Raw genomic sequence first — 55,803 nt, 5'->3', positions numbered from 1 at the left:
TTCGCTGACCTTGTTGACTCTGGCCTACACCCTGGCCATTTCCATTCCGTTGGGGGTGTGCTCGGCCTGGTATCGGGGCAAGTCTCTGGATCGCTTTGTGATGGCAGGGTCGGTGGCGGGCTTTTCCGTGCCGGTATTCATCGTGGCTTACTTGTTGATTCTGCTGTTCTCGCTGGAGCTGCGCTGGTTGCCGGTACAGGGCTACAAGCCCTTGAGTGAAGGCCTGTGGGAACACTTGCGGCATTTGATTCTGCCTGCGGTGTCCCTGGGCACGGTGTACATCGCCCTGATTACCCGCATTGTGCGCACCAGTGTGATCGATACCTTGAATGAGGACTACATCCGCACCGCCCGTGCCAAGGGCCTGAGTGAGCGTCGTGTCCTGACACGTCACGCCCTGGGCAATGCGGCGGTTCCCATCCTGACGATTATCGGCATCAGCATCACCATGCTGATCGGCGGGGTGGTGGTAACGGAATCGGTCTTCAACATTCCAGGGCTGGGACGTTTGGTGCTGGATGCGGTGCTGTCCCGCGACTTTACGGTGATTCAGAGCCTGATCGTGCTGTTTTCGCTGGTGTATGTAGGAGTGAATCTGCTGATTGATATCTCCTACATGCTGGTCGATCCCCGTATCGATTATTGAGCCCTCGCTTTTTACAGGTAGAACAATATGCAAAAGCTCAACAAATTGAAGAAAGTGGTCGCCAGCAATTCGGCCCGTGCTGCCTTGCTGTTCCTGATCCTGATGGCCGCCATGGCGATCTTTGCTCCGTTTCTGGGTACGCAAGATCCCACCCAACTGGACCCCAGTGTGCGTCTGCAACCGCCTTCCGAGCAGTTCTGGCTGGGGACGGATGCACTGGGTCGGGATCTGTATTCCCGCGTGGTGTATGGGGCGCAAGTGTCCTTCATGGTGGGGTTCGGTGTCCTGGCCATCAGCGTGTTCTTTGGCGTGATTCTGGGTTCGCTGGCGGGTTACTTCCGCCGTCTGGACGCCGTCATCATGCGAGTGATGGATGGTGTGATGGCCATCCCTGGCATCTTGCTGGCCATTGCGCTGGTGTCGGTGTCCGGTGCCAGCCTGACCACGGTACTGATCGCCATTGCCATCCCGGAGATCCCACGCATGACACGGTTGGTGCGGGGCGTGATTCTTAGCGTGCGTTCCGAGCCCTATGTGGAAGCGGCCATGACGGTAGGGACTTCGGCCTACGTGATCTTGTCGCGCCATATGTTCCCCAACACCTTTGCCCCTCTGATTGTGCAAGGCACTTATGTGTTTGCCTCGGCGGTGTTGCTGGAAGCGATCTTGAGTTTCCTGGGGGCGGGCATCCCTCCCGAGATGGCCTCCTGGGGCAACATCATTGCCGAAGGTCGCCTGTACTTTCAGCTGATTCCCGGCATCGTGCTGTACCCCGGCATTGTGCTGTCCATCACCATTCTCAGTATCAACGTCCTGGGCGACGCCTTGCGCGATGCTCTGGATCCCAAGCTGGTCACACGGCTGTAAGTGACGAGGGCAGGAGACATAACAATGAATACCTCTACGACCAAGCCCCACTGTGTTTTGTCGGTGAAGGACTTGTGCATCGAAACGAAAGCGGCCAATCCCCGCCAGTTGGTGAACAAGCTCAGCTTTGATGTGTATGCAGGCGAGACTCTGTGCATTGTGGGCGAGTCCGGCTCGGGCAAATCCTTGAGTTCCTTTGCCATCATGGGCTTGTTGCCGCCCGATACCTTGCGTGTCAGCCAAGGCAGTATCGAGCTGATGGGCGAGAACCTGCTGACCATGAACAAGGAGCATTTGCTGTCCTTGCGGGCTTCGGCCATATCCATGGTGTTTCAGGAGCCCATGACCGCGCTGAATCCGGTGCAGCGAGTGGGCGAGCAGATCGACGAAGTGATCCGTATCCACGAAAAGAACAGTTCCCGGCAGGAGCGTCGCCAGCGTGTGATCAATATGCTGGAGCGCGTGCGTTTGCCGGAGCCGGAAAAACTCTTCATGGCCTATCCGCATGAGCTGTCCGGCGGTCAGCGCCAGCGCATCATGATTGCCATGGCCTTGATCTTGCAGCCACGTTTGTTGATTGCGGATGAGCCTACCACGGCGTTGGACGTGACCACGCAAAAGCAGATTCTAAGCCTGATCAAGGAACTGCAAAGCGAATGCGGCACCTCGGTCATTTTTGTGACGCACGACTTTGGTGTGGTGGCCGATATTGCTGACCGGATTCTGGTGATGAAGCGTGGCGATAGTGTGGAGATGGGGACGTGTCAGCAGATTCTGTCCAACCCCAAAGAAGCCTACACCCGCTCCCTGATTGCTTCCGTTCCCAATGTGCATCCGCCTGCAAAAGAGGAAGTGCAAAACGAGATCGTGCTGAGCGCCCGTGGTTTGGGCAAGGTCTATGGCTCGGATTGCTGGTTCTCCAAAGGTCGCAGGATGCATGCGCTCAGCGACATCAATCTGGATATCCGCCGAGATGAAGTGCTGGGCGTCGTGGGGGAGTCCGGCTCGGGCAAGTCCACCTTGGCGCGCTGCATTATTGGCCTGGTTGAGGCCAGTTCCGGGCAGATCACTCTGAACGGTGAAACTTTACCCGCCGCCTGCAAGGATCGCAGCCTGGCGCAGCGGCGCAAAGTGCAGATCGTGTTTCAGGACCCGTATCGCTCGCTGAATCCCCGCGTGACGATCGGCCAGTCTTTGACAGAGGGCATGCACAACATCGGCGTTGATCCCAAAGTCGCCATTGAGCGCGTGACCGAGGTTTTGTCCATTGTGGGCCTGGATGCCGATGTGCTGGAGCGCTATCCGCATCAATTCTCGGGCGGCCAACGGCAGCGACTATGCCTGGCCCGCGCCATTGTAATGGAGCCGGATGTGCTGATTGCGGACGAATCCGTGTCGGCGCTGGATGTGCTGGTGCAAGAGCAGGTGCTCAAGTTGCTGGTCGATATCAAGCGCAAAACCGGCGTTGCCATCCTGTTCATTACCCATGACTTGCGTGTTGCCGCGCAGATTTCTGACCGCATTGTGGTGATGCAAAAGGGCCGGATTGTGGAGGCCGGGGACCCAGGCCGTGTCATTAGCCAGCCTAGTCAGGCTTACACCCGTGAACTGGTGGAATCCGCACCCGGTGTGCATTGGGATTTTCAGAATTTTTGTGCTTATGCCTGATTGATGCGCGTGTCAGCGCAGCTGGGGGCTGAGCCTTGTGCGCAGCCCGGCGCGCAGTCTGTTTTCGATTTCTGGCCCTTGGTTGAGAGGGGCCGGGCGTTCCGAATCCCGCCCAGGGCGGATCTTAATTGTTGATGGAGTTCATATTTCATGTCCAGGTTTGTCAATGTAGCTGCGGCCCAACTGGGTCCTATCGCGCGCAACGAAACCAAGAAACAGGTGGTCGACCGCTTGCTGGCCCATTTGCATCAGGCCAAAAAAATGGATGTTGATGTGGTGGTGTTTCCCGAGCTGGCACTGACCACGTTTTTCCCGCGCTGGTTCAGCGAGGATATTTCCGATTTTGATTGTTTTTACGAAACCCAGATGCCGGGGCCGGACACCCAGCCCTTGTTTGATGCCGCTGCCAAATTGCAGATAGGTTTCTACCTGGGCTATGCCGAGCTGGTCATTGAAAACGGCGTCAAGCGTCGCTTTAACGTATCCATTCTGGTCGATAAAACCGGCACGATTGTGGGCAAGTATCGCAAAGTGCATTTGCCCGGTCACGGCCAGGACGAGCCCTGGCGTGCTTTCCAGCATCTGGAGAAATACTACTTTGAACCCGGCCACGAGTTCGGCGTGTGGTCAGCCTTTGGGGGCGTGATGGGCATGGCCTTGTGCAATGACCGCCGCTGGTCAGAAACCTACCGCGTCATGGGTTTGAAGGGCGTGGAAATGGTCATGTTGGGCTACAACACGCCGGTTCATAATCCGCCCGCACCCGAGCACGACGACCTGTCCATGTTCCATAACCATCTGGTGATGCAGGCCGGGGCCTATCAGAATGGCACCTGGGTGGTGGGCGTGGCCAAGGCGGGTAGCGAAGAGGGCATCGAGATGATTGGGGGCAGTGCCATCATTGCACCGTCTGGCGAGATTGTCGCGGCTTGCTCGACCAAGGGTGACGAGCTAGCCATTGCCCGCTGCGATCTGGATCTGTGCCATTCCTACAAAAGCACGACCTTCAACTTTGAGCGTCATCGTCGACCAGAGGCTTATGGTTTGATCAGCTCGCAACGTGGAGCGGTAGTGCCATGGGCGTGAGCGAACACAAGCAAATGGATCTGGCCTGGGACGTCGTCAGCCTGACACAGGCCTTTGTGCGCATTCCCAGCCTGTCCGGGCAGGAACAGGCCATGGCGGACTTTGTGCAGCAAGTCATGCGGGACTTGGGCTTTGATCAAATCAGTGTTGATGAAAAAGGTTCGGTGCTGGGCTTTGTGGGCCCGGCCCAGGCCCCGCTGGCGTTGTTATTCGATGCTCATATGGATGTGGTCCCTATTGCTGGAACCTGGACGGTGGAGCCTTTTGGAGCGCAGATCAAGGATGGCCGCATGTATGGGCGCGGCACCAGTGACATGAAGGCAGGCTTGGCCGCTGCTCTGTGTGGCGCGGCGGCAGCGGCTCGTAGCGGCGCCTTGAAACAGCGTATTGCCGTGTCTGCCAGCGTGATGGAGGAAGTGATTGAAGGCTATGCCTTGTCTCATGCTCTGGAACAATGCACGCCCGGTGCCGTGGTGATTTGTGAGCCTTCGCGTTTGCGCATCATGGTTGGGCAGAAAGGGCGGCAGGAGATCTTGCTGCGCCTGCAAGGCCGTCCTGCCCATGCAGCCTTGCCGCACCTGGGAGTTAATCCGATTCAGGCCGCAGCCAGGGCGATTTCGGCCCTACAGACGCTGGAATTGCCGCAGGATGCGCAGGTGGGGCAGGCTTTGCTGGTGCCAACCGACATTATTTCTGACCCGCATCCTTCCATTTCGCTAATTCCTTCTTCCGTTACCGTGCGTTTTGATCGCCGCACCCTGGTGGGGGAAAGCAGTGAATCGGTGCTCAAGCAAATGGAGCAATGCTTGCAAGCGGCAGGCGTGGAGGGCTTTTCGCTGGAACTGGTGGACAGTCAGGTACAAACCTATACAGGCCAGCAGGCCAGCCCGGAGCGGGACTTGCCCGCCTGGCGACTGGATGAGTCGGCACCTTTGGCCCAAGCCATGGTGCAAGCGGTCCAGCAAGCTGGGCGTGTGGTGGAAATGGATACCTGGTGGTTTTGCACCAATGGCTCCGAGTCCGCCGGGCGACGTGGCATTCCCACCATCGGTCTGGGACCGGGCGAGGAAGCGCAGGCGCATACGGCGGATGAGTCGGTAGCTATCGATGATGTTCTGGGGGCCAAGGACATTTACGAACAGCTTTGCCTTCAACTGGCGGGACAAGCGTAAGAGCAATCGGAGACAAGTGATGCGTATTGCAGTAGCGGGTTTTCAGCACGAAACCAATACCTTTGGCCCGGCCATGGCAACGATGGCGGACTTTGAGCATGGGGGCGGCTGGCCAGGTATGTGCCGCGCCGAGGCCATTGAGCCTGCCTTGCGTGGGGCCAATATCCCGGCAGCCGGGTTTATGGCCGCCGCCGCACAAGCCGGGGGCGAGTGCGTCCCGCTACTGTGGGCCGCCGCCAGTCCTTCCGCGCCCGTCGAGGCAATGACTTACGAGGCAATCGTGGCGGAGATTCTGTACCGCCTGGAGCAAGTTCTGCCCGTGGATGCGGTGTATCTGGATTTACATGGCGCCATGGTAGCTGAGCATCGCGATGATGGGGAAGGGCATTTGCTGGTTCTGGTGCGCGAGATGGTGGGACCGGATGTGCCGGTGGTCGCCAGTCTGGACTTGCACGCCAATGTCAGCGACACCATGCTGGCGCAGGCCGATATGCTGGTGGCTTACAAAACCTACCCGCATGTGGATATGGCGCAAACGGGTGAGCGTACTTTCCAGGCGCTGATGCGATGTCTGCAAAGCGGTCGTCGCCCTGAATTGGCCTGGCATCGACTGCCCTTCCTGATCCCGGCGATCTGGCAAAGCACCGACATGGAACCAGCTGCCAGCCTGTATCATCACTTGTCATCGCTGGAAGAAATAGAAGGCGAGGGGAGCGTGTCCTTCGCCATGGGCTTTCCTGCTGCGGACGTGCCCGAATGCGGAGCGGTTTTGTGGGCCTATGCGCAGACGCAGGAAGAAGCCGATAGCCGTTTGGCAGGCTTTCTGGATGAGGTGCTTGATAAAGCCCAAGGCTTCCAAGGCAAGCTGTACGAACCGGACGAAGCTGTGCAATGGGCGCTGAGTCACCCTGGAAAAGGCCCGGTGATCATTGCCGATGCACACGATAACCCCGGCGGCGGTGCTAGCTCCGATACCTGTGGGCTCTTGCGTGCCTTGCTGAAAGCCAAGGTATCCGATGCGGCTTTAGGCTTGATCGTGGATCCGGAAAGCGCTGCTCTGGTCCACCAGGCAGGTGCCGGTAAAAGCATCGAGCTGTCCCTGGGGGGTAAATCCGGTGTTCCCGGTGATATGCCCTTGCATGCACGCTTCTATATCGAGTCCGTATCCGATGGTCAGTTCTCCGCCACCGGTCCGTATTACGCAGGCTGTGCCATGAACCTGGGGCCTAGTGCCTGTTTGCGCATAGAGGGCGTGCGTATCGTTCTGGCCTCCTACAAGTCGCAAATGGCAGATCAAAGCATGTTCCGTTTTGTGGGGATAGAGCCGGAGCAAATGAAGATACTGGTCTTGAAAAGCGCTGTACATTTCAGGGCGGACTTTGGCAGTATCAGTGACCGTATCATTGTCGGCGCCGCCCCGGGAGGCGTTTCCATGCGCACGACAGACCTGCCATGGGAGCGCTTGCCGGCAGAGCGCCTGCTGTATCCCGGTGGCCCCAGCCTGTCTCAATGGCGAATCATGCAATCAGAAGGGCAGGCCTGTTCACAATAGCTTTGCATTTTTTACCTAAGTAGGTATACTCCTGCCTTCACGGTTTTGATGCGGATTAGCTCGGTAAAATGAGCTTCAAAAATCAGACCGCCTGTTCAGACAAGTGTGGATTTCAATCGGCACCGGGATTAACTATCAATAATCTCGAGTCGAAAGAAAAAATCTAAAAAACACTTGCAAGAAAGGAAGAACAGGGTTATAGTTTAATTCTTTCGGGGCGTAGCGCAGCCTGGTAGCGCACTTGCATGGGGTGCAAGGGGTCGAAGGTTCAAATCCTTCCGTTCCGACCAAATTTAAAAAGACCTACAGCATTGTTGCTGTAGGTCTTTTTTTATTAGTGTAGTGGTTTTATGGGATGTACCCGCCAATGGCGGGTAGAGCAGGATCAGGCTTTCAAAGGAATAACGCTCCAGGAGGCGTATTCTCCAAAATTCGCCCGGCAATGCGGGCAGGTTTCGCTGAGCAAAGGGATTATTTGGTCGCAATTTGGACATGTGCCCTTAGGACCGAGGTCAGTAAGCCGCTTGTTTTCCCGACGCGCTTGTTCTGCTTCCAGAGCCGGGTCTGGCCAATTTGGCGAAGAGAGCAGTCTTGCCTTGAAGGTTTCTGCTTCTGCGTCGGAAATTGTGCCGCTGATCAGTTGATCCTCGATCACTCTTGCTCTTTCATGGCGCCATTGGGTGTTCAGAAAGCGCAGGCGGACAAAGATACCGCCCAGAAATATGCGTAGCGCTGTGGGTTCCATCAGGCTGTAGTGCAGATGGAGTTCACCAAAATTCGTGGTCAAAACAATAAATGTTTGTGTCGTTTTCTTGCTGGTTAAAGCATTCAAGACACCTGCTATTGCCATCCCGGTCAGTGCCCCATCGACATCGAATCCACCTCCAATAAAACCTCCGCCGCTTACGACTGTGCCGGGACCATTGACAGAGAGATCGGCAACTTCGATTAGAGAGAAGGGGATGGTTCTGGTAGCCGAGTTGCAGCTTACCGTGTCACCTTCAAAAACGAGATTGACACTATCGCCGGGTAGAAACGGAAATCCGGGAGCGCCCAGGACGGTGCATTCATGAAGAATGATGGGGGAGTTTTGAGCTTGATTGGTCATCTGCCTACGGCCGCTTATCTATTTGGAGTGACTGTTTTAAAACTGGAACTTTTGGGGAGCACCGGATTCGCTTATTTCCATTTCGATGCAGCTCTCTAAAATGGAATAACTGCCGCCGGTCGTGCGTGCCACGCGGTCGCAATAAGTGCTTGTCTTGCTAGGGACAGACTCCCAAATTCTTTTCAAGTTGTTGTAGGCAGTCTGCTCCATTTTGATGCATTCGTTTGTGATCATTGCCGAACCTCCTGAAACAGCGGAGACGCTTTCACAGTAGGAGTTTGGGTCGTATCGGGGTAGCTCAGCAGCATACGCGGCTGACGACATACAAAAAGCAGTGGCTCCGATCAAGGCTGTTCTCATCTTCATAATCTCTCCAATGATGATTTGCTTGTAAAGGTCAGGAGCCAGGTGGCTCCTGGCTTCTTTAATGGTGTCTGTGCTGCAGGAAGCTTTCCAGGGTGTACCTTGTGCAAGGATTGAGGCCAACCCTGCCAGACAGATGATTTGGAGGCTGTGTGCCTGTGTTTGGCCTACTTGGATTCTTCCGCCAGAAGCGTTTTGAAATCCGCGTGGGTAACCAGTGCGCGGATCGCATCCTGAATGGCACCCAAGCCTGCCTGTGCCGTTTGATTGCATGCCGTTTCACCATAAAAACTGGAGGTGTATTTATGGGTGTTGTTGACGGCAATTGACTTTCCATTTGAAGAGCTAAGTTCCATACCCACTGTCCATGTTCCGCCCATGGAGTCAAAATCCAGGGTAGTCAGTCTGCCTGTAAGTTCAAGGGTGGATTCTTTTTCATAAATATTTGCGATGATCAATTCGCTAATTAGCGCTTTGCGAACATAGTCGGCATAGCTTTCTCCATCAGGTGTTTTGATGGGCCCGACTGCACGACACATGATTTCCCCAGGCTGACTGTCTTTATTTGTGGGACTGTCGTTACGGAAGTCCCCAACACTGGCCTTTACATCGCCAACAGCCCGTAGAGCGACTACTGTATCGGTAGAGATGCTGTATCGTGGAACAGCATAAGTAGAACAACCAACCAATACGGTCGAAAGAGCTAAAACTGCGATTGTTTTCATAACGCTATCTCACCTTCCTCTATCAAACTAAAATTTTGTTACTTGATTTCTAAAAAATAAGGAGCCGAATTGCTCCTTTTCTTCTTTTGCTTAATTTTTCTTGTGTAAAGTCCTCAAAGCTTGAACTGCGTTCGTCGTCATTGCTTGTTCGTTCGATTTATATTCTCAAGATTGATAGGGGCATGAGATTTCAGGATGTTTTTCTTGATTTTTACCTCAGTAAATTGTTGCGCCTTATGAATTTCTTGATGTTGTTTCATAGAGCAATTTGTTGTTCCCTTAATCAATAGCCTGTCGATCATAGCTATTTTCTTCTTGAATGGCGATGGAGTTATTCTTGTTGATTTGATGAGTATTGGTGAAAGGGATTGCTCGCTTGTCTCAAGAGTGGGGAAAGTCCAAGTTGTTGCGGTGCGTCTAGCTATTTAAAAAGCCCGCATTGCGGGCTTTTTATTTGATCAGGTTCTGACTAGCTTTATTACCACCCCCAGCAAGTCCCCGCCGCAGGCTTGCCGCAATTGCGGTAGTTCACTGCAAACCACAGCTTTCCTGCACCCCGTGGGCTACCGTCAGATTTGACGTCGTTGCGTGGCAGTTCTTCCAGGGTGTCGCGCGCTGTTTTAGTGTCGGAGTCACTGGCAGCGTCCGGTTCCAGGACGATACGGCCTAAAGCTGCTGCATCACGGTCTTCAAAGACCAGATCCGTGTCTTTCAGAGCCGTCATTTTCAAGGCTGCATCGCGCACGGCAGCCGCGTAGCTGTCGTTTGAACCACCGGGTTGCAAGGCCTTGTTCAAGGTGCTCACCGCCAGAATCTGGGCCGGTGTGGCGGGTGGAGCCATCAAGTATTCGTCCAGTTTGGCCAATTGGCCCTCAGAAGCTTGGCGGCGCAGCCAGTCGCCCCACAGAAACTCTGCGTATTCGGGCAGCTTGCCGTTTTTATAGGCAAGGTCGCGGGTGAAATACACCAGGGAGCGATAGCGATCTTCCTGCATGCCACCGGCTTCTTTTTCGCTGGCCAGCCCAACGCGGGTGGGCAGTTGCTCGACAGTAATAGTCTGGTTTTCACCATCACGCAGCCAGACCAGTTTCTCTTTGCTCATGCGCTCCCAGAAGGCGGACGCTTCGCGGATGTCGCTGTAGTTGGCGCTGACTTTTACCCAGACGGGCAGTTTGGGGCCGCCGTCCGGGATTTCGCGCAGGGATGAGAAGGTGTGGTGGCCATCGGTCAGATAGAGATTGCCGTCCCAGCCTACGACCACGGTTTTCAGGTTTTCTGTTTGCGAGCCCAGAGGGTCTTTGCACAGATAGGTGGTGGGCTGGTCCAGGCGGGCAGCTTGAGCCTCAGCGATGGTCAGAAATTTTTGAGCACGTTCGGTTCCGCCCATATCCTCGCAGTAGTCGTCAAACTTTTTGCCGATGGTGCGATTCAGGTAGTCCAGTTGCTGTTTGGGGTCCTTAGCCCAAGTGGGCCGATCCAGATCGCCTTGCCAGCGTCCCAGCTTGTAGTAAACCTGATCGTAGCCAATGGCCGCTTGGGTGGGATGCAGTTCTTCGATGCGGACCTTGATGACATCGCCTGCCTTGCTGTCCAGATAGGCGGTGTTGCGAGGTGGTTCCGGTTCTTCAGTGACCGGTGGCGTGACGACGGGGGCTTTGGAAGAGTGGTTGCCGCCTGTGCTGGAGCCGCTGTCGCAGGCAGCTAAGGCCAAGGGCAACAGGGCGATACCTAAGGCTCGCAGGAGCTGTTGTCGGGCTGGGACAAGAGAGGGCAAGGAAGCGAGGTTCATGGTCCGTAATGGGATTTTGTTGGAAGATCCTAGATCATGAGGGATGGGTATTGCCGGAACATTGCATTCAGAAACATTCATCGTTTGTGCGGGATAGCTGCCTGCTTGTCACGGCCGGGGCGAAATTGTGACCAGCTTGCTCAGTCCTCTCCCATGCGGACTGAATCCCGTAAACTGTCCACGCTTGAATTAAATCGCTAAATCACTTCCTGGCTGTGGGAGCTGGTTTTAAAAGGTCATTAATGTCGCTCTACAAAAAAGCCTGGCTGTTCACCTTGTTCAATATCTTGCTCCTGGTCGCCTTGTATTTTGGGCTGCCTGTGTTCGACCGTGTGTTGGGGACCTTCGGGTTTTTAGTCTTTGGCTTTTATGTTCTGGGCCAGGGCTTGGTAGCCATGACCGTTTTTACTTGCCCAAAGTGCGGTTTGTCGCCGTTCATGGGTAGCCAGAGCTTGTTCACCAGTTATTCGCCCTTTCCGCGCAAGAAGTGTGGCCAGTGCGGGCATGACCACACTCAGACTGAGTAGGGCAAGTTGCGATCCGGCGGCCCGGCGATCCGGCGATCCGGCGATCCGGCCCGGTGCACTGATTCCTTGTTGACTCAGTCCTTGCGCAGCGGGTTCTCCTTCCTGGATTAGTCGGGTTGATGGTTGTGATCCACCACCATATTGTCTCCAAAGGTGGAGAATTTGGCGGTGACCTCGGCGGGCAGTTTGGCTTCAGCCTCGCTGGAGTTCTTGACCAGGCGTTCTGCTGCTTCAGTGCTCATGCCTGCCATGGTCAGGGTCTCCACATCGTTCAAGCCATCGCCACCGCACATATGAACATTCCATTCCCCATGACGACTCTTTAATAGCGCACGACCACCACGTGTCAGTTGCGTCCAACCCGCCAGGGCGTAGTCACCCTCGATTACGATAGGCTCCACCACAAGAGGGGCTTCGGGGCTGTCCCAAATCGCCTTCATGGCTTGGGAGATGCGATCGGCCTCTGATGGTGCAGCGCGAGCCATGCCCGTGAACATAGCGAACAAGATGAATAAAGCCATGGCGAAGAAAAGCCCATGGAGTGCCACTTTGAAGGTCTGGTGATGTTGTGAAGCGGTTTTCATAAGGACTCCTTGTTTCTCAAGCTAATAAAAGACAGGGTGGGGCTGTCGCCCCGAGCAGAGTGCCTAGCTGACTTGTTGGCAGCCAAGAGGCAGTGATCCGGCGTGTAAAGCGCGATAGTGGCGATTTGACGGGCATGACAAACCCCTTAGCAAGATAAAAAAAGTGGAATTAATACTGGATCTGCACACCGGCAAAGACCGATCTCCCTGTACCCGGCTCGAACAAGGGCGAGGAGGCTGTGGCATAGTCGGTAATGCTGGCGCTGGCGATATATCGACGATCTGTCAGGTTGCGGCCATCTATATAGAAGGAGTAGGGGCCGAGTTCCCATCCGGCTCGCAAGCCAAGCAAGGCATAGGAGCTGGTCTTGGTGGTATTGGCGTTGTCGACGTAATAGGCCTGGGGCACCCATTCCACATTGGGGCCAATGTGAAAGCCCGAAGGGTGTTTATAGATAATCTCTGCGCGAAGATAGTGCTTGGGTACGCCGGGCATTTGATTGTTGTTCCAGTCCCGATCATTGTCGAATTTGAAGTTGCTGTAGGTGTAGGCGCCTTTAATGTCCAGGCTGTCACTTTGCAGACCTTGCACCAACAAGCCACGAGCGGCCGTCCATTGCACACCTAGCTCTATGCCTTGATGGGTTGTGCGATCTGCGTTGACGGTTTTGTCGCAAATGTTCCAAGGCGCGCTGATGCATTGCAGCTCGTTTTTGACGCGGGCATGGTACAGGGAGACGTCCCAGGCCACGTTTCCGTTTTCCCCCCGGGTGCCTATTTCGAAGGTGGTGGCACGTTGAGCTTGCAGACGATCCAGATCATTGCGGGTCGAGAACGTCATGTCGTCAAAAGTTGGCGGCTCGGCGCTGCGGGAAATATTGCCGTAGATTTGCCACTGCGGACCTGCATCCCATAACAGGCCTAATTTGGGATTGAAGAAGTTGTAGCTCTTGTCCCCGGATCGGGTGGCGGGCAGGCCGCCGTTATACAAGTCCTGACGCTTACGTTGGGCGTGCATGTACTGCAGGCCGGTAATCAGGGACAAGTCCGAACCAAGACTCCAGGCGTTTTCGGCATAGGCGCTCAGGTTGCTGGCCCTGTCTTTGCTGGCAGACAGCTTCTCCTGCCGTTTGCCTCCTACGTTTACAGAGTTTTGAGCATCAATCTTGCCTGCCGACCAAGTCAAGCCTAGCGTGAAGCGGTTGTCTCTGCCTGCAAGCGGGCTGGTGTTGACCAGCCTGCCGTAAGCGCCGTAGCTGCTCGTGTCTCTATCAACAAACTGATAAATAGGGTGCCGTAGTGAGCTTTGCTCGAACCAGCCACCCAGTTCGTATTGAGTCTCTCCCATGACCAGCACTGTGCGGTTGGCAATGCGGCCTCCGTCCAGGTTGAGCTGCCAGTCGTGCTCTTTATTGGCTTTGGCAGCTTGCCGTGGATTATTCAGAGCCTGATCGCGGCTGACCGAGCCGGGAATATCCTGGTGAATTTGATAGCCGCTCAAGTAAAAACGGGTTTCTGACCGGTCTGAAAGCCGCCAAGCCAGGTTTGCGCTGGCCCGCGAGGAATGGCCAGCACTCTGCTCTCTGTAGCCATCTTGAGTTTGCCAGGAGCCGGAAATCACGCCATCCAGCTTCTCGCCCGCAAAACCGCTGCCAAGTTGCACGCGCCGCCAGCCAAAGCTACCGGTATCCAGACGCCCTTGAAAGGCGTCGGCATCATGGCCGGTGGGGGTGACGAAGTTGATGGCTCCACCTAAAGTAGCGGCTCCGTACTGCAAGGCATTGGCGCCTTTATAGACCTCGGTATAGCGGTAGGCAGTAGGGTCGATGCGATGAAAATTGCTGCTGCCGTCCGGGTCATTTAATGGAATGCCATCCTGGTACAAACTGATGCCGCGCAGATGGTAATACCGCGACAGACCCGAGCCACGTATGGACAGACGTGCATCATCTCCCCATTTGGGCTGTGCAAACACCCCGGGTGTGTAGTCCAGCATGTCTTTGACGGTGGCGGCCTTAGTGTCACGCCAGGCGCTCTCGGGCACCAGCGCCACCCCGCCCGCGACTTGTTCAATGGTTTTTTGAGCGCTTTGCAGGTCTGGAACGGTCAGACTTTTACCACGCTCTGGAGTGACGATGACGGGAGCCAGTGTTGGCGTCTGTGCATGAGCAAGGCTGGTCCAGGAGCTGGAAAACAGCAAGGTCAGAGCCAGGACGCTGCTTCGTGTGCGTGGTGATGTTTGTGCCGAGTGACGAGAGCGCGAAAAAGGGGCGGTCTGCACGGCGCATGCCTGTGCAGAAACACAAAAAATAGACATAAAAAAACCTTGAATGACTTCGCTGAAAAGCGACTGCACATACGGCAGTCGACGACGAGAGATCAAGCAAGGTTGACAGGGGGAGCGCGTGACCCTAGTGGTGGCCCCAAGGCAGGCAGGGGCGGCAAGCTCTGATTACGGTGTACTAGCAACAAAGGCTGGTGAACCACCGGGACATCCAGGCTTGCCATATCAGCGCTGGGTAGGGCTACTTGAGACAGGACCAGTGCGTAAGGGCACTTCTGCATATCCGCGTGTTCATTGGATTGCGGCGGATCGGCCTGTCCTGTCAGGCTCATCCAGATCGTGCTGGGCGTTCCTCCGGGGGCGCAAAGCGTGACGGAAAAGAAGCCATTCTGTTCACCCGAGCTATCGGGCATGTAGCCTGCCGGGACCAGCGAACGGCTTAGAAATGACAGGATCGCCAGGCAAAAAAGAACTTGCCAGGCTATGCCATTCTTAGCGAGAGAGCTGTGCCGGTGGATAGACATGGCGGGATTGTATTACAACTGCTTCTCAATTAGCTTTGATTTATCTTATGCCCGGACTCCGTCATTAGTGATGGATCACGATTTTTCCAAAGCGATCGCGCTGTTGCAGATAGCGGTAGGCTTCATGAGCGTTTTTAAAATCGAAGACCCGGTCGATCACCGGATGGATCCGGTGCTGGCTAATGACTCGATTCATGGCTTCCAGATCACTGCGACTACCTACACCAATGGCTTTGTAGTTGGCCTGACTAAAGACCAGATCCATGACATCCAGCGATTGCACGGATTTTCCCAAGGAGCCGATCAAGGACACTTGCCCACCTACAGCAATCGCTTTGATGGATTGTGCAATTGTCACCGGACCACCGACATCGACAATACGATTGACGCCTTCGCCGTGCGTGTAGTCTCGTACAAGCTCGGACCATTCTGGCGTGTCTTTGTAGTTGAAAACCTGGTCAGCCCCTAACTGCAGCAGCGTGTCGAACTTATTGTCTGAAGAAGTGCTGGAGATGACGTAGGCTCCCATTGCCTTGGCTAATTGAATGGCAAAAATGGACACGCCACCTGCTCCTTGTGTCAGCACTGTATCGCCTGCATTAATACCGGCCAGTGCGGACCAGGCCGTCAAGGCTGCGCAAGGCAGGGTTGCTGCCTCTTCAAAACTCAGATGGGCGGGCATAGGCGACAAGGCCTCTGCCGACACGACTTTATATTGAGTCAGCCAGCCGTCATGCTCAACACCATATTGCTCCCGGCCTGCGTAGGCTGGGCCACCGAACCAGTTCGGGAAAAAGCTGTTGATGACACGGTCGCCCAACTTGAAGCGCTGCACGCCGGGGCCAAGGGCATCAATGATTCCTGCTGCATCTGACAGTGGTACAGCTCCTGGCGTAGTGGGATAGCGCAATGTACCTTTCATGACCAACAGGTCTCTGAAGTTCAAGGACGAAGCCATGACTTGAACCCGCACTTGTCCGGGGCCGGGTTCGGGAAGCGGTTCCTGACCTCGTGTCAGGTAGTCCAAACTGCCATATTGTGTAAAACGGTAGGTGTCCATGCATGCTCCTGTTGATACTTGCATGGAGCATGCTAGGCCTGAGGCTTCAGACGATCTATAGTTGAAAATCCAATTTTCCTGTCTTATCGTCTGATAGTCATGAACCCCTTTGATGAAATCCTGGATGGCATGCGTTTGCAGCATGCTTTGTATGCGTGCTTCCAACTGCGTGCGCCTTGGGGCGTCAGCTTTGACACCGGCGAGTATGCGCGGCTGTTGATTGTCAGCAAAGGGGCTTGTTATTTGAAGGGAGAGCAGCGAGCCGACCCCGTGCTGCTGGAAGCGGACACCTGCATGCTTGTTCAACCAGGGGTGCAATTCTCGCTGTGTGACGGCAAGGAAAATCCGCTGGTTTCCTGTGAGACTTTGGCTCGGTATCCGCATGCTGAGCCGATCATCCATGGGGGCGATGGGGCTGTGACTGAAATCGTGACGGCCCGCTTTGCTTTCAACAAGTTGGCTGCCGAACCCCTGTTCAGTGCGCTTGGCCCCTTGGTACACACTCGCTTGAGGGCGGAAGATGCTGTCGCCATAAAAAGCATCCTGCATGTGCTGCAAACCGAAGCGCAAAGCCGGGATTACGGAACTCAGCTGATTAACGCCCGCCTGGTTGATGTGATGTTCATTCAGGTGATGCGGGCTTTATCGCACTGTGCCTCCTTGGGGGCAGGGCTGTTGGCGGGTATTCGAGACCCCAGGATGGCCCCGGTCTTGCAAGCTGTGCATCAGCAGATTGCGCGTCCGTGGTCGGTGGAGGAAATGGGCGCACTGATCGGGCTGTCCCGGTCCACCTTTTCTGCTTTGTTCAAGGCGGCTGTCGGGCAAGCCCCCTTGGCGTATTTGACGGCTTGGCGTATCTATAAAGCCAAGCTTTTGTTGGCAGCCGGTTCGCAGACGATAGGGCAAATTGCCGCGCAGGTGGGGTATGACAATGAGTCCAGCCTGAGCCGTGCCTTCAGCCGTTTGGAAGGAGTCTCGCCCGGTGTGTGGCGGCAGAGGCAAAGAGCCGGAGTTTGATGTCCGGCCCTACGTCAGGAGATTGAACAGGCGCAGCCTTGCCTAAGAGCCTGTTCTGTCTGTTTCCGCTTACAGACTGCGCCCCTTATCCAGATAGGTTTGAAACTCCGTCTCCGGCACCATGCTGCCGCCCGTTCCCCAAACCAGGTGGGTAGCGTTCTCCAGCTGAACATGCGAAAAACCCATACGCTGCAGATATTCAGGCGAGTTCAATACTCGCGCCATGCCGGGCACGCCAGCCAGGGCGGAGGGTTCCAGTTTGACCTTGTCCTGTTCGTAGGCAATGACCATCAAACGGTATAACTCTTCGTCCGTGACGGTGTAATAGCCGTCGATCAGACGCTGCATGGCTTTGCCCACGAAGCCCGAAGGGCGTCCTACGGCCAAGCCATCAGCGGCGGTGACGTTATCAATTCCGAAGTCTTGTACGCTGATCTCATCATGCAAACCGGTATAGACGCCCAGTAGCATGCAAGGCGAGTGGGTCGGTTCCGCAAAGAGGCAATGCACGGCATCGCCAAAAATCAGTTTCAGGCCAAAGGCTACGCCACCAGGGCCACCACCAACGCCGCAGGGCAGGTAGACAAACAAGGGGTGGTCCACGTCCACAACAATGCCCGCTTGCTGAAACTGTGCTGCCAGTCGTTCGGCAGCCACTGCATAGCCCAGAAAAAGATCCGGGGAGTTTTCATCATCCACAAAGTAGCAGCGCGGGTCCTGGGAGGCTTGTTCGCGGCCTTGCTCCACCGCCACGCTGTAATCGGATTGGTGCTCGACCACATTGACGCCGTTGGCTCGCAGCTTGTCTTTTTTCCATTGGCGGGCATCGGCAGACATATGGACGCTGACTTTAAAGCCCAGCTTGGCACTCATGATGCCGATTGATAGTCCCAGGTTGCCGGTGGAGCCGACGGCGATGGAGTATTGGCTGAAGAAAGTACGGGCCTGTTCGCTATCCAGCTGGCTGTAATCGTCCGTCAGCGTGATCAGGCCTGCTTCCTGTGCCAGATCTTCTGCATGTTTCAGGACTTCATGGATGCCGCCACGGGCTTTGATGGAACCGGAAATGGGAAGTTCGCTATCAGCCTTCAGCCACAAGGCCCCTGCCTGCTCCAGCACGTTTTCTTGAATCAGTGTTTGGCGTAGCTGATGCAAGGGCTTGAGAGGGGATTCGATAATGCCGTTGCTGGTTGCGGTATCTGGAAAGACGGCCTTCAGATACGGCGCAAAGCGTTGCAGACGCGCGCTGGCAGCCTGCACATCTTTGGCGTCCAGTCCCACATCTGCCAAGGCTTGGGCAGTGGGGGCGATGGCTGGATTGAACCAGGTGCTTTCTTTCAGGGCGATCAGATCGCGGATAAGGGGATGACTGCCTTGCCAGGCCGCCAGGGTTTTTCCATGGATCATGCGTTCACCTGATGAGTAACTGGGTTTCAAGGATAGAGAGAGGAACGATGCTACACGATTGCGCTTAATGATAGGGATGGCAAAGAGCTCGAATGGAGCAGGGAGGAGCAGGAGAGGGCAAGGCGGAAAGTGATGACTATCGCAGTCTGCTTGTCAGGCTTGGAAGTACAGACAAAATGGTGGAAACAGTCTGCAATTGAGTGCCGGTGCTCCGCGAAACAGGAAAACACTGCCCTCATCAAGAGGGCAGTGTTAATGGCTTTAAGGGTGTCTGTCTTGGGGTTCAGATCTTCTGGAAAAAAGCGTCAGGCACGCTTTAATCCAATCAGGAAGCGCGGATGTTAATACCGTGCATCCTTGGGTTTTTTACCATTCGGCCAGTCGTTCACTTTGCCCGCAAAGTCAGGCCGTGGCATATGCGTAAAGTACTCGGCAATGTCCACAGCATCCTGATCATTCAGCACACCTCCTTGGCCCCAGGCTCCGTGCGACGCCACGCTCATGGGCATGTTGTACTTGATGAATACCGCGGCCTTGAAGGTACGTGCCATACCTGCGCCTATATTGAAGGATTCATCCCCCCATAATGGCGGAAATACGATATTGCCGCGTTCATCCTTCAGGCCTTGACCTTCAAAGCCGTGGCAGCTGGCACATTGGACCGCATAAAGTGCTTTACCACGCTCAGGATTGGGGATCAGATCATGATCCAGTGGGCCGTCAATAGGCACCTGGACTTTTTGACCGGCTTGAACCCCTTGCGCCAACCACTTCATATACGCCAGCATGCCTCGCATTTCCGGCGAGTCCACGGGTAAGGCCTTGCCATTCATGGAACGCATGAAACAGCCGTTGATGCGGCCGGCCAAGTCCACCATCTTGCCCGAACGGGGCATGACCTTTGGATAGCTGACAAAGCTGTTGATGTAATGTGCGCCGCGCGGGGCTTTGCCCTGGTCAATGTGACAGCTATTGCAGTTCATGGCGGCGCCCACATTGTCGGGCAGCAGACGGCGTGTTTCGTTCAAGAGGCGTTTGCCGTACAAAATGGCGTCGGCGTTTGGTTCTTTCTCGATCAGCAGGTCCGAAGGAATGGTGTACTGACCCACCACCTCTTTGCTTTCCACATTAATAATGGGATAAGTGGCCGGAGTCGGGCCCGTCAGGGCGGGGCTGGAGGCAAAGGCATACCAGCTTGCCACTGCGACACCGGCAATGGCCACAGCCAGAACGGACAAGGTTTTGGCTTTACTCATGGCTGGCTCCTTGAGGCAGGATATTGGGCGATTTATTGGCTACAAACTGGCGGATGTGGGCAACGTCGGCCGCCTGCACGGTGGGGGCCTGGTTGGTCCAGCTGGTATGAATGTAGTTAACAAGATCGGCGATTTCCTGGTCGCCCAAATGGCGGAAGGCAGGCATGGTGAAGGTCATTGTGTCGACCTTGTTTTCAGGCATACGTCCACCTTCCAGGGTCACTTGAATGACTGATTGCGGGTTGTTGGCAAAAACAGCCGAGTTGCCAGCCAGCGCCGGGAAGACGCGCGGCACGCCCTTGCCATCAGCCCGGTGACAGGTCACACAGTGGGCGGCATATAACCAGGCGCCGGGCGAGGTGTACTGACCATCCAGCTGTGTTTGCGTAGTGGTATCCGCTTGATGCGGGATCTCGGGGTTGCGACCTTTGACGGGTGGCAGGGATTTCAGATACTGCGCCATGGCCTTCTGGTCCCGAGGTGTCATGTACTGAGTGCTGTGTTCGACCACATCCGTCATGGCGCCAAAGGCCGCTACTTTATCGGTACGGCCGGTGGCAAAGAAATCCAGCAGCTCGTCTTCAGACCAGCTGGCCAGGCCACGACCTTCGCCGCGCAGGCTCTTGGCGCGCCAGCCATCAATCACGGCACCGGACAGATAGTCGTCGCCGTCTTTCAGGCTCAAGGCCAGTTCTTGATATGCCACGCCGCGCGGTGTGTGACAGGCACCGCAGTGGCCGGGGCCCTGCACCAGATAAGCCCCCCGGTTTTTCAGATTATCCAGGCCTTCATCAGCTACAAATGTCTGATCAGTGGGAGCAAACAACCATTGCCAGAAAGCAATGGTCCAGCGCATCTGGAAGAGCTTGGGCAAAGTGGGCTCGGCATTTTGCTGTTTGACCGCCGGAACGCCCTTCATGAAATAGGCGTACAAGGCATTCATGTCCTCGTCGCTCATGACCGAGTAGGAGGGGTAGGGCATGGCGGGGTAGAGTGCAGCGCCGTCCTTGCGTACTCCGTGCTGGACGGCCGTTTTGAACTCGTCCAGGGTGTAATTGCCTATGCCGGTGTCCTTGTCGGGTGTGATGTTGGTGGAGTAGATCGCTCCCAGCGGGGTTTGCATGGCCAGGCCGCCTGCATACTTTTTACCGCCAGGAACGGTATGACAGGCCACGCAGTCGCCGGTGCGGGAGACGTAGGCTCCCTGCTTGATCAGGGCGTCATCATCCAGCTTGATGGTGCTTGCCGAGGGGGAGACGATGCTGCGTTGCGACAAAATAAGCTGAGATCCACCATAAGCGGCCCCCAACCCCACTAGTGCAAGGATCAAGGTCTTAGATAAGACATTCATAGACATTACCCATAATTATTAAATAAATGCGTCAAATAACTTCGAGTCACACTCAGTACGCATGGTATAGAGAGCCCAGAAGGCAAGAAACCGTTGTTCGGAGCCGAATTGATCTAACTCAATGGTTATGTATATAGGCTTATAGCGGGTTGCGATTGCAAACTTAAAGCGCCACTTATATGGCGGCTAAATAGCAGGACTCGTTGCCCGCCTCCCTGTAAAAGCTTCTTGAGTTTGCTCGTTAGTATCAAAAAGATACATAAAGAATTATTTGGGTATATTTAATCCATCGAGACATCAACAAAGCCCGGCATGCTGCGCTCTAGCCTGTCTGTTTTGGATGCCGATTTCATGTGTCGTGCAAGCAATGGGCAGCTTGTGGTGCTCTGGCTGATTTTGAAAGGCTGCCATCACCCACGATTTTGTTTTACTTACACGGAATTCTCATGCTGAAGATACGGCTGAAAAAAGTGAGCCAGACTTTGCTTCTAGCTGCTCTTTGTGCCACAGCAGTGTCCGCCACGGCTGATACGCCACAGGCTGTCAGTCTCTTGCAAAGCAGCCGCGCCATTGCAGAGTTAAGTCGCTATACCCAGGAAATCGCCCGCAAAGTCGCGCTGCGCCCAAACTTCACCAGTCTGCAATATGCCTTGATCGAAAATGACACGATTGTGCTGACCGGTCATGCGGGTAAAAACGATACGCCTCTGAATCATGAGACGGTGTATGCCATTGGCTCGGTCAGCAAGCTGTTTGCGGTAGTCAGTGTCATGAAGCTGGCGCAGGAGGGCAGGCTGGATCTGGATACGCCTGTTTATCAGTACATGCCGGACTTTCGCATGGCTGATCCACGTTACCAGCAGATTACGGCCCGGATGCTGTTGAATCATTCGGCGGGCTTGCGTGGCGACGACATCATCAATGACTCCTTGTTCATGGGGGACAACAATCGCAAAGGCTATGAGCAGTTCTTAGACACCTTGGCTGTGCAAGGATTGAATGCAGATCCGGGAGCGTTCTCCGTGTACTGCAATAGCTGCTTTACCTTGACGGAAAAGCTGGTTGAGCACGTAAGCGGGCAGAGTTTCACGGACTATATCCAGACTTCTTTCAATACGCCTTTGGGCATGACGCATACCAGCACCCCGATGAATGGGCCGGGGGAGAATTATGCGCGTTTGAAATGGCCTGGCCGAGACAATGGTTTGCCCTGGATTCACTACAACGTGATTGCTTCGGGCGGAGTGAACTCCACCGCCGAAGATATGGCCAGGTTTGCCCGTTTGTTCATGCAGGACGGTCCCGGTATTTTGTCTATGCAATCCCGTGAGGCCATGCAAGCGCCTGAATATTTACGCGGTTTGTGGCCAGAGGATGTGGACGATAACGGCAATTACGGCTTGGGCTGGGACAGTGTGAAGCTGTATCCCTTTAACGATCTGGGCATTCAGGGCTTGGCCAAAGGCGGTGACATTACCGCACATCATGCGATTTTGGTGGTGTTGCCCAAGCTGAATATGGCGGCTGTGGTGCTCAGCGCAGGGGGGAATAGCGGCAAGAATCAGCTGATTGCGAAGAAAATGCTGCTCAAGGCTTTGGAACTGAAAGGCTTTGATGTGTCAGTGTTGGCTAACAAGTCTTTTTCTGTTGAGGCGGACGCGCCCATGCCTGCTGAGTTGCTGCGCTATGCCGGGGTATACGGCGATAGCGGTGCTTTGATGCAGGTGGACATCCAGGCTGATGGCGCCTTGAGCATTGAGACCGGGAACGGCGTCACCGAGCAGTATCAATACGCCGGTCGATTGGGCTTTGTGAATGCCGAGCGTTCTATTCGTATCCAGTTTGTGGAGGCTCCCAATGGCCGTATTTATCTGTGGGATCGGCGTTACGAGACGGACAAGGGCTTGGGCCAGGAAGCCCAATCTGCTTACCGGGCGCAGAAATTGTCGCCCAATGTGCTGGATGCAGCGATTCAACAAGTCTGGGAACAGCGTAACGGCCTGCGCTATTTCCCGGTGAAGTATTTGTACAACTCCGAGTATTACTTTGTGGACGGGATGCCCGGTGCCAAGCTGGCGTTGAGCAGGGAGCTGGATGGCTATGTGGGGGCCTTGCGTATTCGTGATGCGCAAACTGCGGCCAGCGAGGTGCAAATTCCGGGACAGGCCGGTCGAGAAACCTCACACGCCAGTTTTGAGCTGCATGGTGACAAGGAATATCTCCTGCTCAATAACGACTTGATGCTGAGCGAGCAGGCTATTCGTGCTTTAACTAGTTCAGATCGTCGAGTTCTCTTAGACCCGCAAGGTTTTGCGCAATGGTTCAGGCTGGACGAGCCAACCGCTCAGAAGACCTTGACTGTGAACGTGCCGGCTCGTAGCGCCTATGCCGTGTATGACGAAGAGGGCGGCTGCATTCATTACAGCTTGCTCGATGGCACAGGTCCGGTGAGCCTGCCCACGAAAGGTCACATAGTGTTTGCCGGTTCTCCTACTGCCGTATTTGAGTTGAATATTCAGTAAAACCCGATTCCCAAGAGCGTCCTGCAGAGCACGGGCGGACGCTTTTTTGCCTTCTGACTCGTTTGGGTCAGAAGGTTTTTTTTGATCTTTTTTCGGGGGGCTCGGATCTGGCGCCACACAAGGCTTGCAAGCAAGCCCGAAGTGTCCGCCTAGTAAAAACCCTCTTGGATGTTTTTCTTGGAAAGACCTACTATTAGCCCTCAATTATCGGATATGAGAATTTTATGGTGTACGACTACGTAATTGTTGGAGCCGGGATGGCAGGCGTGTCTTTGGCCTACCGTTTGCCCGAAAGTGCCCAAGTGCTGGTTCTGGAAAGAGAGTCCCATGCTGCGTATCACTCCACGGGACGCTCGGCCGCAATGTTTGTTGAAACCTACGGTACGGAGACAATTCGTGCTTTGACTGTTGCGGGTAACGATTTTTTCAGCCATCCACCTGCAGGCTTTAGCGATCAGCCAATTTTGCTGCCGCGCGGTGTGCTGTATGTGGGGACCGCCGACCAGCAGGATTTGCTGGACAGTCAGTATCAGGATTGGCATGAACAAGGTCTGGATGTCAGCCGCTTGAGTGCTGAAGAAGCCTTGGCCATGGTGCCCTGTCTGGACCCTGCGCAATTGGCCGGTGCCTTGTATGACGGTCAGGGTCAGGACATGGATGTACATGCCTTGCACCAAGGGTTTCTGAAAGGTGCACAAGCCAAGGGTGTGAAACTGCGTCTGGATACGGAAGTGGTGTCGGCCAAGTGGGATGGCGAATGTTGGGAAGTTCAGCTCAACGCCGAGCCTGCAAGTTTGCGTACTCGTGTGTTGGTCAATGCGGCGGGTGCCTGGGCTGATACCTTGGCAGAACGCTGTGGCGTGCAGGCCTTGGGCATTCAACCCAAACGCCGTTCCGCTTTCCTGTTTTCGCCGCCCGAAGGTGTGGATCATCGTGACTGGCCCGCCGTCATTGATATTGGCGAAGAGTTTTACTTCAAGCCCGATGCCGGCATGTTGCTGGGTTCACCGGCCAATGCCGACGACGTGGATGCGCATGATGTCGTGGCTGAAGAGCTGGATGTGGCCACCGGCATTTACCGTATTGAAGAGCGCACTCAGCTCCGTATCCGTCGTCCCAGCCACACTTGGGCGGGGCTGCGCAGTTTTGCTCCTGATGGTGAGCTGGTGATTGGTCAGGATGCAAACTGCCCCGGTTTTTTCTGGCTGGCCGGTCAAGGTGGTTATGGGATTCAAACCGCTGCAGGCGCGTCCTTGCTGGCGGCCAGTTTGTTGCAAAAGCAGGATCTGCCCGATTCTTTGAAGGCCTTGAATATTGATCCGGCTGTGGTATCACCCGCTCGTTTCAGAACATAAAAACAGCAGCACTTTGATCTCCCGGAGGAGAAAGCATGTCGAATATAAAAAATATCCTGGGCATTGCGATGGCCTTTGTCGGTGTGGTGGTGGGGGCCGGCTTTGCATCAGGACAAGAGATATTGCAGTTTTTCAGCAGCTTTGGGTATAGGGGGCTGCTGGGAGGGGTGGTCAGTGGTCTGTGCTTCACGATACTGGGCATGGCGGTGGGGGAGCTTAGCCAGGTTTCGGTATCGCATTCCTTCAAGGAGGGCTTGTATCTGATTTGTGGGCCGCGTCTGGGTGTGGTGGTCGACATCATGATTACCTTCTTCATGTATGCGATTGCCGTGGTGATGTTTGCTGGTGGCGGCTCGCTGATGGAGCAGCAATGGGGCGTGCCGGCGCAATACGGCAGTATCGCCGTCATGCTGATTACCGTGCTGATTGTGTTCTTGCGCGTGGATCGGGTGATGGCCTTTATTGGCAGCATCACGCCCATCCTGGTTCTGATGATGATTTTCCTGTGTATTTACAGCTGGAATACGCGGGATTTGCCATTGGAAGAACTGGATGTGATTGCGCAGACTAAACCACAAGGTGCGGGGCATTGGCTGGTCGGCTCTTTACTGTACGTGTCCTACAACATGGTGGTGGGGGCGCCGTTCCTGATGATTGCCGGTGCGCAAGCGACTTCTCGGCGCAATGCCTTGCTCGGTGGACTGGTAGGTGGCTTGTTGCTGGGCTTTTTGATTGTGCTGATCAGCGCCGGTGTGTTTGGCCGTATCGATACGATTGGCTCGGCGGCCTTACCCATGCTGATGCTGGCTACTGAACAGTCCAAACTGCTGGGAACCATTATGTCCGTGGTGATTTTCGCCATGATTCTGACAACCTCGGTGGGTGTGCTGTATTCCTTCTCGGCCCGGATTTTTACGCCCAATACCCGTAAATTCAATATCGGTACGGCTATCGCCGGGGTGCTGGGACTGGTGGGCGCCAAGATTGGTTTCATCAATCTGGTGGGCACGGTATACCCGTTTTTCGGCTACCTGGGCTTTGTTTTGATGGCCTGGATTCTGATTGCCTGGTTCCGTTTGCGCCGCTTACAATCCAGGAATGCTACGTAATGAACTGCTCAGCAAGGAACAGGTAGGAACCCGCCTGCGCCAAGCCCGACATAATCAAAAACAGACACTCAAGCAGTTGTCTGAAAAAACCGGCTTGGCGCTGTCCACTATTTCCAAAGCAGAATTGGGGCAGGTCACTTTAAGCTATGAAAAGTTTGTGGTCCTGGCCCGTGCCCTGAATATTGAAGTCGGTTCTTTGTTTGCCGTTCCCGATCAGGAAACTGCGCAGCCATTGCCCACCACCGAAGTGGGCATTTCCAGCCATAAATCTACGGCCACCCCTGGCTATGCCACCCGCAACTATGAATACGGCCTGTTGTTTGGCGAGCTCAGCGGCAAGCACATGAATCCGATTCTGGCCGTGATTGATTCACGCGATGCCAGCGAGTTTGACGACTATATCCGTCACGCTGGGCAGGAGTTTGTGATTGTGCTGTCCGGCTCTATTGCCATTCAGTTTGAAACTGGCGAAACCCTGTTTCTGGAAGCCCACGAGTCAGCGTATTTTGACAGCGGTATCGGACATATCTATTTATCCACCAGCGAAGACGACGCCAAGGTTGTGGCCGTCTGTACCAGTGGATTGCCGCCGGGGATTGTTTAAGGTTCGTCGCTTGGTTTGCGCTTGTCCGTTACATCATCAAAAATCGGTGGCAGGATGGTGTTTTGCGTGGCCGATACGGGTGGCGTGCCGTTGGTTTTCAAGGGGGCCACACAACGCGCGGTGGAGTGCTGGAAATACACAGTGCCTACTGGGCGGCCTTTCAGACGAGCCAGTTCGGGCTTGGCGTCAATAGCCGCTTCCGACAAGGGAAAGACAATGCCGCGTGTGGGGATGGTGTGGCGTGAGCTGGCTCCCTCATTGCTGCCGCCTTTGAAAATCCGTACGTGGGCTGGATCACGGGTCGGGTCTGAGATCACCCATTCATGCAGGCCATTGGCCATATCCTGAATGCCCAGCGGATTGGGTGGGAAGGCGCCCGTCTTGTTTTTGTCTGCTTCATTGCCTTGCTCAGGCAAGTTGCGGCCTGCCTGCCACTGGCCGTTGTCGGTTGCCCAGGGAAAGGGCTGGCCACGGCTGCGGGCCGCGTATTCCCATTCAGCCTCTGTAGGCAGGCGCATGTCCAGGCCGTTGTTTTTTCCTAACCAGGCACAAAATGCTTCGGCTTCGTCGTAGGGCATATTGGCGACCTGTTCGCCATCGCCTTTTACCGGCTGCCAGCGCCCAGGGCGCTTGGTTTGCTTCAAGAAGCGATCGTACAAGGCGTTAGTTGCCTCTTTTTTCATGATGGAAAAGGCGTTGACCTCTACCGGGTAGGGCTCCAGAGCCCCCTGATCCGGCTGTGCCACCCATTGCACGGACAACTCACCGTCGGAGTTACGCATGGGAACCTGAAAATTGCCGGCCATAAAAGAGCCGCCTTCTACCTGGATCAGTTCAGGACCGGGTTCGGGGCGCGTGGGTAGTGATCTCAGCACCAGCAGGAGCAGGACGCTGGCAACGATGAGGGTGGCGCTGATCCGAAAGGGGGTATGACGCAATCTTGTTTCCTTGCTCTCACCGCATGTGAGCTGAGAGCTTTGTCGATTAATTTCGCTTATATGGCCCCGTATTATTCCATGCCTGTTTATAAGACGGGTCTGTCTGAGCGCAGAGTTTAATGATTTATTGGTATGGAGGGGGCGTCTATTATGTTTATTCAGCGTTTTTAGACGGTTTTTCAGGGACAACCGTCAAAGGAATGCGGATAGCCTGGCCTTCCTGGATCATAAAGTGCCAGCGAGTGGCATCAAACAAGGCTGGGCTGATCTCAAAGACTGCGACATCCGAAACGCTCACCAAGGGGTTGATTTTGTCAGGGCCAACCGTGTCCAGATCATGAGCGTAGCGATAGTCCTGTGTCGCTCGCTGATTGGGCGCTACTTTCTGGCCTGAAGGGTCAACCAGAAACAGGCGTGGCCGATGGATCTGCGGATTCAGTGGACGAGGGCTGGTGTTGGTGTAGCGGTAGTGCAAGACGATAAACAGATTGTCCTGACGCGCCGGAGTTGCCAGTTCCCCGGAGTCCAGCTGAGTCTGACGCTGCCATTCATCCAGATAAGTATGCAGGCGCACACCCTGATAGTCGGGCGTGAACAAGGTCGTCCCGTAGTTCAGAACGGGAGCCGCAGGCGGGATAGGCGCAATGCCGGGAAGGGAGCCAGGCTGCTTTTGTGTAGACAGAACCCGATCGTTTTGACTGTAGGCAGTGGCAGAACACAAGGCTAAAGCGGCGCACAGCCAAAAACGGGGCAGGGTGACAGTCATGGATGTGGACAGGGCCGCTTCAAGAGGTGTAGGCAGGGGAATGGGGGCCTTAATCGCAGGCAAAAAATAAACGGCTCATGAGCCGTTTTTCTTAACTACTTTTTTTAGATCGTCCAGCTCTTTGCGCAGGGCGACAACTTCGTCACTGAGCAAACCAATAACGGCCATTTGACTTTGATACATTTCGACCAGCGGGTGGTAGCTAATCCCACGGCTGGTCAGTTCCCGACAAAGCGCGCTAAGCCCGGTGCCAGCGCGCTTGGTTAAAGTAGCCATCTTCCTGTGATCCATAAGCCTGCATCCTGATCAGTAGTTGTTCGATGTTTACATCCATTAACCATACCAAAATTCGGTGACAATAGTCGTTTTTCTTAAAACTTCTTGTATATCTGTGGTTTAGCGACAGGTCTAGCCCACTTGGAAGTTGCCTTCCGGGTAACGAATACGGCTGCGTTTGCGTGTGGCCAGCGAGTAAATCAAGGTTAGAGGCCCGAGTCGGCCTGCAAACATCAGCACCATGATCAGGATCTGGCTAGGCGTGGACAGCTTGTGGGTAATGCCGTGACTCATGCCGGTGGTACTCAAGGCCGACGCGGCTTCAAACAGCAGGCTGGTAATGGGCATGTCCTCAAACAAGGTCAGCAGCAAGACGCTGATGAAGTACAGTGCGCCGGTAATCAGGAAAAGTGCCAGGGCTTTCTGTACGGTTTCTGGAGCCACGCTGCGTTCCATCAAGACCACTTCTTCGCGTTGACGGATGTAGGAGCGTACCGCCGCCAGCAAGACAATCAAGGTGCCGATTTTGATACCGCTGGCCGTACTGAGCGAGCCGCCACCAATCAGCATCAGCACAATCAGGGTCAACTGAGTGCTGTCGCGCAGGCTGGCAATGTCCATGGTGGTAAAGCCCGCAGTACGGGTGGCCGCATTCTGCATCCAGGCGGCCAGCGCCTGATCACCCAGGCCCAGCATGCCCAACGTATTTGGATTCGTGAATTCCAGCGCCCAGAGACTGAAAAAACCAATCAGGTTCAGGATGAGTGTTCCGATCAGGATCAGCTTTGTGTACGGCAAAAGTGTTTGCCAGCGTTTTTTCTGGCCTACGTCGGCCAGTACGGTAAAGCCAATCCCGCCCAAAATAATCAGGCCGGATAAGGTCATGACTGACACGAAATCCCCGGAAATGGGGATCAAGGAGTCATGAAATAGCGAGAAGCCCGCATTATTGAAAGCCGTGACCGCATGGAACAAGGCGCGATAAAGGGCTGTGGTCCACGGTAAATCAATGGTCCAGCGCAGAAACAGAATGGCGGCGGCGATCAGCTCAATCAGGGCAGCAATCTTGAACACTTGAAAGGCTGTACTGCGGATGCGGGACACGCTGGTTTGATTAAAAGCCTCCAGTGCCAGTGCCTGCTGGCTGACACTGATGCGTTTGTGCATGGTGATGGCGGCAATCACGGCAAAGGTCACAAAGCCCATACCGCCAATTTGCACGAGCAGCGCCAGCACAATTTGTCCAAAGTGCGTCAAGTCTGTTGCCGGATCAATGACCGCCAGGCCCGTGACGGTGACAGCCGAGGTGGCCATGAACAGCGCCTGAAAAATCCCCAGCCGGGGCGTAGCTGCTTGTGGCAGGCTCAGCAAAATCGCGCCCAGAATAATCAGGGCCATAAAACCCAGCGCCAGCACCAGTGGCGGGCTGGCGCTCAGGGTGCGGGTATGAGGATTGACCTCAAGACGGCGAGTCAGACTATTGGGCAGCCAGTTGCGCATACATCAGACCAATTTGGGGGCGGCGGTACGAAGTGCTTGCAACTGTCCGAGCAGGATCAGCAAGTCTTTGGCATGCAAGGCAAAATCAGGGTCTGGCTGGATGGTGGTTTGACCACGACGCTTGACCAGCAAGACCTGAACATCGTTCATTTGCTCGCGCAGCACGTCCTTGATGGTCTGGCCATTCATATTGTCGCTGGCCGTGACTTCGACGACGTAATCACCATTGCCCAGGCTGATGTAGTCGTTGACCATGGGGTAGCTGAGCATTTGGGCGACTCGTATGCCCATTTCTTCTTCGGGGTGAATAATCCGGTTCACACCAATTTTGGCCAGAATCAAGTGCTGGGTATGGGAAATGGCTTTGGCCCAGATTGTCGGCACACCAAAACTTTTCAGGTGAACCACGCAAACCAGGCAGGATTCAATATCAGCGCCAATCGCAACCAGAACTACGTCATAATTGTCCAGCCCCAGCTCTTCCAGAGCCTGGCGGTCAGTGACATCGGCAATGACGGCACGGTTTAATTGGTCCGCATATTTGTTGACCAGTTTCGGATTGGTATCCACTCCCAGTACGGAGTGGCCCATTTTCATGAGTTCCAGGGCGCAGGCCGAACCGAAGCGGCCTAATCCTATGACGGCGAACTGTGCCATAGCTTATTTGATCCGTTTGATGCTTGAAACAATTTCAAGCCAAATTAAGCGTTGATGGTATAAAGACATATCTGGTAAAAACCCTTATCGGGTATTCCCTTGGGCGCGTGTCGTTCAAGCCCTGGCGGAAACATCAATAGTGGACAGTGTAAAACAATGGTTAGTTTGTTTGATCCAATCAAACTGGGTGATATTGAACTCATGAACCGCATCATCATGGCGCCCATGACACGCGCACGCGCCTCGGAGGGCCGTATGCCCAATGATTTGATGCGTATGTACTATTGCCAGCGGGCCAGCGCGGGGCTGATTGTAGCCGAAGCCACTTCGGTATCGCCGCAAGGTGTGGGCTATGCCCACACGCCGGGCATCTGGAGTAGTGCACAGGTAGATGCGTGGCGCACGATTACCGAAGCCGTCCATGCCAAGGGTGGCCGTATTGTCTTGCAGTTGTGGCATGTGGGGCGTGTGTCTGATCCGGAGTTTCTGAATGGCCAAATGCCGGTTGCGCCCAGCGCAATTGCCTGTGAGGGCATGGTCAGTCATTTAAGCCCGGAACGTCCTTTTGTGGTGCCGCGTGCCCTGCGCAGTGAAGAAATTGCCGATATTGTGGACGACTTTGCCGTTGCCGCTCAAAACGCGCTGAGCGCCGGTTTTGATGGGGTGGAGATACACGGTGCCAATGGCTACCTGATCGACCAGTTCCTGCATGATGGCTCCAATACCCGCACGGATGCTTACGGTGGTTCAATTGAAAACCGGGCTCGTTTCCTGTTGGAGATTGTGGACGCCTGTGTCGCCATTTGGGGCGCTGGCCGAGTCGGTGTGCATTTGTCCCCACGTGGTGGCTTGCATGGCATGAAGGATTCCGATCCGGCCCGTTTGTTCTCGTACGTGGCTTGCGAACTGGATCGCCGTGATATTGCCTTTTTGTTCCTGCGCGAAAGCCCGGCTTCGGACAGCTTGTTGCCCATGATCAAATGCCAGTTTGGTGGCGCGATTATCGCTAACGAACATTTCGATTTGCCGACAGCACAGACCACTTTATCCAAAGGCATGGCAGACGCCGTGTCGTTCGGTAAGGCTTTTTTGTCCAATCCGGACTTGCCCTTGCGTTTGCAGTTGCGTGCGCCCTTGAATGGCTGGGATCGGGATTCGTTTTACACCCAGGGGCCTAAAGGCTATACGGATTATCCATTTTTGAAATCCAACCTGGAATGGGATCAGCCTGTGGGTGAGGATTTGCAGGCGCATTAAGCTTGCCTGTGATTAAGTAGGTGGAAATAAAAAAGCCCGTTTGATACGGGCTTTTTTAATGGGCTTTATTGTAGATCGGTAGCAGTTTGGGGCAGCGTGCCACTTTCTAAGGTGTATTGCACCTGGTGTTCAGCTACCGCGCACCACTCGAAAAGTGGCTGCCGCTTTAACCAGCAAGCGTTCCTTCTCGTCATACCCGCCACCTTCGCAGTAAGCGGTATCGCCTTCCAGATACAGGCATTGGGCCTTGAACCAGACATCGCCACGAGCAGGCAGTAAAAACTGCGAGTTCATGTCTATGGTGGCCATCCCTGAGCCAGGACGTTGTGCCCGTGCGGCGGCGCTAAGGGTGAAATCCAGAATCGCCATCAAGGTGCCCCCGTGCACATCGGCACGGGAGTTGGCATTACAGGCTTGCCAGGGCAGAAAAGTAATCACTTCCTGCTCGGTGCTGCTAACGGTTTGCAGGCCCAGGTGCTGCATCAGGGGGATATGTGTGCCGAAAAAGTCCTGTTTGGGCTGCGCCAGTTCGGCCTGCAAATGCTTCATGGGTTCAGCTTTTGCTTCACTTGAGCGGAAACCTGGGACATATCGGCACGGCCAGCCAGTTTGGCTTTCACCAGACCCATGACCTTGCCCATCAATGCGGGGCCTTGAGCGCCGTCAGCCTGAGCCTGGGTAATCGCATCGGCAATGGTCGCATCAATTTCGGCGCTATCGGCTTGCTGTGGCAGGTATTCCTGCAGAATCAGCAATTCGGATTTTTCTTTCTCGGCGCTTTCGGTACGGCCAGCAGATTCAAAAGCCTGGATGGATTCGCGGCGTTGCTTGACTTGTTTTTCAATGATGCTGCTTACTTCAGCATCGCCCAGCTCGGTACGTTCGTCCACTTCGCGTTGTTTGATCGCGGCTTGCAGAAAACGCAAGGTCTCCAGGCGTCCGCTATCGCGAGCGCGCATCGCCGTTTTGATATCTTCAGCTAAACGGGTTTTGAGTGTTTGACTCATGGTGGTTCCTGGTTGAACGGGCAAAGCCCTAGTTTAACGCAGGGCGGGGGTAGGGAAAAATCCGATTATTGAAAATCCCGGCTGCGTGCGACCAGATCACCAATCAGGTGATTCATGGATACCAGACGGCGGGCAATTAAATGGCAAACGCTGCCATCCCGTTGCCAGACGCCATAGACACCCAGCAGGCGAGATTGAAGCAAGGCCTGAGATTGCGCCTGCGCCAACTCTTCACGCACGATGACATTGACACTGCCGGTTTCATCTTCCAGCGTTACAAATACGGTGCCTTTGGCGGTGCCGGGGCGTTGGCGGGTGGTCACCAGCCCGCAGGCCCGTGCCAGCCGCCTATCCGGGCAGGCTTGGTTGAGTTGTTCTGCGGTGGAGAATCGCAAGGGGGACAACTGTGTGCGTAGCAAGGACAGGGGGTGACGATTCAGGCTCAAGCCCACGGCCTGATAATCACTTAACACTTCCAGCCCCACACTGGCTCGTGGCAAATCCGGGGTGTGCTCCGGCGTTTCAGCATGGCTCAGCAAGCCCGCCTGACTGGGGCGCCGGGCATCCCAAACACTGTGGCGGCGTTGGCTATAAGCACTGCGTAAAGCATGGGCCTGGGCCAGCGCTTGCTGATCGTGGGCTGACAGGGCCAGTTCCTGGCGCAAGCAGGCCAGATTCAGCGTACGGTCCGGGTGGCTTTGCCGGTAACTCACGATGGCTTGGGCGCCTTGCTCGCTCAAGCCTTTGACCATGTGCAGGCCCAGACGTACCTGAGGCGGGCCGCCAAGCTCGGAACACACGTGGCTGTCATACAGGCTGTATTGCACATCAACAGGCAAGACCTGAACGCCGTGACGGCGTGCATCCTGGACCAATTGGCTGGGGCCGTAAAAACCCATGGGTTGAGAGTTCAGCAAGGCCGTCAGAAAGTGCTCCGGGTAACGTGCTTTCAGATAGGCGCTGAACCAGGCCAGTTTGGCGAAACTGGCCGAGTGACTTTCCGGAAAACCGTACTCCCCAAAACCGCTGATCTGATCGAACAGGCGCTGGGCAAATTCGGGGGCATAACCTTTGGCAGCCATGCCATCGAGCAGCTCTTGCTCAAAAGGCCCCAAACCGCCACGACGACGCCAGGCCGCCATGGCCCGCCGCAAGGCGTCCGCTTTGTCAGCCGAGAAACCCGCCGCCTCCATGGCCAGTTCCATGGCCTGCTCCTGAAAAATAGGCACGCCCAGGGTGCGTTCCAGCACATGGCGGATTTCGGGAGCGGGGTAGTCGACTTTGCTGTGGTCGCGACGGCGTTCCAGATAAGGATGCACCATGCCCCCTTGAATGGGGCCGGGGCGCACAATGGCCACTTGCACCACCAAGTCGTAAAAGCATTTGGGACGCAGGCGCGGCAACATGCTCATCTGGGCGCGGGACTCGATCTGGAACACGCCTATGGTGTCAGCGCGCCGTATCATCCGAAAGGTTTTGGCGCTGTGCAAAGGGATGTCCTGCAAGCGGAATGGTTTGCCTTTTTGCTGGCTGATACTGTCCAGGCAGCGACGCAAGGCGCTCAACATACCTAAGGCCAGAATATCGACTTTCAGCAAACCCAGCACATCCAGATCATCCTTGTCCCATTGCACAACGCTGCGCCCTGGCATGGCGGCGTTTTGAATCGGCACCAGCCTGTGCAAGGGTGTTTGTGAAATTACAAAACCGCCAGGGTGCTGGGACAGGTGACGTGGAAAGCCCATCAGCTGGCGGGTCAAGGACAACCATTGATGCGCTTGCTCTGGCGGGCATTCGGGAAAGCGTGCCAGGACTTCATCCTGAATGTGGCTGTCTTTAAGCCAGGCACGGTCGCATTGAATCAAGGCCTCGATCAAGGCGGAAGGAATGCTTAGCGCCTTGCCGGTGTCCCGCAAGGCGCTGCGGCGTCTATAGGTGGTGATCACCGCTGTTAAGGCTGCTCGTTGTCGGCCATATTTGCGGTAAATGTATTGAATAACCTCTTCGCGACGCTGATGCTCGAAGTCCACATCAATATCGGGCGGTTCAGCCCGTGCGCGGCTGATGAAGCGCGCAAACAAGGTATGGCTGCTGGCAGGATCAACTTCAGTAATGCCCAGGCAGTAGCACACGGCCGAGTTGGCGGCAGAGCCTCGGCCCTGGCACAAAATCCCCTGACTGCGCGCGTAACTGACGATGTCATGCAAAGTCAGAAAGTAGGACTCGTATTGAAGGTCTGCAATCAGGCTGAGTTCCTCTTCCAGGCGCGTGCGCAAGCTGTCGCTAATCCCTTTGGGGTAGCGCTTTTGCGCGCCACGCTCGGTTTCCTGTCGCAGATACTCAATGCCACTGAGACCGGGCGGGACAATCTCGACCGGGTACTCGTACTTGATTTCACTTAAACAAAACTGGCATAGCTCCTGGATGTGATCGGTGGTCTCACGCAGTTCGGCCGGGTAAAGATTGGCCAGTTGGAAACGACTGCGTAAGTGATGTTCTGCATTGCTGGCCAGGGACCAGCCGCATTCTTGCACAGGTGTTTTCAGGCGTATGGCTGCCAAAGTATCGTGCAAAGGCTGGCGAGAGCGCACGTGCATATGGACGCCGCCTAACGCGGCACAGCGTAATCCACATGCCTGCGCTGCCAGCCTGACGGCGCGCAAATGCTGCATGTCCTGATCGCGCCTATGCAGACTGATGCCTAAAAACAGTCGGCCTGCAAACAGGTCCAGCAAATGCTGTGTTTGAAGACGGATGTGCTCGCTATCCAAGCCATAGGCCGGCTTGTAGATGACAAGACAGTCTGGCAGAACCTGTTGTTGGGAACCTTGGCGGGCTTGTTGCAAAAAAGACCAGTCAATCGAGGCTTCCTGCTTCAAGTCCAGTGATTGGTGCAGGTGCGAGATGAATTGACAGAGATTGCCGTAGCCTTCCTTGTTGCGCGGCAGAATCAGCAGCTCATGGGTCTGAGTGTCGTTGCAGGTTCTTGTCTCAGCCTTGGCGACTTGTGGGCGCTGATTGTCCCACCCCCCCGTAAAGCGGAACCGACTTCCAACCAACAGACGAATTTCCGGATGCAACTTGGCCTGCGCATAAGCGCGCACCACACCGGCCATGGAGGCGTAATCGCATAAGGCCAGCGCCTTGTAGCCCAATTCGGCAGCGCGGCTGATCAGCTCTTCGGGGTGGGACGCGCCATTCAAGAAGCTGTAATTGGACAGGCAGTCCAGTTCGGAATACAGCAGGTCTATATGGGGTTTCATCCAAAGACTCCGTGCAGATACCAGGCATGCTCCTGGCTCAAGTCTCGATAAACCCAATACAAACGCCCCTGCGGACACAGGGCAATAAAGTAGTCCCGCTGCTGATGCCCGGTGCCGCTCCACCAGCCTGTCTGTACCCGCTCCGGGCCTTGAACCAGGCGCAAGCGCTGCTGATCCAGAAGCGGAGATTGCTGATCGTGTTGTAAGGGCTGAGCCGGGTCCAGCATCCAGCATGGACGTTGCAAAGCCGGACGGTCCGCATCGGGGGGCTGGCTGCGGGACAAGGGGAGCCATTGATTCGCTTGTTCAGGCAAATAGCTGGCTTGGGCGGCAGGTGTCAAAATCTGTTCAGCCCCCAGCCTGGCCTGCAAGCGCTCCAACAGTTGTTGATCCTGCTCTTGCCAATGACGCGCATCGGGAAACAGGCTGCTGGCATGAGTTTGGCGCGGGTGTAGTTGCTGTGCCTGCAGCACCATGCTCTGTACGGCCGCCTGTAATTGCAGTTGCTGGAACTGTTCTTGCCATACGGGCAAAAAGTCCTGGCTACGCCAGCAGGACCGGGCCATTTGCAACTCCAGGCGGGTGGTCGTGGGGTAGTCCTTGTATCTTTCTGTGCGTAGTACCAGCTCCAGACGTCCACAAGCCAACTGGTACTGATTCAACCAGGCCTCCAGCTTGATCAATAGGCGATTTACGGCCCGCAAGATGGTGGGTTTGTTATTGGATGGCGTATCCATCTCCAGCTTGTCTGTAAATTGCGGGGCGGCATGCACCCATTCCAACGCCCAGCTTTGTGTGCCGTAGGCTTGGTCCAACTGCAACAGCAGGGCACGCAGCCCGCGCTGGGATAGACCATCGCGGGGGAGTTGGTGCAACTGGCCCAGGGTATGGCAGCCCAGACTATGCAACCATTGCAGCTGGTCGGCAGGCGGAGCCAATAAGTGGATGGGAAGCGGGTTCAGACAGGCCTGCAAACGTCGTGCACAACGGCGCTGCTTGCGTCCGGATAAAGCCAGCAAGCAGGCCGCACGGGCAGTGGGTGCCAGGGCCAGGCAGGGCTCGGGAATAAGGGCTTGCAAGTCAGCCCGGACCTGTTGGTACAGACGACGCAAACCACCAAACAGTCGGATGCTGGCACTGATATTCAGTACCCATAAATCGGCTTGAACCTGTGCCAGCTGAGGGCTGTAGCGCAGCATAACGGCTTGAATACCGTTCTGCTGTTTTGGGCTGGCCTCAGGCGTAAGCAGGCTCTGGGGCAGTCGCAGGCACAGGTACATGAGACGGAATGGCCGCTGGCGGCATCAGGGTGTGGTGAGGGGCCAACGCAATGCTGTCCTTGCACGGAGGCCCCCGTCGTTTGCGGATATGAACATCCAGCCAGGGCTGCCCCTGCTGGTCTTGGCGAGTCTGAAGTTCAAGACGCAAAAGGGCGGGGCTGTTGGTCTGACTGTGCGCCGGACGTAAACAAAAAAACAGGCTGTCGCTATGGCTGGCTAATAGCTGTAGTTGACGCAAGGCCGCTAAAGGCACATGGGCAGGCAGCCAGCTCAGCACAGCCGCACAGTGGCCGTGACGCAAGGCCTGGGCACTGGCCCACAAGGTATCGTTCAGGTGCTGGCTGCGTATCCAGAGCATGCGGGCGGGCAAGGCGTTTTCTGATGAGCTGTTTTGCTCGTTCGTAACAGGAGTACCACGCCACAGTTGTTGCATGGGTTGATAGGGCGGGGCGACTAAAACACGCAAGCGCTCTGCCTGCAGCGTATTCAAGACTGGCAACAACAAGGACAAGGCACTGCTGTCTTGCTGTGCATGCAGTTCGATCAGACTGCCCACAGGCCAGCCGCCTCCTGGCAGTTCGTCATCCAGGGCGGCAAACCCGCTGGGCAGGCAAGTGCCTGCGGCATGCGCATAATGCTTGCCTGTCCAAAGGGAAGGGTGAAGATCTAAAAGGGAACGAAGTGCGCTTGCCATAGGTATGCTCCTGATTGCTGTATAAATATACAGTAAATCTGTTTGCCAGCAAACCAGGCATCTGTTTCAAAGCAGAACTTTTATATACTGTGGCCTTCTGTTTGGCGCTCTCGCATGAATTCTTCCCCTTCTACCCGACCAGGCCGCTGTGCACAGTGTCAGCGGCCTTTGGCTCGTTGCTTGTGTCCCTTGATCCCTTCGATAGAAGCGGCGTGTCCTGTGCTGATTTTGCAGCACCATTCCGAAGCCCGGCATGCGCTTAATACTGCGCGCTTGGCGTATTTGGGTTTGAAGGGGACAGAGCTCTGGGTGGGAGAGCAGTTTGCTGGGCTGGAGGCCCGGCTGGCACAGGCGCATCGTCCGATTTTGCTGTTTCCGGGACCAGAAGCCAAGGTGGCGGGCTCAACAGGCCCAGAGGAGAAGCCGGATCTGATCGTGGTGCCAGATGGCACCTGGCGCAAGGCACGCCTGATCTTGCACAGCAATCCGGTTTTGCAAGCCCTGCCGTATTGGGTATTGCCTGAAGGACAGGCGTCGCGCTACAGACTGCGTAAAGCGCCCGACCCGCAGGCTGTGTCGACCTTGGAAGCAATTGTCCGGCTGATGCAGATTATGGAGCCGGAGCGGGATTTCAGCCCTTTGCTCCGGCCCTTCGAGCAGTTGATTGAAGAGCAAATCCAGGCCATGGGCCTGGAGACGTATCAGCGTAACTATCCTACTTCCAGGTGAAGTTCAGTTCGCGGGGCTGGCCTTCAACAATAGTGGCCTGACGCTCCTGGGTCTGGCCCTGGTAAGTGGCAAATACCTTGTAATTGCCGGGGCCAAGACGGATCAGGCAGTAGGGGCCGTCGATCAGGCTGTTCAGCACGGTTTGGTCGTTGCTGTTACGGATAACCAGCTGCACATCGGAGATATAGCCGACGCGCTCACCCTGGTTGGCTGAAAAGTTCACGGATAAGGGAAAGGTGTTGCGCACCATGCGAAACAGCTGGGCTTCATCACTACCTATGCCGCCGCTGATGTATTCGGTTGAACCGTAATACTGGCTGGGGGGCAGTTCCTGGGCGTGCACAATGGGGCTGCTCAATAAGGCCAGCGACATGGCAATGCCGATCAATGAAAGACGAGGACTCATGAGGTTTCCTTGCTTGAAGTAAGGTGGCTAAGCGGGCCCTCAGGGGCCCTGTTGCTGTTATGAGAGGGGTGGGGCTGGCTGTCAGGATGAAAGCTGGGCCACAACAAAGGCCAGTCATGCTGACGGGTCGGTTCTGCCTGCGGATTGAAACTGCGTTCACGCAGCATTCCATGTCCGCGCTGATTCATAGTGATGACGGTGGTGCAGCGAGTGCCGTAATTGGGGCTGACAATAAACGGGCTGCTTAACAAGCGTTCGTGCTCAAGACTTAAGCCGGTTTGGGGCAAGTCGGCATCGGCTGCGACTTCCTGATTGCGTAAACCCTGGAACAAGCCTTCTACCGCTGGTGGCGAGCCATCAAAATGCTGTGCCTGCAGGGTTTCTTTCAGGAACAGGCTTTTGGGCCAAGGTGTATTAAGCCAGGCATTGCTCAGAACATGTACGCCTGGTTCCAGCATGTGCGGGCTGCCACTGGGATGACGGTTGCTGTAATAGCCCATGCGTAAAGGCTGTTGCTTGTCCGGCCATTCCAGCACAAAAAGATTGAAGCCTGCGTAATCGGCTCCTTCCTGGGCGAGTTGTTCCAGATAGTCGGCGGGACTGCGCTCGTCTCTTAGAAACTGGGGGATCAGTTCGCCGCGTGAGCGTTGCTTGCTGTTTTTGTTGCTGGGGGCTTCGCGGTAATTGGTCAGCAAGGCTAGCCGTCCACGGCTTTGTGTCAGGCCCAGCCAGGTGCCCCCGGCTTGCAGGTCCCGACCCGCCAGAATATCGGGCTCGTCCCGCCAAGGTTGAGCCGCTTGGCTGGGGCGAGCATGATATTCGTCGCGATTGGCAGCAATAATCAGCGGCCAATCCGCATTAACTCCGACGGCGATATAAGCGATGCACATGTGCCGATTGTAGGATGGCTATGCAGGCTTTGGTAGCCAAAGTACCGCCAAGTTCCGCTTTTTTTCTCGGGATTGAGAATGTCACTTCAGGCTGGGTGTTCCGGTCTTGGGCACCAGGTTTAAAGCGTCCAGGAAAGGGCGTCGTAGTTTTGGGCCAGACGTACGACGGTGACACCCGGACGTAGCTGGCGCAGTGAAGGCATGACCAAGGTGCAGTTATCGTAGGGCGTCAGCAAAGCTTGACCATCAGCTTGGCCGATCGCCGTGCCTGCATCGGCCAAGGTTTCCAGGCCTTGCCAGTTCTGATCAAAACTGACTTGCATGGAAGGGGCGACAATCGCATGGGTGACTTGCAGAACGCGTTGCGTATCGGGAGACGCTCGACGCCAGTCCGAGGGCAAATCCTCTTTTTCCACAATCTCGGAGGCGAGCAGAAAGCGGGCAATCAGGTCCAGTGCGATTGCCGGTGTATCAGGATCGCCATGAAAGCCGCATTCCAATAGTAAGGAGCGCGCTTCATGGGCTTCAGGGTCCGAGAATCGACCGTAATCGCGCATGCGTACGCCGTCCTGATGGCCGCTATCCACAATCACATGCTCGGGAGCGCCCAGAGTACGGGCCAGCTCGATATTGCGTGCCAAGGTGCCAGTCAATAACAAGGGGGCGCTGGGTTCATGCATGGAGTGCAGGTCCAGCAACCAGTCGGCTTGTTCCAGCCAAGGCAAAATCGCTCGTGCACGGCGCTGCTCTTGTGTCTGTGTTTGAGCCAGCTTCTGATCGCTCCAGACGCGGTTCATGTCTTCGTCCACGTAGCGGCTGGCATCGTGCTGCTCAGGATCAAAGCGATCAAAGGCGTCCAGATTGCAAAAGGCCAGAATCAGCTTGCCACGACGGGGCTCCAGGCCACTGGCCAACACGGCTTTCAAGGCCCAGGCCCCACAAAGTTCGTTGCCATGAATCAGGGCGCTGATCATTACGGTACGGCCCGCTTCGCCCGAGTCCAGGCACCAGATTCCAGGGACACCGGTATTGCCCTGACGCTCTTCTTGAATGTCAGGCAAGGAAAGAGAAAATTGCATGGAAAGACTCCAGCGCCCCAGCAGCTAGCCGGGGCCCATGTGTTTTATTCGGCTTGCAGCTTGGCCAGTTCGACCAGACGAGCATATTTGTCGACCTCTTTGGCCTGGAACTCTGCCGCGTTCATGCCGGGGGCGTAAAGCGTGGCTCCATTGGATTGCATTTTCTCTTGCAAGTTGGCCGATTGCAGGCTGCTGTCCAGAGCCTGACGCAAGGTGCTGGTGACGGATTCAGGCAAATCCTTGGGGCCATACAAACCAAACCAGACGTTGATGTCGACCTTTTCAAAGCCGGGCGTATCGGCCAGGGGCGGGATCTCCGGGGCAGCAGGAGAGGCATGGGTTTCGGTAATGCCCAAAGGCACGATGGCGCCTGCGCGAGCTTGTGACAGGCCCGAGGACAGCACAAGGTAAGCTGTATCCAGTTGACCGCTCATCAAATCCGAAACCAGGGGTGGGACGCCACGGTAGGGCACGTGCATGGCGGTGGTGCCGGTCGAGGCGTTCACCATTTCACCGGCCAGGTGCAAGGTAGTACCTACGCCGGAGGAACCAAAGCTGAAGGCTTCCGGTTTGGCTGCCCGCAGCTTTTGCGCATAGTCTGCCGCGGAGCGAATACCGGACTCTTTGGAGGCTGCCAGCAACAAGGGCTGGGAGGCAATCATGCCAATAGGCGTGAAGTCTTTTTGCCCGTCGTAGCGCACGGCTTTGTTGATCATGCCGGCGATGATCATCTCGTTGGTAGAACCCAGCAGCAGGGTATAGCCGTCGGCAGCCGCACGTTGCACGCGTTGAGCACCAATGGTGCCACCGGCACCGCCTGCGTTTTCCACGACGACGCTTTGGCCCAAACGGCTGCTGAGTTCTTCGGCCAGCAGGCGGGCAGTCAGATCCACGCTGCCTCCGGCGGGATAACCCACGACCAGAGTCAGGCTGCGTGAGGGGTAGGTGTCGGCGTGGCTGATTGAGGCTTGCAAGAGGCTACAGGCGCCCAGAATGCCAAGGACCAAGCTGCGCTTGGGAAAAGAAAAAGACATGATGTGCTCCCCGTTCGATGGATAGGTTTCCAAGCAGCGGCCAGTGTGCGCGCTGCGGGCCTGTTTATCCTTAGTTATGAAAGGGTATTGTGTCTGCTGTGGCTACTTGCGATGTGCCGTTACAGCACATAGGCGTGCTTTTTCGGTTGTTTGTGTGTTTATCGCCCCTGCTGGGTGAAGGCCCAGACGGACTCTGCCAGATCCGAGAGCGGGGCTCGGGAGCGATACAGACGAACTTCAAAGGCAATCTCGTCGCCTTTGCCGCCCAATTGCACCAGCGTGCCGCGACGACATTCATTGGCAATCATGGACAGGGGTAACCAGGCTACGCCCATGCCTTTCAATACCGAGCCCATTGCCGTATCCAGAGAATCGCAACGCACCGTGCTGACCAGGGGATAGGGAAAGTGGTGCAGCTTGTCACCCAGAATGCGGGCCATAGCCAAGCCGCCTGAATATGAAATCAAAGGAATGCTGCGTCCGCTATCGGCATTGAGTTCATATAAAGGTGTGCCGTTCTTGCGGCGCTGACAGGTAGGCACCAATTTGTCAGTGGCGATGGTCATATACGTCACTTGCTCGGCCAGCAGTTCAATTGACAAGGCCGGGTGTTCATAACAGCACAGAAAGTCGGTTTTGCCTTGGGCCAACAGCTTGGCCATATCGGCCATCATGCCGGTGCTGATGTCGATAGGCACATGGGCCGACAAAGGGGCGTGGCTGCCTTTTTGCAGACGGCTGACCCAGTCCGTGACCAAGGTGCGTGCCAGGCTACGGCCGGTAGCAATGCGCAAGCTGCCTTGTCCGGCTTGATCCGAGGCCTGCAATTGCCGACGAACGCGGTTCAGTTGTTCCAGCACTTGATTGGCCGTGTTGTAAAACACCTGTCCTTCCGGCGTTAGCGTGATGGGCAGGCTGCTGCGCTCCACCAAGGGTGTGCCTACCCATGTTTCCAAGGCCCGAATGCGGCGTCCAAATGCTGGATGTGTGACGTGGCGTTGCTCTGCTGCCCGAACAAAACTGCCCGCACGAGCCAGGGTTACGAAGTCTTCAAGCAGTTTGAGCTGGGGCACGAAGGGCGTCTTACAGCATGGCCAAGCCGTTGGATTTTTCAACCAGATCGCGGATACGTACGGCGTCACCGATACGCGAGTAACGTCCCGAGGAGTTCAGCAGCACAATAGCCACTTCACGATCTTCGATCTTGGTCAGCATTACCAGGCATTCGCCCGCTTCGTTGATGAAGCCGGTTTTGGAGACCTGAATATCCCAATTGGCGTTTTTCACCAAACGATTGGTATTGTTGAACACCAGTTGGCGACCACGTACAGGCTGCACGGAGTATTGATCATTCGTGGTGTATTGCTGGATACGGGCATGCTGGCTGGTGGCCGTCAGCAACTTGACCAAATCACGCGGGCTGGATACGTTGTCGCTGGACAAGCCGGTAGGCTCTACAAAACGCGTATTGCGCATACCCAAGGCACGTGCCTTGTCATTCATGGCGCGCACAAAAGCAGACAAGCCACCGGGATAGCTGCGCCCCAATGCGTGGGCAGCCCGGTTTTCCGACGACATCAGGGCCAGATGCATCATGTCGGCACGGCTCAGTTTGGAGCCAACGCTAAGACGCGAGCTGGAATATTTGACGCGGTCCACATCTTCGTCGATGATCTCCAGCATTTCATCCATGGGCAGGCCGGATTCAGCCACGACCAGGGCTGTCATCAGCTTGGAGATGGAGGCAATGGGACGAACGGCGTCGCTGTTTTTCTGGTACAGCACAGTAGACGATTCCAGATCCTGCACAAAGGCAATTTCCGAACGCAGGGCCGCGTGCTGGATCAGGGCGTCGTGTTTAAGGGCATTAAGCGCGCGGCGGCTATCGTTCTCGCTATAGCTGATAGGCTGCAGGTTTTTCTCGAAAACCAGATGCGGCACGTTGTAGCTGATGGCGGCTGTGGCTTCATCCAGTGTGGATGGCTCGGCCAGCGCCAGTGTCTGCGCAAAGGACGAAATCGAAAAAGGCGCTAAAAATAAAACACATAGCGCACGTCGAATGAATTTATTTGTTCTGGTCTGAGGCATTTTTCAGTTCCCGGTAGGCGAGAAACAGAAGGGCGGAGAGAATTTATGCGCTTATGCTACCAGAAAAAATCCTCTTTATATTAGTATCTTACGGCTCAAAGTTAAAAAAAAATTAAGATGTCTGCGCGGTATCATTAAGAAACTTATTTTTATCTGTATAAAAACACAGCCTATGTTTTTTCTGAAAGTCCAAAATAATAAAAAACCTGTTTTTATAAACAGTTTTTTAAATCGATTCCTGCTTTCTATGGTCCTGGTTTCATTACCGCTGGCCAGTCATGCTGCCTCCTTGGCCTGGGACGGGGAACAGCTTAGCAATGCCATCACCACCAGCTCGCCCAGCACCCAGCAAAGCTTCCTGCCCGCAGAGGCGGTGCGAGCACAGGCTTCAAGCATAGGCAAGGTGGAAGTCAGTTATCACCACAATGGGCGCGCCATTCTGAAAAGCCGTTTGTGCTTGCAAGGCGGCTCCTGTGTGGACATGAATGGTTCGGTATTAAGTACCAGGGCCTTTGCCGGTCAGGATGCGCGTCTTGGCTTTGTGCTGGTGCATGAGGTGTGGAGCTGGGCGGGTAGCACAGAGCCTGTGCGTGTGCAGGCCTCGATACGGGTGAATTACCAGCGCTAGCCTGAAATGAGGCGGTCTCCCAATAAACGATTTAATTACTCTTGTACTTGATCCACCTCAAAGTCCAGGCCTAAAGAAACCTGCCGTACTGCCGATATGTAGTCCTGATGCCCATCGGGCCATAACCAGGACTTGTGCATGAACCCCTCTACTCTGATCGGCATCGTAGCCAGCGTGCTGCTGTTTGCCGTGATCTTGTTTTTTACGGCAGAAAACCCCGCCTTGTTTGTGGACCTGCCCAGTCTGGCCGTGGTGCTGGTAGGTACCTTGGCCGCGACGTTCATCAGTTATCCCTTAAGCGAAGTTGTCCGTATTTTTGGTCTGATCGGCACCGTGCTGCGCAATGAACGCCTGTATACCCAGCAGGATATGGACGAGCTGATCAATATCTCCCGCCTGTGGATGATGGGGGATATTCGCGCGGTGGAAGAGGCACTGGAAAAAGTGGCCAACCCTTTTCTGAAAACCGGCGTTCAGCTGGTGATTGATCGGGCACCCCAGGAAGATATTGAAGACCTTTTGCAATGGCGTATCAGCCGTTTGCGTGCTCGTGAACATGCAGAAGCGCAATTGTTCCGTTTGATGGCCAGCTTCGCGCCCGCCTTCGGTATGGTCGGCACGCTGATTGGCCTGGTCAACCTGATGTTTTTGCTGGGCGATGGCGACATTACGTCTATTGGTCAGCAAATGGCTCTGGCCTTGATGACGACGTTCTACGGCGTGCTGCTGTCCAATCTGGTCTTCAAGCCCGTGGCGGTGAAGCTGGAGCGTCGTACCGAACAGCGTGTGGTTCTGATGAACATGATCATGCAAGGTGTGTCCATGATGAGCCAGCGCCGTGGCCCGGCCTTGATGCGTGAGACGCTGAACTCCTTCATGGCTCAGTATCAGGACGAGATCAATGACCGGGGCGGCCGCGACGATGATGCGGACCCGGCTCCGGAACGGGGCTGATCCCATGGGAAACATGGAGCAGGACCTGACTTTGGGTGAACTTGCTGACCGCCAGAAAGCCTTGCAAAAGGAACTGGAGCAAGCTCGCGGTGCCAAAATCGAACAACAACTGGCCAGCAATCTGGGCAGTCGTCGTCGTAGCCGCCCCTGGAATGATCCAGGGCTGGCGGTGCCCGAGGAAGAAGAAGCCTGGTTGACCACGTATCTGGACATGATGACCTTGTTGCTGGTCTTGATGATTGTGATGCTGTCCTTTGCGGGTAAGCGGGCACAAACGGCGGCGCAGGGACAAGGGCAGGGAGGGGCTACGGTCGTGGCGCAAGCAGGCAAGGACGGAGCCGGCTTGCTGCCTGCTGGGGCAGGCCTCTTCCCGGACTCTGGTCAGGGTGAAGGACAAGGCAAAGGCAATCACGGTCTGGATCTGGACGGATTGGGCGACAATATTGATGTGGTCATGAACGACCAATCCGTGAGCTTTCGTATCAATAGCGAAATTCTGTTTAACTCGGGCGGTGCGGATCTGGGGCTGGAAGGTTTGACGGTATTACGCCAACTGGCTGCCGTACTGCAGAAATCCACCCATCCTATTGTGATTGAAGGTCATACGGACTCGGTGCCGATTCGTAGTTATCGCTACCCATCCAACTGGGAACTATCAGGTGCGCGTGCCGGTAGTGTGGTGCGTTATATGGAAGCCAACGGAATTGGCAGCCAGCGACTGAGCGCTGTCGGTTATGCCGATACCCGGCCTTTGGGGGATAACGGCACCTCGCAAGGCCGTGCGACGAATCGACGGGTTGAAATTATTGTGCAGACTCCCCAAGCACAGCCTGAAAGCCCGGTCCCATAAGCCTTTAAAACAAAACCCCGGTTTGCAACATACAAACCGGGGTTTTTGTTTCAAGCCGAAACTCGGCGCATCTGACTTAGTCCAGTACGCGCGTGGAGGAAGCCAGAGACCCTAGATCGAACTTGGGCAGGTGACGACGCAAGGGCATGACCAGAACACTGATCACTACCGGCACAATCGCGGCCAGCAGGAAGGACTCCAGCAAGTAATCCATAGGACCATTGGGGCGCGGGAATACGGCCAGACCGGCGACCAGACCACCGATGGTGCTGATGGTGGCCGTAAAGCCATCGTAGCGGCGGCTGTAAAGGCCAAAGAAAACCGGGAAGGCCGCTGCCGAGCACAGCAAGTCCGCCAGCAGGAACAAGTACAGTACGCTAAAGCCTTGTGAGGAGGCGTACAGCACAGGGATGGAGCAAATCCAGATCAGGGAACGCGCCAGACTCATCATTTGAGCGGTGTTGCGATGCGGCATGATGCGGCTCAAGTCCACGGCAATCAGGCTGGAGACAGCGCTGATTGCGGTATCGGCACTGCTCATGACCAGGGACAGGCCTAACGGAATCAGCAGCACCAGGAACCAGACAGGTACGTGCGGCAAAATTACATTGAACAAGGCCACGGAGCTGTCACCGGGCGAGCCCAGACCGACAAAGGCCAGGCCAAACAGGCCCATCAGAAAAATGAAAGGTGCTACAAACAAGCCGCCCAACAAAAAGCCGCGACGCATGGACTTGGTGTCTTTGGCGGCATAGATACGTTGCCAGTTACCTTGGTGAAACAGGCCGGTCAGCAAGATGGCGACAAAGAACGTCAGGCCAGCCTTCACGCCTACGGGATCGCTAAGCTCGATCAGGCGTGGGGCTTCCAGTTTCACGCTGTCAAACAACTGTACCGGGCCGCCCACCGCCTGCCAGCCGAACATCACGATCAGGAACAGCATGGGCAGAATCACAAACATCTGCACCTTGTCGGTGAAGATGGACGCGCGCAGCCCGCCGTAAGAGGTGTAGATCAGCGTGGCCAGCAACACAATGCTGGCCGTGACCCATAAAGGAATCGGGGCAATCAAGGTAATCATCTTGGACATGGCGGTGATTTCTGCCGTCATGGAGATGAACATGTAAAACAGCATGATGACCAGGGTCAGCGCATACATGGGACGACCGTAGCGGGCGATGACAAACTCGCTCAGGCTATGGCCGCGAGGCAGCAATTCGCGCATGCGCTTGCCGAGTGGAATCATGGCCAGACGGGGCGACATGGAGCCAATGGCATAGCCGATGACAGCGCTTAAACCGCCCCAGCTGGCTGCCTGTGCGGGCGAAAACAGAATCCAGGCACCCAGCGAGGAGGCCAATAAAGTCAGAATGGTAGCGACCGAGCTTTGGCTGTTGCGAGCCACCACAAAGTCTTCCAGGGAACTGTTGTAGTGGCGGGCGTACAGCACCCCAGCCAAGGCAAAAGCAGCGGAAAAAACGATGAGCCACAGGAGGGTGGCACTTTGGTCCAGCATGAGATCTCCCCAAAAGCCTGTTTGAACAGGCACAAACCGGCCAGTCTGGCAGGGTGCCAGAGCAGGGCGCAGAAAAATGGAGGGATTGAAATGGGGCGTGTGAGCTTGTGAATGCGCCGCTCAGACAAGAGCGGGCAGGCTGCCAGGCCGCGTTTCCTTTCCCTTCGCCGGCATGATCCGGATCAGGTTCTAAGGGTTACCGCTTGAATGCGGAGTCTCAGCCCGTTAAGGACTCCCCCAGGAACAGGCTAGAAGAGTAGGAGAGCTTCTTTCAAATGTCAATAATACGGTTGAGTCCGATTTATGCTATGGTCTGCCTGCGGCACGGGGTGTCCTTCTTGGGAAGGGCTGAGATAAAACCCGTCGAACCTGATCCAGCTCATACTGGCGAAGGGATGTCCGAATCCATGGCCCTGCGTCTCAAGCAGGTCGACATCCTCGCCGAAATCTTGCAAGGAATGTCATGTCTGTGGAACACGTCTCGGAACTCTCTCAACAACTTGTTCTGGTCACCGGCGGCGCACGCGGCCTGGGGGCTTGTCTGGTACGCGCCTTTGCAGGCCAGGGCGCAAAAGTTGTGATCAATTACCTGAAAAGTGAAGCAGCCGCTCAGGCGCTGGCGGACGAATTTCCGCAGCAATGTCTGGCCGTGCAAGCGGACGTGACGGATGCGGCTTCGGTACAAGCCTTGTTTGCCAAGGCGCAGGCGCACTTTGGCCAGCCCGTCACTACCGTCGTCAATAATGCCTTGCCCGAGTTCTCCTTCAATGGCGATGCTCGCCCTCACGCCGACACCTTGACGTGGTCGCAGCTGAACCAGCAACTGGAAGGCATTGTGGGCGGTGCCTTGAATACAACGCAGGCTGCGTTGGCGGGCATGAAGCAAGCCGGTTTTGGCCGCATTATCAATATCGGCACGAACCTGTTTCAGAACCCCGTGGTGCCTTACCACGATTACACTGCGGCCAAGGCGGCCTTGTTGTCCATGACACGCACCTTGTCGCACGATCTGGGGCCCGATCAGATTACCGTGAACATGATTTCCGGTGGTTTGCTGCGCACAACCGACGCGTCCTCGGCCACGCCCGAAGCGGTGTTTGACTTGATTGCGGCCAGCACACCCTTGCGCCGCGTGACCACGCCCGAGGAATTTGCCGATGCGGCCTTGTTCTTCGCCGGTCCGTGGGCGCGTGCCGTAACAGGACAGAATCTGGTTGTTGACGGTGGATTGGTGAAAAACGGATGAGGCAGCTGCATTTCAATTTGTTCATTATGGGCTGCGGGCATCACAAAGCAGCCTGGCGCCATCCCGATTCTCAGGTCGAACGTTTAGGCGATGTCCGGTTTTACGAAGAGCTGACCCAGATTGCCGAGCGTGGCAAGCTGGATGCTATTTTCTTTGCCGATGGTCAGTCCAGCGATAACGTGTCCGATGGTCCGCGCTGGTTCCTCGAACCCTTGACCATGATGGCTGCGCTGGCGCGAGCCACCGAACGTATCGGTTTGATCAGTACCGTTTCCAGTACCTTCTACACGCCGTTTGTGGCGGCACGCATGTTGTGCTCTTTGGATCATGTATCCAATGGGCGGATGGGCTGGAACGTGGTGACATCCATGTTTGACTCGGAAGCGCGTAACCACGGCTACGAAGCCATGCCCGATCATGCTTGGCGCTATGCGCGGGCTGAAGAGTTTGTCGATACCGCATTGCAACTGTTCGACTCCTGGAGCGACAGTGCTTTGGTCATGGACAGAAAGGGCGATTACGCCAAAGTGGATCAGGTTCGCCAGATCCTGCATAAGGGCGATCACTTCCTGGTGGATGGGCCCTTGACCTTGCCACGTTCGCCGCAAGGCCAGCCGGTGCTGTTTCAGGCAGGTGCTTCTGAGCAAGGCCGTGATTTGGCCGCGCGCAAAGCGGAGGCTATTTACGCTGTGGCTTATGACTTGCCCTCGGCCCAATCCTATTACCGCGATATCAAACGACGCGTGCGTGAAGCGGGCCGCGGCGTGGATGTGCCCGTGATGCCGGGTTTGGTGACCTATGTGGGCTCCACCATGGAAGAGGCGCGCCGCAAGCAGCAAGAGCTGGACGAATTGCTACCCGCCGAGACATCCTTGCGTCAGCTGGGTATGTTTGTCGGCCAGGACTGCATGAATTGGGAGCTGGATGCGCCAGTGCCACCGCTGCCGCCGTTGGAAAGCTTCAAAGGCCCCAAAGGGCGCTATGCCACCATGCTGCGCATTGTGGAAATGGAAAAACCGACAGTGCGCCAGTTGCTGGGCCGAATCGCTGCTGGCGGCGGTCACTGCACCATGGTCGGTACGCCGGAGTCCATTGCGGATCAGATTGAGCAATGGTGGCGCAACGAAGGCGCGGATGGTTTTAACCTGATGCCGCCTTCCTTGCCCAATGGCATTCGTGACTTTGTTGAGCAGGTGATTCCGGTTCTGCAAAAACGCGGGCTGTTCCGTCAGGAATACGAGCATGCGACCCTGCGCGGCCACCTGGGCCTGGAGCGGCCTGCCGCCTGATGCCAGGGCAAGAAAAAAGCGGGCATTTCCATAGACGGATTTGTCCGCTTTTTCCCTAGGGTGAAGAGGCTACGACGTGCCTGAAGTTTGCTATCCTTAATGCTTTAATTGTCGCCTGCTTAACGAGCAGCGAGCTGTATAGGGATCGCACTATGAAAACCGCCGTTGTCACCGGGGCCTCCTCAGGGTTTGGGGCTGCGCTTGCCCGTAAATTGGTATCTGAAGGACACACCGTGCTGGGTCTGGCGCGTCGCCAGGACAAGCTCGATGCCCTGGCCGCCGAGCTGGGCGAGCGTTTTGTACCGGTCAGCGTGGATTTGACCGATCGTGCGCGAGCAGAAGCGGTTCTGGCTGATCTGACAGCTCGTTTTCCTAATATTGATGTGCTGATCAATAATGCCGGTCTGGCACTGGGCGTGGACAAGGCGCAAGACGCCAAGATGGATCAGTGGGACACCATGGTGGCCACCAATATCAGCGCGCTGTTGCACATTACGCACGCTTTGCTGCCGGGTATGGTCAAGCGCAATCAGGGCCACATCATTAATCTGGGGTCGACTGCGGGCGAATACGCTTATGCAGGCGGCAATGTGTATGGTGCTACCAAGGCTTTTGTGCATCAACTGGGCCTGAACCTGCGCGCCGACCTGTCGGGTACCGCAGTTCGTGTTTCTACCGTGGCTCCTGGCCTGTGTTCCGGTACGGACTTCTCGACTGTGCGTCTGGGCGATAAAGACAAAGCCGCTGCGTTGTACCAGAACGTGGATGCGCTCACGCCTGACGATATCGCCAATACCATTGCCTGGATCATGAACGCGCCTGCCCATATGAACGTCAACTACATCGAGTTGATGCCAGTGGCGCAAAGCTTTGCAGGCTTGAGCGTGCATCGCAAGGCTTAAACGTGGCGACCGGGCGCGGGTCTGGCTTGATTAGACTTGGGCTCCGGTCTTACACTGCAAACGTCTTCAGGGCGGGGTGAAATTCCCCACCGGCGGTAAGGGAGCTACTCCCCAGCCCGCGAGCGCTTTCCGCCAGGGAAAGGTCAGCAGATCAGGTGAGAAACCTGGGCCGACGGTCAGAGTCCGGATGAAAGAAGATGAAGCATCGCTGCCTTGTGATCAAGGCAGCGGCGTGTTTTATTGCTGCCCGGAGGACGCATTGTTTAATCAAGGATGCGTTCAAATGAAAAATCTGAAAATCTCCCCTGCATTAGCCGTTGGTCTTTTGCATGAATTCTGCGAAGGAGCGTGCTGATGTATACCGGAATTGTTAAAGCAGTTCGTCCTCTTACTGCGGTCAGGGCCGAGCTGGGCCGTACCGAGTTTGAAATTGACTTCACTGACGAGCTGCTGGTGGATCTGCAACTGGGTGCCAGTGTCAGCGTGGAAGGCACATGCCTGAGCGTGACCAGCATCTCCGGCCCTAAAGTCACCTTTGATGCGATTCCCGTCACGCTGGAGCGCACAAATCTGGGCACACTCAAAACGGGTGATCTGGTCAATATCGAACGATCGGCCAAGTTAAACGAGGAAATTGGCGGCCATGTGATGGCTGGCCATATCGCAACGACGGCTGAAGTGCTGGAACTGAGCATTACCGAGGCCGGTAACCGTCTGCGTTTTCAGATGCCGGAAGATTGGGCGAAATACGTGTTTCCGCGTGGTTTTCTGGGCGTGAATGGCTGCAGCTTGACTGTGGCGGATGTGGAAGACGGTGTTGTGACCATCAACCTGATTCCCGAAACCTTGCGCCAGACGACGTTCTCACGCTACAAGGTGGGCGATAAGCTCAATATCGAAGTGGATCAGCAGACGGTTGTGCTGGTCGATGTGCTGGAGCGTACGGTTGCAGGCACGTTGACACGTGTGATGCCTGGTTTGAAAGGCTGATTGACGCCTAAATGAAGTAAAAAGAGCTGTCAGTTTTAAGACTGGCGGCTCTTTTTTTATGCGGGGCTTTTACTGTCTCTGTTGCGGTACTGGATGCTTTGGGGCTTGTGGACAAAGCCTGGAGTGAAACGCAGCCCGAAAGCGGAGTACAGAGCCGTGTGAACCTGCTCCTTCTAGTGATCGACACTTTGCATAACAAAGCAGTACTCACACTTGAGTTAGCGTCTTCAAGACAAAATCAGCACGCTTTTCTACGCTTGTTTTGGGCAGCAGGCTCACTTGGTATCCCAGTAGGGGATAAACACGCTCCAAGCGCTCATACTCACGCAAAGCAGCGTTCATATCGTGACGACGTTCTGGATCAGCCTCGTATATTTCAGGCCAGGGCGGCGTTAAAAATACCTGTGAATGATAAGGGCTGGTCTTGCTGAGTTCATCCAGCAGTGGCGTTCCCTTTAATTCCTGCAAAGCTGCGGCCGCATCAATCAAGCCTCGATCAAAAAACACCCAGCCACCATCTTTCGGAGCGCTGGAATAGTCATCTTGCGCGGTCTTTATCGCTTCATTCAGGAAGGCCTCCATATCCAGCCAGGGAAGGGCAGAGCCACCGCTGGCCAGTTGTTCCTGCACGATACGTCGCCCAGGTTCCTGGATAACCGTATAGCCACGATTCTGCAGCTCGGATAACAGAGTAGATTTGCCGCCACCAGAGCAGCCGGAGATAAGAACAAAAGGGTTCATAAGAGTAGGTCAGTAGAAGGTGAAGACTTATACAGGCGTGTTCAAGCCCCGAAACTGAAGCCGGATGTAGGAATAATAAAGCCGATCCGGGTGTACACAAACACCTAACCGCCTATCTCCATGGTATCCATTATAGAAAATAAAATGCAATTAACGGAAATAACTTCCAGCCATTGAAAAGAAAGTCTCCAACAAAAAGGGGAGCGATTTTGAGAGGAAACCGCATGGTAATACAGCAGGATAAAACCCACAGCCGCACAGTTCGATGACTTCTGTTCGGGTTTCCGTCTGTTTTGATTTTGTCGTGTTCAGAAATCCGAACAGAAGCAAGCATATTGTCAGTGTCTCTACAATCAGTGCGCAAAAAATGACTTGTTTTTCAATAGGCTAGTGTGATCCCTTATTGTTGGCACAGTTGTTGCTTTTAACTCCGGTACAACAACCCCAATTTTTTGGGTACTACATAAAACGGAGAGATAAGATGACTGATTGCACCGCAACAGCCCACACGCGCCTGGAAAAAGACTTGCTAGGAACTCGGCCCGTACCTGACTCAGCGTATTTTGGCATTCACACCCTGCGAGCTGTTGAGAACTTCGCTATTACGGCGATACCTATTTCACACTATCCCGATTTGATTCGTGCCTTGGCACAAATCAAAGCATCTGCCGCGCAAGCCAACCACGCGCTGGGAACATTGAATGCCGTCAAGAAAGAAGCGATTGTGCAGACATGCCGAGAAATTGAGTCCGGCCAGCATCACGAGCATTTTGTGGTGGATGTGATCCAAGGTGGTGCGGGAACCTCTACCAACATGAATGCGAACGAGGTGATCGCTAACCGTGCTCTGGAAATTTTGGGCCATGAACGTGGGCAGTACGCTTTCCTCCACCCCAATGAAGATGTCAATCTGGGGCAGTCGACCAATGATGTATACCCCACGGCCTTGAAGCTGGCTGCCTATCAGGGCGCTGCCCGTTTATTGACTGCCTTGGAGTACTTGCAGCAAGCGTTCGAGGGCAAAGCTCACGCTTTCAAAGAGTTATTGAAAATGGGGCGTACACAGCTGCAGGAGGCGGTCCCTATGACCCTAGGGCAGGAGTTCGCGGTTTACGCCGGCATGATTGCCAAAGATCGGCTTTGCCTGACCGAGGCCATGCAAGAGCTGTGTGAAATCAATCTGGGGGCCACCGCGATTGGCACGGGGATCAATACTGATCCACGCTATGCCCAACTGGTCACGCGTCAACTATCCTCAAACACGGGGATCAGCCTGCGCAGCGCACCGGACTTGATCCTAGCCACCCAGGACTGTAGCGCTTTTGTGCAATTGTCCAGCGCGTTGAAACGAGTTGCCGTCACGTTGTCCAAAACCTGCAACGACTTGCGTCTGCTATCGAGCGGCCCACGCGCTGGCATCGGCGAGATCAATTTGCCACCACGCCAAGCGGGCTCCTCCATCATGCCGGGCAAAGTCAATCCCGTCATTCCGGAAGCGATCAGCCAGATTGCCTTTGAAGTCTTTGGCAACGATGTGACTGTCTCCTTTGCGGCCGAAGCTGGACAGCTTCAGCTCAACGCGTTTGAACCCATTATTGCGCACAGCCTCTACAAGAGCCTGCGTCACCTGCAACGCGGATGCATGATTCTGGCCGACTACTGCGTGGAAGCGATCACCGCCAACCCTCAGCGCCTGGCAGACAGTGTCAGCCAATCCATCGGATTGGTTACGGCGCTTAATCCGTTGATTGGCTACACCGCGGCCACTGACATTGCCAAGCAGGCACATGAAACCGGCAAGGGAGTGGCTGAGCTGATTCTGGAGCATGGCTTGTTAAGTGCGGACGAACTGGCTCAAGCCTTGCGGCCTGAACTGCTGATCGCGCCACGCACCTTGAACGAATTTGAGCAAACGCTTTAATTAAAAAAAAGGACCGGCCCGTGCACGGGCCGACAAGGGAGATAAGCATATGAAGCTGAATAAGCAAACCACATGGATTCTGATTGCCATGGTATTGGGTGTGGTGGTGGGTTATATCTGCCACAAAATGGCCGATACCCCCGAACAAGCTCATGCCATTGCCAGCTACTTTGGCATGGTGACGGATATGTTTTTACGCTTGATCAAGATGATCATTGCTCCGCTGATTTTCGCCACCTTGGTTGCGGGTATGGCCAGCATGGATGATGCCGCAACTGTCGGCCGTATCGGTGGCCGTGCCGTAGGCTGGTTTCTGTTGGCGTCGT

General features: G+C 55.4%; 53 protein-coding genes, 1 tRNA gene and 3 riboswitches (2 of these 57 running past the window's edge). Of the genes, 25 read left to right on the top strand and 29 right to left on the bottom strand.

Features of this window, described 5'->3' with window-relative positions:
* From ACFPDR_RS09360 to ACFPDR_RS09330, 7 genes are all read left to right on the top strand, one after another.
* Nucleotides 1-646, top strand: the 3' portion of a protein-coding gene (locus ACFPDR_RS09360; protein WP_239055631.1) for an ABC transporter permease. It extends 296 nt beyond the left edge of the window; the window shows 646 of its 942 coding nt (coding positions 297-942); the start codon falls outside the window, past its left edge; the stop codon is at nt 644-646.
* 27 nt (nt 647-673) lie between these two features.
* Nucleotides 674-1,513: an ABC transporter permease gene (locus ACFPDR_RS09355; protein WP_009454332.1), complete on the top strand. Its 840-nt coding sequence runs from the start codon at nt 674-676 to the stop codon at nt 1,511-1,513.
* A gap of 24 nt (nt 1,514-1,537) precedes the next feature.
* A complete protein-coding gene (locus ACFPDR_RS09350) occupies nt 1,538-3,181 on the top strand; it encodes a dipeptide ABC transporter ATP-binding protein (protein WP_376911045.1) in 1,644 nt (547 codons plus the stop codon).
* A gap of 150 nt (nt 3,182-3,331) precedes the next feature.
* Complete coding sequence (locus tag ACFPDR_RS09345; RefSeq protein ID WP_009454329.1) at nt 3,332-4,267, top strand: N-carbamoyl-D-amino-acid hydrolase; 936 nt, start codon at nt 3,332-3,334, stop codon at nt 4,265-4,267.
* Entirely contained in the window at nt 4,258-5,439 is a 1,182-nt protein-coding gene (locus tag ACFPDR_RS09340) for a YgeY family selenium metabolism-linked hydrolase (protein ID WP_376911044.1), read from the top strand. Before ACFPDR_RS09345 ends, ACFPDR_RS09340 begins: the two co-directional genes overlap by 10 nt.
* 19 nt (nt 5,440-5,458) lie before the next feature.
* Nucleotides 5,459-6,991: a M81 family metallopeptidase gene (locus ACFPDR_RS09335; protein ID WP_376911043.1), complete on the top strand. Its 1,533-nt coding sequence runs from the start codon at nt 5,459-5,461 to the stop codon at nt 6,989-6,991.
* Nucleotides 6,992-7,204: 213 nt separating this feature from the next.
* Nucleotides 7,205-7,281: transfer RNA gene (locus tag ACFPDR_RS09330), tRNA-Pro, on the top strand.
* Nucleotides 7,282-7,376: 95 nt separating this feature from the next.
* Here the strand turns inward: ACFPDR_RS09330 and ACFPDR_RS09325 are convergent.
* From ACFPDR_RS09325 to ACFPDR_RS09310, 4 genes are all read right to left on the bottom strand, one after another.
* Nucleotides 7,377-8,099, bottom strand: coding sequence for a zinc ribbon domain-containing protein (locus ACFPDR_RS09325; RefSeq protein WP_257113534.1), 723 nt, complete (start codon nt 8,097-8,099; stop codon nt 7,377-7,379).
* A gap of 36 nt (nt 8,100-8,135) precedes the next feature.
* A complete protein-coding gene (locus ACFPDR_RS09320) occupies nt 8,136-8,333 on the bottom strand; it encodes a hypothetical protein (RefSeq protein WP_009454246.1) in 198 nt (65 codons plus the stop codon).
* 296 nt (nt 8,334-8,629) lie between these two features.
* The gene (locus tag ACFPDR_RS09315; RefSeq protein WP_031232077.1) at nt 8,630-9,187 is read right to left on the bottom strand and encodes a hypothetical protein; all 558 of its coding nucleotides are present in this window, start codon (nt 9,185-9,187) and stop codon (nt 8,630-8,632) included.
* 478 nt (nt 9,188-9,665) lie between these two features.
* The gene (locus tag ACFPDR_RS09310; RefSeq protein WP_266108497.1) at nt 9,666-10,976 is read right to left on the bottom strand and encodes a ParB/Srx family N-terminal domain-containing protein; all 1,311 of its coding nucleotides are present in this window, start codon (nt 10,974-10,976) and stop codon (nt 9,666-9,668) included.
* A 242-nt stretch (nt 10,977-11,218) separates the two neighbouring features.
* Between ACFPDR_RS09310 and ACFPDR_RS09305 the strand changes: the two genes are divergently transcribed.
* Nucleotides 11,219-11,503: a hypothetical protein gene (locus ACFPDR_RS09305; RefSeq protein WP_137430454.1), complete on the top strand. Its 285-nt coding sequence runs from the start codon at nt 11,219-11,221 to the stop codon at nt 11,501-11,503.
* A 107-nt stretch (nt 11,504-11,610) separates the two neighbouring features.
* Here the strand turns inward: ACFPDR_RS09305 and ACFPDR_RS09300 are convergent, their stop codons facing one another.
* The 4 genes from ACFPDR_RS09300 to ACFPDR_RS09285 all read right to left on the bottom strand — a co-directional run bounded on the left by ACFPDR_RS09300 (nt 11,611) and on the right by ACFPDR_RS09285 (nt 15,955).
* Nucleotides 11,611-12,087 (bottom strand): copper uptake system-associated protein, encoded by a 477-nt coding sequence (locus ACFPDR_RS09300; protein WP_083053569.1) that lies wholly within the window; start codon nt 12,085-12,087, stop codon nt 11,611-11,613.
* Nucleotides 12,088-12,256: 169 nt separating this feature from the next.
* On the bottom strand, nt 12,257-14,404 hold the full coding sequence (locus ACFPDR_RS09295; protein WP_376911042.1) for a TonB-dependent receptor family protein: 2,148 nt from the start codon (nt 14,402-14,404) through the stop codon (nt 12,257-12,259).
* Between the two features lie 62 nt (nt 14,405-14,466).
* Nucleotides 14,467-14,895 carry a DUF2946 family protein gene (locus ACFPDR_RS09290; protein WP_367997704.1) on the bottom strand — a complete coding sequence of 143 codons (429 nt, stop codon included), beginning with the start codon at nt 14,893-14,895 and terminating at the stop codon, nt 14,467-14,469.
* A 64-nt stretch (nt 14,896-14,959) separates the two neighbouring features.
* Entirely contained in the window at nt 14,960-15,955 is a 996-nt protein-coding gene (locus ACFPDR_RS09285; RefSeq protein WP_376911041.1) for a zinc-dependent alcohol dehydrogenase family protein, read from the bottom strand.
* 99 nt (nt 15,956-16,054) lie between these two features.
* Here ACFPDR_RS09285 and ACFPDR_RS09280 point away from each other — a divergent pair, with 99 nt between their 5' ends.
* Nucleotides 16,055-16,972, top strand: a complete 918-nt coding sequence (locus ACFPDR_RS09280) for an AraC family transcriptional regulator (RefSeq protein WP_376911040.1) — start codon at nt 16,055-16,057, stop codon at nt 16,970-16,972.
* Between the two features lie 69 nt (nt 16,973-17,041).
* On the opposite strand, the gene ACFPDR_RS09275 is transcribed toward ACFPDR_RS09280, so the two are convergent.
* The 3 genes from ACFPDR_RS09275 to ACFPDR_RS09265 form a co-directional block, all read right to left on the bottom strand.
* The gene (locus ACFPDR_RS09275; RefSeq protein WP_376911039.1) at nt 17,042-18,379 is read right to left on the bottom strand and encodes a D-serine ammonia-lyase; all 1,338 of its coding nucleotides are present in this window, start codon (nt 18,377-18,379) and stop codon (nt 17,042-17,044) included.
* A gap of 341 nt (nt 18,380-18,720) precedes the next feature.
* Nucleotides 18,721-19,635, bottom strand: a complete 915-nt coding sequence (locus ACFPDR_RS09270) for a c-type cytochrome (protein ID WP_376911038.1) — start codon at nt 19,633-19,635, stop codon at nt 18,721-18,723.
* Complete coding sequence (locus ACFPDR_RS09265; RefSeq protein ID WP_376911037.1) at nt 19,628-20,986, bottom strand: c-type cytochrome; 1,359 nt, start codon at nt 20,984-20,986, stop codon at nt 19,628-19,630. Before ACFPDR_RS09265 ends, ACFPDR_RS09270 begins: the two co-directional genes overlap by 8 nt.
* 446 nt (nt 20,987-21,432) lie before the next feature.
* Here ACFPDR_RS09265 and ACFPDR_RS09260 point away from each other — a divergent pair, with 446 nt between their 5' ends.
* The 4 genes from ACFPDR_RS09260 to ACFPDR_RS09245 all read left to right on the top strand — a co-directional run bounded on the left by ACFPDR_RS09260 (nt 21,433) and on the right by ACFPDR_RS09245 (nt 26,576).
* Nucleotides 21,433-23,508, top strand: coding sequence for a serine hydrolase domain-containing protein (locus ACFPDR_RS09260; RefSeq protein WP_376911036.1), 2,076 nt, complete (start codon nt 21,433-21,435; stop codon nt 23,506-23,508).
* Between the two features lie 224 nt (nt 23,509-23,732).
* Nucleotides 23,733-24,863, top strand: a complete 1,131-nt coding sequence (locus ACFPDR_RS09255; protein ID WP_035273219.1) for an NAD(P)/FAD-dependent oxidoreductase — start codon at nt 23,733-23,735, stop codon at nt 24,861-24,863.
* Nucleotides 24,864-24,898: 35 nt separating this feature from the next.
* Complete coding sequence (locus ACFPDR_RS09250; protein ID WP_268378390.1) at nt 24,899-25,972, top strand: hypothetical protein; 1,074 nt, start codon at nt 24,899-24,901, stop codon at nt 25,970-25,972.
* Entirely contained in the window at nt 25,962-26,576 is a 615-nt protein-coding gene (locus ACFPDR_RS09245; RefSeq protein ID WP_035273216.1) for a helix-turn-helix domain-containing protein, read from the top strand. The genes ACFPDR_RS09250 and ACFPDR_RS09245 overlap by 11 nt, the downstream gene beginning before the upstream one ends.
* Here the strand turns inward: ACFPDR_RS09245 and ACFPDR_RS09240 are convergent.
* The 5 genes from ACFPDR_RS09240 to ACFPDR_RS09220 form a co-directional block, all read right to left on the bottom strand.
* Nucleotides 26,573-27,514: a formylglycine-generating enzyme family protein gene (locus ACFPDR_RS09240; RefSeq protein ID WP_257113542.1), complete on the bottom strand. Its 942-nt coding sequence runs from the start codon at nt 27,512-27,514 to the stop codon at nt 26,573-26,575. The genes ACFPDR_RS09245 and ACFPDR_RS09240 overlap by 4 nt on opposite strands.
* Before the next feature lie 154 nt (nt 27,515-27,668).
* A complete protein-coding gene (locus ACFPDR_RS09235) occupies nt 27,669-28,343 on the bottom strand; it encodes a hypothetical protein (protein ID WP_035273213.1) in 675 nt (224 codons plus the stop codon).
* 12 nt (nt 28,344-28,355) lie between these two features.
* Nucleotides 28,356-28,556 (bottom strand): hypothetical protein, encoded by a 201-nt coding sequence (locus tag ACFPDR_RS09230; protein WP_223254031.1) that lies wholly within the window; start codon nt 28,554-28,556, stop codon nt 28,356-28,358.
* Between the two features lie 132 nt (nt 28,557-28,688).
* Nucleotides 28,689-30,056, bottom strand: a complete 1,368-nt coding sequence (locus tag ACFPDR_RS09225; protein ID WP_009454213.1) for a TrkH family potassium uptake protein — start codon at nt 30,054-30,056, stop codon at nt 28,689-28,691.
* A 3-nt stretch (nt 30,057-30,059) separates the two neighbouring features.
* A complete protein-coding gene (locus tag ACFPDR_RS09220; RefSeq protein ID WP_251196631.1) occupies nt 30,060-30,713 on the bottom strand; it encodes a potassium channel family protein in 654 nt (217 codons plus the stop codon).
* A 156-nt stretch (nt 30,714-30,869) separates the two neighbouring features.
* Here ACFPDR_RS09220 and ACFPDR_RS09215 point away from each other — a divergent pair, with 156 nt between their 5' ends.
* On the top strand, nt 30,870-31,970 hold the full coding sequence (locus ACFPDR_RS09215; protein WP_376911035.1) for an alkene reductase: 1,101 nt from the start codon (nt 30,870-30,872) through the stop codon (nt 31,968-31,970).
* Nucleotides 31,971-32,099: 129 nt separating this feature from the next.
* Here ACFPDR_RS09215 and ACFPDR_RS09210 read toward each other — a convergent pair whose 3' ends face one another.
* From ACFPDR_RS09210 to imuA, 5 genes are all read right to left on the bottom strand, one after another.
* Entirely contained in the window at nt 32,100-32,519 is a 420-nt protein-coding gene (locus ACFPDR_RS09210) for a PaaI family thioesterase (RefSeq protein ID WP_009454207.1), read from the bottom strand.
* Nucleotides 32,516-32,977: a GatB/YqeY domain-containing protein gene (locus ACFPDR_RS09205; protein ID WP_009454206.1), complete on the bottom strand. Its 462-nt coding sequence runs from the start codon at nt 32,975-32,977 to the stop codon at nt 32,516-32,518. The genes ACFPDR_RS09210 and ACFPDR_RS09205 overlap by 4 nt, the downstream gene beginning before the upstream one ends.
* Nucleotides 32,978-33,042: 65 nt before the next feature.
* Nucleotides 33,043-36,240, bottom strand: a complete 3,198-nt coding sequence (locus ACFPDR_RS09200) for an error-prone DNA polymerase (RefSeq protein ID WP_268378391.1) — start codon at nt 36,238-36,240, stop codon at nt 33,043-33,045.
* Nucleotides 36,237-37,439: a Y-family DNA polymerase gene (locus ACFPDR_RS09195; RefSeq protein WP_268378392.1), complete on the bottom strand. Its 1,203-nt coding sequence runs from the start codon at nt 37,437-37,439 to the stop codon at nt 36,237-36,239. Before ACFPDR_RS09195 ends, ACFPDR_RS09200 begins: the two co-directional genes overlap by 4 nt.
* A 37-nt stretch (nt 37,440-37,476) precedes the next feature.
* Nucleotides 37,477-38,214 carry a translesion DNA synthesis-associated protein ImuA gene (gene imuA, locus ACFPDR_RS09190; RefSeq protein WP_254003174.1) on the bottom strand — a complete coding sequence of 246 codons (738 nt, stop codon included), beginning with the start codon at nt 38,212-38,214 and terminating at the stop codon, nt 37,477-37,479.
* Nucleotides 38,215-38,328: 114 nt separating this feature from the next.
* Here imuA and ACFPDR_RS09185 point away from each other — a divergent pair, with 114 nt between their 5' ends.
* On the top strand, nt 38,329-38,943 hold the full coding sequence (locus ACFPDR_RS09185) for a tRNA-uridine aminocarboxypropyltransferase (RefSeq protein ID WP_268378394.1): 615 nt from the start codon (nt 38,329-38,331) through the stop codon (nt 38,941-38,943).
* Here the strand turns inward: ACFPDR_RS09185 and ACFPDR_RS09180 are convergent.
* The 6 genes from ACFPDR_RS09180 to pbpG form a co-directional block, all read right to left on the bottom strand.
* On the bottom strand, nt 38,930-39,349 hold the full coding sequence (locus tag ACFPDR_RS09180; protein WP_009454198.1) for a carboxypeptidase-like regulatory domain-containing protein: 420 nt from the start codon (nt 39,347-39,349) through the stop codon (nt 38,930-38,932). The two genes, ACFPDR_RS09185 and ACFPDR_RS09180, sit on opposite strands and share 14 nt — an antisense overlap.
* The gene (locus ACFPDR_RS09175) at nt 39,346-40,239 is read right to left on the bottom strand and encodes an NRDE family protein (RefSeq protein ID WP_035273207.1); all 894 of its coding nucleotides are present in this window, start codon (nt 40,237-40,239) and stop codon (nt 39,346-39,348) included. Before ACFPDR_RS09175 ends, ACFPDR_RS09180 begins: the two co-directional genes overlap by 4 nt.
* Before the next feature lie 119 nt (nt 40,240-40,358).
* Nucleotides 40,359-41,318: a succinylglutamate desuccinylase/aspartoacylase domain-containing protein gene (locus tag ACFPDR_RS09170; protein WP_376911034.1), complete on the bottom strand. Its 960-nt coding sequence runs from the start codon at nt 41,316-41,318 to the stop codon at nt 40,359-40,361.
* A gap of 44 nt (nt 41,319-41,362) precedes the next feature.
* Nucleotides 41,363-42,352: a Bug family tripartite tricarboxylate transporter substrate binding protein gene (locus ACFPDR_RS09165; protein WP_021446611.1), complete on the bottom strand. Its 990-nt coding sequence runs from the start codon at nt 42,350-42,352 to the stop codon at nt 41,363-41,365.
* Between the two features lie 158 nt (nt 42,353-42,510).
* Complete coding sequence (locus ACFPDR_RS09160; RefSeq protein ID WP_035273204.1) at nt 42,511-43,425, bottom strand: LysR family transcriptional regulator; 915 nt, start codon at nt 43,423-43,425, stop codon at nt 42,511-42,513.
* Between the two features lie 10 nt (nt 43,426-43,435).
* The gene (gene pbpG / locus ACFPDR_RS09155; protein ID WP_088452837.1) at nt 43,436-44,440 is read right to left on the bottom strand and encodes a D-alanyl-D-alanine endopeptidase; all 1,005 of its coding nucleotides are present in this window, start codon (nt 44,438-44,440) and stop codon (nt 43,436-43,438) included.
* A 247-nt stretch (nt 44,441-44,687) separates the two neighbouring features.
* Here pbpG and ACFPDR_RS09150 point away from each other — a divergent pair, with 247 nt between their 5' ends.
* From ACFPDR_RS09150 to ACFPDR_RS09140, 3 genes are all read left to right on the top strand, one after another.
* Nucleotides 44,688-45,068: a flagellar protein FlhE gene (locus ACFPDR_RS09150; protein ID WP_009454187.1), complete on the top strand. Its 381-nt coding sequence runs from the start codon at nt 44,688-44,690 to the stop codon at nt 45,066-45,068.
* A gap of 138 nt (nt 45,069-45,206) precedes the next feature.
* On the top strand, nt 45,207-46,022 hold the full coding sequence (locus ACFPDR_RS09145) for a motility protein A (protein WP_009454185.1): 816 nt from the start codon (nt 45,207-45,209) through the stop codon (nt 46,020-46,022).
* Between the two features lie 4 nt (nt 46,023-46,026).
* Nucleotides 46,027-46,872, top strand: a complete 846-nt coding sequence (locus ACFPDR_RS09140; RefSeq protein ID WP_115633629.1) for an OmpA/MotB family protein — start codon at nt 46,027-46,029, stop codon at nt 46,870-46,872.
* Nucleotides 46,873-46,948: 76 nt separating this feature from the next.
* On the opposite strand, the gene ACFPDR_RS09135 is transcribed toward ACFPDR_RS09140, so the two are convergent.
* Nucleotides 46,949-48,388, bottom strand: a complete 1,440-nt coding sequence (locus tag ACFPDR_RS09135) for a sodium:solute symporter family protein (protein ID WP_035273195.1) — start codon at nt 48,386-48,388, stop codon at nt 46,949-46,951.
* Between the two features lie 141 nt (nt 48,389-48,529).
* A riboswitch (TPP riboswitch) is annotated at nt 48,530-48,637 on the bottom strand.
* A gap of 66 nt (nt 48,638-48,703) precedes the next feature.
* A riboswitch (TPP riboswitch) is annotated at nt 48,704-48,801 on the top strand.
* Between the two features lie 50 nt (nt 48,802-48,851).
* On the opposite strand from ACFPDR_RS09135, the gene ACFPDR_RS09130 reads away from it, so the two are divergent.
* The 5 genes from ACFPDR_RS09130 to ACFPDR_RS09110 all read left to right on the top strand — a co-directional run bounded on the left by ACFPDR_RS09130 (nt 48,852) and on the right by ACFPDR_RS09110 (nt 52,815).
* On the top strand, nt 48,852-49,634 hold the full coding sequence (locus ACFPDR_RS09130; RefSeq protein WP_257113548.1) for a 3-oxoacyl-ACP reductase: 783 nt from the start codon (nt 48,852-48,854) through the stop codon (nt 49,632-49,634).
* Complete coding sequence (locus ACFPDR_RS09125) at nt 49,631-50,923, top strand: LLM class flavin-dependent oxidoreductase (RefSeq protein WP_035273191.1); 1,293 nt, start codon at nt 49,631-49,633, stop codon at nt 50,921-50,923. Before ACFPDR_RS09130 ends, ACFPDR_RS09125 begins: the two co-directional genes overlap by 4 nt.
* Before the next feature lie 152 nt (nt 50,924-51,075).
* The gene (locus tag ACFPDR_RS09120; RefSeq protein ID WP_009458283.1) at nt 51,076-51,825 is read left to right on the top strand and encodes an SDR family NAD(P)-dependent oxidoreductase; all 750 of its coding nucleotides are present in this window, start codon (nt 51,076-51,078) and stop codon (nt 51,823-51,825) included.
* A 58-nt stretch (nt 51,826-51,883) separates the two neighbouring features.
* A riboswitch (FMN riboswitch) is annotated at nt 51,884-52,028 on the top strand.
* On the top strand, nt 52,013-52,180 hold the full coding sequence (locus tag ACFPDR_RS09115; RefSeq protein WP_181900152.1) for a hypothetical protein: 168 nt from the start codon (nt 52,013-52,015) through the stop codon (nt 52,178-52,180). (Overlaps the previous riboswitch by 16 nt.)
* Nucleotides 52,180-52,815, top strand: coding sequence for a riboflavin synthase subunit alpha (locus tag ACFPDR_RS09110; RefSeq protein ID WP_376911033.1), 636 nt, complete (start codon nt 52,180-52,182; stop codon nt 52,813-52,815). Before ACFPDR_RS09115 ends, ACFPDR_RS09110 begins: the two co-directional genes overlap by 1 nt.
* A gap of 207 nt (nt 52,816-53,022) precedes the next feature.
* Here ACFPDR_RS09110 and ACFPDR_RS09105 read toward each other — a convergent pair whose 3' ends face one another.
* On the bottom strand, nt 53,023-53,556 hold the full coding sequence (locus ACFPDR_RS09105; protein WP_376911032.1) for an AAA family ATPase: 534 nt from the start codon (nt 53,554-53,556) through the stop codon (nt 53,023-53,025).
* 481 nt (nt 53,557-54,037) lie between these two features.
* Between ACFPDR_RS09105 and ACFPDR_RS09100 the strand changes: the two genes are divergently transcribed.
* A complete protein-coding gene (locus tag ACFPDR_RS09100; RefSeq protein ID WP_137430436.1) occupies nt 54,038-55,477 on the top strand; it encodes an aspartate ammonia-lyase in 1,440 nt (479 codons plus the stop codon).
* Nucleotides 55,478-55,526: 49 nt separating this feature from the next.
* Nucleotides 55,527-55,803 carry the 5' portion of a dicarboxylate/amino acid:cation symporter gene (locus ACFPDR_RS09095; protein ID WP_060185035.1) on the top strand. 1,046 nt of this gene lie beyond the right edge of the window, so 277 of the gene's 1,323 nt are visible here — the first part of the coding sequence; the start codon lies at nt 55,527-55,529; the stop codon falls past the right edge of the window.

Source organism: Alcaligenes sp. GCM10023179 (assembly GCF_042653705.1).
In the GTDB taxonomy this organism is placed as follows: Bacteria; Pseudomonadota; Gammaproteobacteria; order Burkholderiales; family Burkholderiaceae_B; genus Alcaligenes; species Alcaligenes phenolicus.
The sequence above is the reverse complement of the archived record's forward strand: the minus strand, read 5'-3'. Positions and strand labels throughout refer to the sequence as shown.

Bases quoted from the DNA above. Each gene is read 5' to 3' on its own strand.
- ACFPDR_RS09345 (WP_009454329.1), top strand. From the start codon at position 3,332: ATGTCCAGGTTTGTCAATGTAGCTGCGGCCCAACTGGGTCCTATCGCG.
- ACFPDR_RS09210 (WP_009454207.1), bottom strand. From the start codon at position 32,519: ATGAAGCATTTGCAGGCCGAACTGGCGCAGCCCAAACAGGACTTTTTC.
- ACFPDR_RS09125 (WP_035273191.1), top strand. From the start codon at position 49,631: ATGAGGCAGCTGCATTTCAATTTGTTCATTATGGGCTGCGGGCATCAC.
- ACFPDR_RS09325 (WP_257113534.1), bottom strand. From the start codon at position 8,099: ATGACCAATCAAGCTCAAAACTCCCCCATCATTCTTCATGAATGCACC.
- ACFPDR_RS09130 (WP_257113548.1), top strand. From the start codon at position 48,852: ATGTCTGTGGAACACGTCTCGGAACTCTCTCAACAACTTGTTCTGGTC.
- ACFPDR_RS09145 (WP_009454185.1), top strand. From the start codon at position 45,207: ATGAACCCCTCTACTCTGATCGGCATCGTAGCCAGCGTGCTGCTGTTT.
- ACFPDR_RS09140 (WP_115633629.1), top strand. From the start codon at position 46,027: ATGGGAAACATGGAGCAGGACCTGACTTTGGGTGAACTTGCTGACCGC.
- ACFPDR_RS09220 (WP_251196631.1), bottom strand. From the start codon at position 30,713: ATGGCACAGTTCGCCGTCATAGGATTAGGCCGCTTCGGTTCGGCCTGC.
- ACFPDR_RS09320 (WP_009454246.1), bottom strand. From the start codon at position 8,333: ATGATCACAAACGAATGCATCAAAATGGAGCAGACTGCCTACAACAAC.
- ACFPDR_RS09180 (WP_009454198.1), bottom strand. From the start codon at position 39,349: ATGAGTCCTCGTCTTTCATTGATCGGCATTGCCATGTCGCTGGCCTTA.
- ACFPDR_RS09245 (WP_035273216.1), top strand. From the start codon at position 25,962: ATGCTACGTAATGAACTGCTCAGCAAGGAACAGGTAGGAACCCGCCTG.
- ACFPDR_RS09315 (WP_031232077.1), bottom strand. From the start codon at position 9,187: ATGAAAACAATCGCAGTTTTAGCTCTTTCGACCGTATTGGTTGGTTGT.
- ACFPDR_RS09285 (WP_376911041.1), bottom strand. From the start codon at position 15,955: ATGGACACCTACCGTTTTACACAATATGGCAGTTTGGACTACCTGACA.
- ACFPDR_RS09250 (WP_268378390.1), top strand. From the start codon at position 24,899: ATGTCGAATATAAAAAATATCCTGGGCATTGCGATGGCCTTTGTCGGT.
- ACFPDR_RS09110 (WP_376911033.1), top strand. From the start codon at position 52,180: ATGTATACCGGAATTGTTAAAGCAGTTCGTCCTCTTACTGCGGTCAGG.
- ACFPDR_RS09280 (WP_376911040.1), top strand. From the start codon at position 16,055: ATGAACCCCTTTGATGAAATCCTGGATGGCATGCGTTTGCAGCATGCT.
- ACFPDR_RS09195 (WP_268378392.1), bottom strand. From the start codon at position 37,439: ATGCTGCGCTACAGCCCTCAGCTGGCACAGGTTCAAGCCGATTTATGG.
- ACFPDR_RS09260 (WP_376911036.1), top strand. From the start codon at position 21,433: ATGCTGAAGATACGGCTGAAAAAAGTGAGCCAGACTTTGCTTCTAGCT.
- ACFPDR_RS09185 (WP_268378394.1), top strand. From the start codon at position 38,329: ATGAATTCTTCCCCTTCTACCCGACCAGGCCGCTGTGCACAGTGTCAG.
- ACFPDR_RS09310 (WP_266108497.1), bottom strand. From the start codon at position 10,976: ATGAACCTCGCTTCCTTGCCCTCTCTTGTCCCAGCCCGACAACAGCTC.
- ACFPDR_RS09100 (WP_137430436.1), top strand. From the start codon at position 54,038: ATGACTGATTGCACCGCAACAGCCCACACGCGCCTGGAAAAAGACTTG.
- ACFPDR_RS09305 (WP_137430454.1), top strand. From the start codon at position 11,219: ATGTCGCTCTACAAAAAAGCCTGGCTGTTCACCTTGTTCAATATCTTG.
- ACFPDR_RS09290 (WP_367997704.1), bottom strand. From the start codon at position 14,895: ATGTCTATCCACCGGCACAGCTCTCTCGCTAAGAATGGCATAGCCTGG.
- ACFPDR_RS09165 (WP_021446611.1), bottom strand. From the start codon at position 42,352: ATGTCTTTTTCTTTTCCCAAGCGCAGCTTGGTCCTTGGCATTCTGGGC.
- ACFPDR_RS09170 (WP_376911034.1), bottom strand. From the start codon at position 41,318: ATGCAATTTTCTCTTTCCTTGCCTGACATTCAAGAAGAGCGTCAGGGC.
- ACFPDR_RS09340 (WP_376911044.1), top strand. From the start codon at position 4,258: ATGGGCGTGAGCGAACACAAGCAAATGGATCTGGCCTGGGACGTCGTC.
- ACFPDR_RS09150 (WP_009454187.1), top strand. From the start codon at position 44,688: ATGGTCCTGGTTTCATTACCGCTGGCCAGTCATGCTGCCTCCTTGGCC.
- ACFPDR_RS09270 (WP_376911038.1), bottom strand. From the start codon at position 19,635: ATGAGTAAAGCCAAAACCTTGTCCGTTCTGGCTGTGGCCATTGCCGGT.
- ACFPDR_RS09200 (WP_268378391.1), bottom strand. From the start codon at position 36,240: ATGAAACCCCATATAGACCTGCTGTATTCCGAACTGGACTGCCTGTCC.
- ACFPDR_RS09175 (WP_035273207.1), bottom strand. From the start codon at position 40,239: ATGTGCATCGCTTATATCGCCGTCGGAGTTAATGCGGATTGGCCGCTG.
- ACFPDR_RS09205 (WP_009454206.1), bottom strand. From the start codon at position 32,977: ATGAGTCAAACACTCAAAACCCGTTTAGCTGAAGATATCAAAACGGCG.
- ACFPDR_RS09225 (WP_009454213.1), bottom strand. From the start codon at position 30,056: ATGCGCAACTGGCTGCCCAATAGTCTGACTCGCCGTCTTGAGGTCAAT.
- ACFPDR_RS09120 (WP_009458283.1), top strand. From the start codon at position 51,076: ATGAAAACCGCCGTTGTCACCGGGGCCTCCTCAGGGTTTGGGGCTGCG.
- ACFPDR_RS09105 (WP_376911032.1), bottom strand. From the start codon at position 53,556: ATGAACCCTTTTGTTCTTATCTCCGGCTGCTCTGGTGGCGGCAAATCT.
- ACFPDR_RS09275 (WP_376911039.1), bottom strand. From the start codon at position 18,379: ATGATCCATGGAAAAACCCTGGCGGCCTGGCAAGGCAGTCATCCCCTT.
- pbpG (WP_088452837.1), bottom strand. From the start codon at position 44,440: ATGCCTCAGACCAGAACAAATAAATTCATTCGACGTGCGCTATGTGTT.
- ACFPDR_RS09230 (WP_223254031.1), bottom strand. From the start codon at position 28,556: ATGGCTACTTTAACCAAGCGCGCTGGCACCGGGCTTAGCGCGCTTTGT.
- ACFPDR_RS09115 (WP_181900152.1), top strand. From the start codon at position 52,013: ATGAAAGAAGATGAAGCATCGCTGCCTTGTGATCAAGGCAGCGGCGTG.
- ACFPDR_RS09135 (WP_035273195.1), bottom strand. From the start codon at position 48,388: ATGCTGGACCAAAGTGCCACCCTCCTGTGGCTCATCGTTTTTTCCGCT.
- ACFPDR_RS09215 (WP_376911035.1), top strand. From the start codon at position 30,870: ATGGTTAGTTTGTTTGATCCAATCAAACTGGGTGATATTGAACTCATG.
- ACFPDR_RS09350 (WP_376911045.1), top strand. From the start codon at position 1,538: ATGAATACCTCTACGACCAAGCCCCACTGTGTTTTGTCGGTGAAGGAC.
- ACFPDR_RS09300 (WP_083053569.1), bottom strand. From the start codon at position 12,087: ATGAAAACCGCTTCACAACATCACCAGACCTTCAAAGTGGCACTCCAT.
- ACFPDR_RS09265 (WP_376911037.1), bottom strand. From the start codon at position 20,986: ATGAATGTCTTATCTAAGACCTTGATCCTTGCACTAGTGGGGTTGGGG.
- ACFPDR_RS09355 (WP_009454332.1), top strand. From the start codon at position 674: ATGCAAAAGCTCAACAAATTGAAGAAAGTGGTCGCCAGCAATTCGGCC.
- imuA (WP_254003174.1), bottom strand. From the start codon at position 38,214: ATGGCAAGCGCACTTCGTTCCCTTTTAGATCTTCACCCTTCCCTTTGG.
- ACFPDR_RS09335 (WP_376911043.1), top strand. From the start codon at position 5,459: ATGCGTATTGCAGTAGCGGGTTTTCAGCACGAAACCAATACCTTTGGC.
- ACFPDR_RS09295 (WP_376911042.1), bottom strand. From the start codon at position 14,404: ATGTCTATTTTTTGTGTTTCTGCACAGGCATGCGCCGTGCAGACCGCC.
- ACFPDR_RS09255 (WP_035273219.1), top strand. From the start codon at position 23,733: ATGGTGTACGACTACGTAATTGTTGGAGCCGGGATGGCAGGCGTGTCT.